This is a genomic window from Photobacterium sp. (assembly GCF_057456235.1).
This window is the reverse complement of sequence record NZ_JBVCPH010000001.1, coordinates 1-57671: the sequence shown is the minus strand read 5'-3', so window position 1 is coordinate 57671 and position 57671 is coordinate 1. Positions and strand designations below refer to the sequence as shown.

Sequence of the window (57671 nt, the reverse complement as noted above, 5' to 3'; positions counted from 1 at the left end):
CGTATGATCAATCGCTTTTCCATGCTTTGATTTCAGACGATACTTGCTATCCCAAATCTCCATGGAGGTCGATTGGTATGCAATATCGATTGCTTGAGAGACTTCAGAAGCCGTTGGGTTTTTCGCCATTATGAATGCACCTTAATGTTTGTTGTAATTCATGCGCGATTGACACAGAACGATGAGCAATCCAGAACTCTGTTCTGTTGTCGGTACCCCGATGTTAAAGAGGCACTTGTGGCAGACAATAGATTAAATCACTACATGTGGTATTTATCAAGCTGTCTCGACACAATATCTGCTTTTGTAAGTATGGTATGAAATGGAGTAAATGACCCGGGTGTTATAGGTTTTGGCATTGTGAGCAGCAGAGAATTATGGATCGAATCTGCACTCAATTGATGAGAGATTGATCATAGGTAGCGAAAAAGAAAGCGGGCGAGTTCCACCTCAAAACAAATTATTTTGTTATCAATGAGGCCGACAGTATCAGGCTTCTATCGGTACGGATCAGAACCTACCATATATAGAGGTAGTGCTGGATGTAAAATCAGGATAAAATCGCCGGCTTTTTTATGTGGAGGTTCGGCATGTACATCGGGTTTGATTACGGAACAGCAAACTGCTCTGTCGCAGTGATGGAGCAGGGGCAGCCGCGTCTGTTGCCGCTAGAAAAGGGAAATCAGTACATCCCTTCCACATTATGCGCACCAACCCGTGAAGCTGTCAGTGAATATTTATTTCGCCATATGGGAGTTTCACCATCAGGCTCTGTGGGTGAGCAAGTACTTCGCCGGGCAATTGCGTTAAATCGAGATGAAGATATCGACGTGGACAAGGGTGACTTGCAGTTTGGTCAGGCAGCTTTAGATCTTTATCTGGAAGATCCGGAAGAAGTCTACTACGTAAAATCACCTAAATCGTTTCTGGGTGCAAATGGTTTACGTGATGTGCAAATCAGCTTCTTTGAAGATTTGGTGTGCGCCATGATGGTTAACATTAAGGCTAATGCTGAGCTAACGACCCGCAATAATATAACGAGTACTGTAATAGGCCGCCCGGTGAATTTCCAGGGCAGTGGTGGTGATCGTGCTAATCAGCAAGCTGAAATGATTTTAACTCAGGCCGCGAAACGTGCTGGTTTCAAGAATATTGAATTTCAATTCGAGCCCGTCGCGGCTGGCTTAGAGTATGAAAGTACTTTAACCGAAAATAAAACCGTGCTGGTGGTCGATATTGGTGGTGGTACGACAGACTGCTCATTGATTGAAATGGGACCGGACTGGCGCGGCCGTACCGATCGGCAAGGCAGCTTACTGGCACACAGCGGCCACCGGGTTGGCGGGAATGATCTAGATATTTATTTAGCGTTTCGCCAGCTTATGCCATTGCTTGGTTTAGGCAGTAAGACGCAAAAAGGCATCGATATGCCAATAAGCCAGTTCTGGAACGCCATTGCCATAAATAATGTCGTGGCACAGACAGACTTTTACAGTGCTTCTAATTTAAGAACGTTGGATCAGCTAAGGCGAGATGCGGCGGAACCTGAAAAGCTGCAACGTCTGATCCAGGCTTATCACGAGACACTGGGATACCAGATAGTTAGAAAAGCGGAAGAAAGTAAAATTGCACTGTCAGAGGCTGCAACAAATAATGTGCAGCTGAACATGTTGTCTGAGCTGCTTGAAGTAACGATCAGCCAAACTGATATGGCAGAGGCGATTGAATCACCAAAAGAGAAAATGAGTGATTTGGTAGCAGAAGCCATGGCACAGAGCGGTAAAAAGCCAGATGTGATTTACATGACGGGTGGCACTTCACGATCGCCAATACTGCGTAAATGTATCGAGCAACAATTACCGGATGTTCAGATAGTCAGCGGCAGCTACTTCGGCTCTGTGACTGCGGGGCTGTCTCGTTGGGCAGAGCACTGCTTCGCGTAACAACCTCATTGTCAGGCAGCTTCTCACCGTTAGTCCTTTAATGTCATCTGACAACCTCTGCACTTTCTTCCTTGTAAGCCATTGAGTAACAGGGAAGAAGCTTGGTATCTCCCGCATTTTATTACTGTGCTGTCATTGATATAGCCAAATATAAACTTATGGGAGGTATAACCGCACTTTAGTGAAAAATGTCGATATTTCTCCAGTTTTTTTGTGATTTTCTGTCTACCCTTGTTCAGGTAGAGGTGTCGGTAATCGCTTGTCCTCAAACTGCAGCCAACACTCTGAATTGAGCGGAGAATTGTCCGGTTGATATAACACCAGCCAAGTGACCAGAGGTATAGGCGTATGAATGAAAACGACAGGGTGAATTACTGGTTTAACGAAGTGTTAGCCAAAGCCAACGGAAATGTGCTGGCCGAATGTGCGACAGATCCTTTCAATTTTCATCTCTCTGGTGGCCGCTGTTTGACGCTTAGCCATGAAGAATACCTTTCCTATTTAGTTATTTGGAACCAACGATTCAAAAATGTTCAGTTTACGATTAATCAGATTATTCATAATGAACAGAAAACCGTTGCCGTTTATAAATGCAATGCGACCTACCATGGTGGTTGGCTCAAAATACCAGGTAAAAATCAAAAGGTTACAATGACAGGTATGTTATTGCTTAAGATCAAGGACGACTTGATAACGGATTGCTGGCTTGAAGACAGTAGCTTTGATTTGTATCAGCAGTTAACGCGCTATCTCGAGTAATAAAAAGGTAAAAAAAAGCGGTATCCTCACAATACCGCTTTTTATCAGCACATTTTTATCTTAAAAGATTAAGCGGCTTGCGTTGTAGCCTGAGACGCTGACTTTAGCTGGCCAAAGTAATATTTACTTTCAGAGATAACAACGTTACGCAGCAAGATCAGACCGATCAGGTTTGGCACTGCCATCAGGCCGTTGACGATATCAGCGATTAACCAAATCATATCGAGCTTTATGAAAGCCCCGCCGGCAATCAACACCAGGAATATAATTTTGTAAGGTAAAATCGCCTTCACACCAAACAGATACGTGATACAACGCTCACCGTAGTAGTTCCAGCCAAGAATGGTGGTAAAGGCAAAGAACATCAGGCCAACGGAGACCATCAGCGGGCCCCAGTAGGCAGAATCTAAACCCGCAGCAAACGCGTAGGTTGTCATTGCGGCACCGGCATAGTCACTTTGCCACGCACCCGTAACAACCAGAGTTAGACCTGTCATGGTACAGATAATGATGGTATCGAAGAAGGTACCCGTCATTGATGTTAGCCCTTGCTGTACACAAGAGTCGGTTTTCGCCGCGGCTGCCGCCATCGGTGCACTGCCAAGGCCCGACTCATTCGAGAACACACCACGTGCAATACCGGATTGAATCGCCAGCATGATACCCGCGCCAACAAACCCGCCGGTTGCAGCCTGACCGGTAAAAGCCGAGCTAATAACCAGAGCAACGGCCGCTGGCAGGGCGTCGGCTTGCGACGTCAGTACTAACAGACACGCCAGAATATAGAAACCAGCCATTACCGGAACGACTTTACTGGCAACGCTTGCGATAGATTTAATCCCGCCCAGAGTCACCGTGGCGACTAAGATCGTCAGCAATACGGCGGTGTATTCTTTCGGTACCTCAAAAGACAGGTAAGCAGCATCAACAATCGCATTGACCTGTGGGAAGGTACCAATACCGAAACAGGCCACACCTAAGGCAAAGAAGGCAAACATTTTTGCCAGCCATTTGCTGCCAACACCTTTTTCAAGGTAATACATCGGGCCGCCAAGCATTTGGCCGTTTGCATCTTGCTCGCGATATTTTACTGCCAGCAGGCATTCAGCATATTTAGTTGCCATCCCAAATAAAGCGGCGATCCACATCCAGAGAAGGGCGCCGGGTCCACCTAGTTTAATCGCCGTCGCAACGCCAACAATGTTACCCGTCCCGATGGTTGCAGACAGGGCTGTGCAGAGCGCAGCAAAACTGGAGATATCTCCCGATCCTTTAGTGCGGTTCTTATTTGAAAATACGTAGCTTAACGCTAATGGTAAATAGCGAATTTGTATAAAACCCAGGCGCAGTGTGAGGTACAAGCCTGTGCCCACCAGCAGCAATAGCAGCGGTGGTCCCCAAACGAGGTTATCAATAACTTGAAGTGTATTTTGTAGCGTATCGTGTAGCGGATTCATTATTCCCCCTTTAAAAATCAAAGGAAGAGATACAGAACAACAGAAACGTGGGATTAACAGAAAATATTTCTGGCTGTTGAACTTATCTCCTCTGTCCTTTTGCCTGAGAGTTTCACCTTCCAGCGATGTGCAACTAGTGCAACGCGGGTCGGTTTGCTCCTTCGGCGCCCGATTTAACGGATCTCTCCAGAGGCTCCTCCAACAACAGTCCATACCGTAAACGGTGCCTGAAAGATTAACGTTTTGTGCTTGAACAGTAACAAGCGAGGTAAAACGCTTACTTCTTCGGCGGGCTAACTACCTATCTATTTGTCAATAGATAAAGCGCCACTCTCCTGCTGTCTTCATCGGAACTCATTTTTCGAGCCGCAATACTAATTGATAAATATGCGGTTGTCTGCAAAAAAATACAGGCAAAAGGTTAAAAAATCACGCCGCTGAAAGTTAAGGGGTTAGGCGTGTATTTCTTGGTATAACGAGAACAGGTTAACGGTAGTAGGCATCAACGAAGAAATGGATGTTTTTGTGAGCACAATCAAGTGTTAAAAAACTAAGACTGAATCACGCCTTATCACTTTTTTATGATTCAGTCTTTTTTTTACGACGCTATAAATTATATAAGTGATAGTTTATTTTGGAATAAGAACAGCGCCTTGTTATTTTATTTTGACATATAAGCGCGGCCTCTAAACATATAATATTCTGTAACTGTCTGATTGCTGCAGCGTAGCAGAATTTTATTTTTTCATTGCTTAATTTTGAGACATATTTTCCAAGCTGGATTTATTTGGTTTTTTGGCCGTTAATTATTCATATGTAAGGTTTTTTTTGTCGTACTTTACATACACTTACTTGTATTTTTCTATACATTCATCGACACGGAGTGTCTATTACGAATAGATTTGCCTAGTACTTAGTTGTGTAATTCATTTTAGTTGCATATCAGGTAAATCGTTTGGAATTTAATTGGTATGTACATACTTGCTTTTATAGTGAGATGCATGAGTTATGGTGCTGGCAGTAAGGTGAAATTGTGATTTGGGTTAGTTGTTATCATCAAGATAAGCAGACTGAAGCGGAAGAAAACCTGAAGCTGTTTCATAGCGTGGTTGATATTTCGCCTTTTGAACTTTTGTCAACAATGACAGGGCATGAGTTGATTTTTCTTGAGGTAGAGAACTCATCGTCAGAAGGCTTTGAGTTGTTACAAGCCGTCAAGAATCGTTTTCCATCAACAAAAGTGGTCGTGGTTTACCATGATCTGGATGCCGATTTAGCATTAAATGTGTTACGTGCGGGTGGGGAAGATGTACTGAGTGCAAGAGCAACACGGCAACAGCTGGAAGAATGTTTCAGTCGCATGCATACGCATACGATTGAAATGGGTGACGATGATGACTACCAAAACCGAGAGTTATCGATCAAACCGGCACTGAAAATTATCGATGAAAATATAAGTGCTCCACTCAGAGAACAAGATTTGGCGAACGCCTGCCATTACTCTCCGACTTATTTTTCCCGCCTGTTTCATAGCATTATGGGGGTGACCTTAAAGCAGTACATCATAAAGAAAAGGCTAGATTTAGCTTGTGGTTTATTAATCTCAGACCGAGGGAAAATTGCATCTGTCGCCACTTCGGCAGGATTTAAAGATGTGTCCTACTTCTCTCGGGTTTTTAAAAAGCATATAGGCTGCTCGCCGGGTGAGTTTCGGATGAAAAAACATAATTTCAATTGAGTTAATAAGTTTGTTTTACTTAGTCTTTTTGTTCCGTTATAACGCTTAAAGTTGTTCAATATATTGAATTAGAATATATTCTCTGTAGAGACTTTTCGGTATTTAATTAGAATGACAGAATGGCATCTTTCCACGATATCTTAGGCACAGATAAAAATACCTCCAGCGATGAAGTAAAACGTCGTTATAAATTGCTTTCTACTCGTTTTCACCCTGACAAGGGGGGCTCGAAGGTGATCATGCAGCTTGTTTCTCAAGCCTATGATCAGGTAGGGAAGGGGAAAGGCGATGAAGAAGCCGTGCACACTTGCTATATCAAAGACCCTGCAATTGATAACTATGTGCTAAAAATTCAGCGGCTGGAGCGAGATTATCAGCAGCTCAAAGAGTCTAACGATGTTGTGAAACGAAAGTTGAAGCAGGCGGATCAAGAGAATAAGCAAAGGCTTAACTCCGTTGCGAGGCAAGCTAAAGCAGAAAGTGAAGAAAAAAAACTGCGAGCAAAAAATGATGAATTACAAGCACAGCTGATAAACGCCCGGCGAGAACTGAGAAAAAGATGGCGGGGTGTTAAGCCGTTTGAATCGGCTTCAGACAACAAGTCAGGGGTTGTTTTGTCGCAGAAAGTGTCGGCGCAAATCAAATCACTTGGACGATTTAACGCTCGTCGGATTGCACTACTTATGATCTTTCCGGCCATTTTTTTGATGCTGATGTCGATGCTGGGTAAAGAGCCCTGGTTGGCTCTGTACGCTATGGTTAAAGGCCCGACTGACAAACCGAAAACGGTGGTGACAGTATTAGCGATTAACCCGGCTGACTTGGTTTCTCAGCAACGGCCACGGCAAGCCACAGAACAGGAAACCGTGGTATCGGCCAAGCCAGAGCCTGACGTAAGGATCAAAATGGCCCAAGTCACGGGCTCGTGGCAGTATCGGCATTTTGAAGACACTCAGCAGCCTTATGTTTCAGTCAGGAGCGAAAAGGGATCCTATATTGTGAAAAGCTGTGAAGGGGGCTTTAAATATTATCGCAACGACAACCTTCGTTCACGTCGTTTGCCCGCCAACATGGTTTTAGAGCGTCGAGATCGTCACTTTACAATCTATAAGCTTGCTTATGGTAACGGCTCATCGGTTGCGAACTGGTCTGAAAGTAAAAGCTTGCTGATTAACGAAGAATATTTTCCGAATAAAGGATTTGCAGGATCCTACAATCAACTGACGAAAGCATGCCAAGCGACGAGTTAACGGCGCATTATTCTATATTTTTTTGAGCTCTGACCGCTGACATTATACCAATTTGAATAATTACACTAATTGGTATTCTTCACACTTTTTGTTGAAAAAATAACCATAAAAATAAACACAGTTTCCCTGAGCGGAAACAGTCTCGACGGTTTTTTCGGTTATCATTTAGCAAATAATTGCGAGGGATTAGCTATGACAATGACGAGCTTAGATGTAAGTAAAAAGAAAGTAGTAGACTTTCAAATCCAGAGTTTGCAAGGCTGCGATGAGCAATATTTGCTGTCGCTGTTTAATGAGGAAAAAGCCAAAAAACAAGAACAAGATGCAGCTTATTACCTGGTCTTCGAGCAAAGCGTACCGTGCTTTCACTCATTAAAAAAACAGCGTATTCAGCTTGATGCTGAAAATCGCTTTCCGATCAAAATGATCGCCACCGACTGTGCCGTCGCAGAGATCGAAGTCGATTTCCCTTTAGCATTTTATCGCTCGTGTCAGCGAACCGAAATTTTTGATTTGCTACTGTCGTTAAGAGAGCAGTGCAGTCATTATACTTTTAACCTGCGCTTAAACCTGGATGATATTGCATCCCATTATGAAGTTAATGACATTGCCAAGTTGTGCATTGTTGCCGGAGCGGACAACCTGACTCTGGCTGTTGACGGCAAACTATCTGAGCAAGAAGAATCTTATATCATTCTGATATCTAACCTTTTGAAGAGTCTTTATGTTGCCGATAGCTGTGGCCTAATTTATGCGGGCCTGACTGCCCCACAAGAGCTGGATAAATTGGTCGTACTATCGAAAGAGGTGCTGGGTGATGCCTGGGTGCAAAATAAACAACTTAGGTTTGAGTACTCATTGCGCGATAAACATCTTGAGGAGCTTTGGGGATAACGGTGCCAGACAGCACCGTTAATCATTGCATTATTTGATGAACTGAATACCCAATTACAAGGTGTTGAGAAAACTTTCAATTTTCGTTTTGTGTGCCATTACGGTTTCTTCTGATGGCACTTTATTGTGACGATAAGTCAGGTATACCAGCAGGGCCATTTGAGCCGTTAGGCGGTTTTCTGCTTCATCAAAAATAATCGAACGGGAAGACTCCATTACTTCACGGGTACATTCACGTTGGTCGTTGGCTGGCAAACAGTGCATAAACATCGCATCCGGGCCGGCTTTTTCCATCAAACCTTCAGTGACGACATAGTCTGGAATGAAAGTCGACAAACGAATGTCTTTTTCATCTTCCTGGCCGAACCAATAGAAACTATCGGCAACGATAACATCGCAACCTGCAACCCGATCTGTGTCATCAGTGATCACTAACTTGCCACCCGATGATTCGCAGTTCTCTAAAGCAATATCAATCCATTTTTGCGGTGCTTTGAAACGCTCAGGACAAATGTGCTTAAATGTCATGCCAAATTTTGTGCAGGCAAACATCAGTGACGAAGCGACGTTTGTTGCATCACCGACGAATGCAACAGTCAGATCACCCAATGATTTACCTTCCGGTAAGTGTTCCATCATCGAAAACAGATCGGCCATGATTTGGGTGGGGTGCAGCCAGTCACATAATCCGTTAATAACAGGAACGCTCGCATGCTCTGCTAATCCGGCCACGGTACTGTGTTCATCAACACGCGCCATGATCACATCCACCATTCTTGAAAGAACACGGCCAGTGTCTTCTAGCGACTCTTTTGCACCAAGGTGAATGTCTTTAGGTGATAAGAACAGGGCATGGCCACCCAGCAGTGTTGCCGCGGTCTCAAATGATACCCGAGTACGGGTAGAGGGCTGCTCAAAAATCATCGCAACCGACTGGCCCTTGAAAAGCTGAGGAATAGCATTGTCACTACGGGCCTGTTTCAGCATAGCCATCAGCTCAAGAATATCGGTCAGATCTTTTTTCGTAAAGTCTTGAGTTTTAAGAAAATGGCGTAGACCTTCTTTATGTAAATTCGTTGCGCTTGAAGATGGTAATTTCATAATAGATCCCTATTACTTTTTATTTTATGAATGTTATTTCAACATGCAAAGTGATTGTCTATGGTGGTTATTTATTTTGGTGAGATATATCTGAATGTTTTTGTATATCCCCCCTTGGTGTATGACTAATTATCGATTAGGTAAGTGCGGATTTCTGAAACCAGAATCACTAATCGGTATAGCGGACACGAACACAATAATATTCTCGTGCATTCTCACATTTTTATTATTCATCATGACGTGATTGTCGATATTTAATTCTAATGATGATGAGAGCGAAAAATAAAGGGCTAGACCACGCTGATTAATAAGCTTGGTCTAGCCCTTTATTTTTAAATAGGATAGGACTAATGAAATGAAATGTCTTCGGTGGTTGTTTCGTCAGGTTTAGGCAGGTATTTAGGTAAATAAACGCCAAGGTACGCTTCAGTCAATATTACCGCTTCACGGGCCATCGCGGTGGGGATATTGCCATTTTCCCGGTAGTTCATAGAATAAACTTTATCTGCAACCTGAAGGGCAATTGCAAATATATTCACATCTTCAGGCAGCTGAGGCAATTTAAAATAGGTACGATAGATACGCTCGACTTGCTCAGCTAGAACAACATCATTTTCGGCATCGGCATGTCTGATTGAGGAATATGTGTGCTGACCGAGTAAAATCCTTTGCACTAAAGGGTTGCTGCTGTAATAGGTCACAAACCCTTGTTCAACCATGCGGTTAATATCACTCCAGTGGTGAATGTTCTCTGGCTTTATCGCTGAGGTCAGTACTGACTTAAAATCTTCAAAGATGTCTTCCATTAACCGATAGACTAAGGCTTCCATATTGGGGTAGTGGTGGTATACCGTTGATGTTGCAATTGAAGCCTCCTTGGCAACATCATAAATGGAGATATTATTAATGTCTCGGTTTGATACCAGGGTTGTTACAGCCTTATGTATTCGATCTAAACGCTCTTGAGTGGATTCTTTTTTCATCTTGGCCTCTATAATCTGCGGACAAATCCATTGCCGTATTTTAAACATGGCTGTAATCACTAGATCGGGTGTATCCGATGTGTGTCCCTCCAGCACATACGCTACCACTATCAGCCGGTATGATGAAAGCCACCATGGCCTAAAGTATAGATAAGAAGGAAACGGCAAGGTTATTGTCTCTTTCTCTGTAGAACAACATACCGCTCTATACACAGTAGATAAATTGATCAGAATCAAATTTCTGCTTTGTATGCCATTACGGACGATTTTTTATCTTAGCTATCACGAAGTGAGCGGTGTATTGAAACGCAATGTCGATAAGTGATTTTCATAACAATAAATAAATCGATAGTTTGATTAGATAATTACCAGTCGAGCGGATTAATTCATGAAGGGTTTGAATTTTAATTCAAATTCATGGTTGTTGATTTTAATGATGGTACTGAAGAAAGTAGTGACGGGATGAAAGCGAAATATTGCTAATTAAATAAAAACCAAATGAATGGCTGAATAGGATTGTGACTGGTAAAGACAGGCATCTATACAGCAGATGGAGAAATAGATATGGAAACGAAAAAATCTACAGGGAAAATGGGGGTCACAAGCTTAGCGTTATTTAGCCTGTGTGCAGTTATTGTTGTCGATACATTAACAGCTTCAGCGTCAATCGGGGTCAGCTCTATTGGATGGTGGCTGATCACTTTGTTCGTTTTTGTTATTCCTTATGGGTTGATCACCTCAGAGCTAAGTACAACGTATCCTGGTGACGGGGGGATTTACGATTGGGTCAAACAGGCATTTGGATATAAATGGGCGGTTAGAACAACCTGGTTCTACTGGATAAACGTCGGTTTGTGGATGCCTGCCGTATATATTATGTTTGCAGGAATGTTTGCAGAATTATTTATGCCGGACCTTTCTTTATTTGGTCAAATTGCCATATGTATCGTATTAACCTGGTTAACGATCTGGGTCTGTAATGTCTCTGTCGACGTCGGTGTATGGGTCACCAATATTGGTGCGGTATTGAAAGTAACGGTTATTAGCGTTCTGGGTTTTGGTGGTTTCATTTATGCTGCGAAGAACGGGGTAGCTAACGAATTTAGTCTATCTGCAATCATGCCGTCGCTCGATACCGGGGTCGCTTTCCTGCCAGCTTTGGTTTTTAACCTGATGGGGTTTGAATTAGTTGCGACCATGACGAAAGAAATGAAGGATGTACGTGATCTTCCTAAGTCTATCTTCTTGGCGGCAATTATCACCGCATTCCTCTATGTCTTTGGCACTATTGGTATTTTAATGGCCTTGCCAGTTGAAGATATCGGTCTGGTCGCCGGTATTATAGACACCTTGAGGAAACTGTTTGGTGAGGGGGCGTTTGGGCAGTTCATGGTGTACGTCATTGGTACCATGGCGCTATTGACCTTCATTGGTAACATGGTGACCTGGACCATGGGTGCCAGCCGGGCTGCCGCCGAAGCTGCCAGCGAAGGAGAGTTACCTGCGGCCGTCGGCAGAATGTCTGAAAAATTCGATACCCCTGTAGGAGCCAACAATATTACGGGGATTGTTTCTACTGTCGTGATTATGGCCTACGCAGTGTTTGCACAAAATAGTGATGAACTGTTCTGGTCGGTGTTTGCATTCTCCAGTTGTATTTTCTTGTTGCCATATCTGTTCATGTTCCCTTCTTATCTGAAATTACGTATCAGCGATGGCGATAAGGAACGTCCGTTTAAAGTACCTGGCGGTATGGCGGCGCAGTGGAGCCTCAGCATTATCTGCTTCCTTGTTATTGCACAGGCCGTGTTGCTCTTCATCTTCCCGGATCTCATCACCATGACGGTCGATTGGGTCTATAGCGCCCCGGTACTGATTGGCGTCATCGTCACCATCGCGATAGGGGAGTACTTACTGAAACAGGCAACAAGCCGTAAGCAGAAGAATGAATATCAAGAAAACATTGCGTAGTTATTGGACTGAAATCTAAAGGTGGAAAAATGAGTAAGCAATTAGAAACTACCCCTAAAAAAGATGGATTCCGGATGCCGGCAGAGCATGAAGCACAATCCGGTATATGGATGGCATGGCCTGAGCGCACAGATAACTGGCGCTTCGGTGGAAAACCTGCCCAAGCAACATTTGTTGACGTTGCCAAAGCAATTTCAAAAACCACCAAAGTGACAATGGTCGTCAGTGCCGGTCAGTATGACAACGCGCGTTCTATGCTTCCTGAAAACGTCCAACTGCTGGAAATGAGTACGGATGACTCATGGATGCGCGATATCGGCCCTTCCTATGTGGTAAACGACAACGGTGAACGACGCGGTATTGACTGGCATTTCAATGCCTGGGGAGGTCTGGAAGACGGTCTCTACTTCCCATGGGATAAAGACGATGCCGTTGCTCGTAAAGTTTGCGAGGTTCTGGGTGATGAAAGCTACCGCGCGCCTGTGGTGTTGGAAGGCGGGTCTATTCATGTTGATGGGGAAGGAACGCTGTACACGACCGAGGAATGCTTGCTGCACCCGAGTCGAAACCCCGATTTGTCAAAACAACAAATTGAAGAAACACTGAAAACGTACTTATCCGTTGAAAAAATCATCTGGATCCCCAACGGGCTGTATAATGATGAAACAAACGGTCATGTCGATAACCTGATTCATGTGGTTGCGCCGGGCGAAGTCGTTTTGACCTGGTGTGACGATGAGGCCGATCCCCAGTATGAGATTTCTCGCAAAGCGCTGGATGTCTTATCGACGGAAACAGATGCCAAAGGACGTCAGATCAAGGTGCATAAATTACCTATGCCTGGCCCGCTTTATATTTCAGAATCAGAAGCTAGCGGCGTAGATGTTTCAGATGGTATGGAGCGCGTACCGGGTGAACGTCTGGCTGGCTCATATGCAAACTATCTGGTTTCTAACAAGCATGTCATCTACCCGCTACTCGATCCTGAATGTGACGCTGAGGTTGGCGTATTGCTGCAGCACCTTTATCCCGGCTATGGAGTCACAGGTGTCGATGCTAGAGAAATCTTATTGGGAGGTGGCAATATTCATTGTATTACCCAGCAGATCCCAGCCGTTTAACCGTTAAGTAATACGCAATCCTTCTCAATATCATTGTTAACGAGCTTGTTAATTTACTTATTGGGAAGGATTGTTCCGTTGCAGTGGTTTAAGCTTAATAAGATCAACTATTTTTGATCACACCGCAAAAATAAAGAAAGCCATGAAAATAATTTGTTATATTGCCTTTAGAACCTGGAACTTAAGGAAAAGTGCATGGATTTATCAGCATATAAAGGCATTATTTTCGATATGGACGGCACATTGATCGATTCAATGCCGGCTCATCTCTACGCATGGAAGGCGGCCTGTGAAGAGTTTGGGATCCCTTTTGATTATGACTGGTTTTACAGCCTGGGCGGCATGCCGACGATTAAAACTGCTCATGCAGTGAATGAAAAGTATCAGCTTGATTGTGACCCCACTTTGTTGGCCGAAACTAAAATTAGCTGTTTCGAAGCGATCGAACATAAAGGCGATATCATTCCACAAACATTTGAACTGCTAAAGCTGCACAGAGCCGATAAAAAAATCGCAGTCGGAACGGGATGCCAGAAAAGGCATGCTGATGAATTGCTGGAAGTAACCGGCATTCTCTCACTGTTAGATGCGTTGGTAACCTCGAATGATGTCGAGAATCACAAACCAGCTCCGGATACATTCTTAGAAGCAGCCAAGCGAATTGGCCTGGCGCCTGTCGATTGTGTGGTCTTTGAAGACACTGATTTAGGGCGTTCTGCCGCCCTGGCAGCGGGAATGGATTGCTATCTGGTTGTTGATGGTAAAATCACCGAATTTACGCCAGCAAAGGCATAGAAAGCGGCCAGCCCTAACTCTCATCTCGCAACTTGTCTTTCACTTCGGTATCCTTAGCGGCCTGTACCGAGACTCGATTGCCACAATGAAAAAAACAGATGAACCGCAAGAGCCACAACAGATATTTTCTCATGCAGAAAGAAAAGGAAAGGGAGATTGCAAGGGTGAAAAATATCCGATCTCCGAAGCTCGTTTCTGGACGCAAAGATTAAGCAAAACAGGCTTACGAGCACTGCATATCTTAGGCGTTGCAGCATCCAGCGGCGGAATACTATATGGCGTCGATAAACACCTGTGGGTAGGCTGGTGGGTGTTAGCCATGTCGACAGGCCTGATCATGATGACGCTGGAAATAATCCGTTCACGTCTGTGGATCATTCAGCTAAAAGGCGTGCTGACCTTCGTTAAACTGGGATTGTTAGCCTCGTTCTGGCTGATCCCTCAGCACAAGCCGGCGTTATTTATCAGCATTCTCGTTATGTCGGTCTTTATTGCCCATGGTCCGGCGGGATTGCGGCATTATTCCATCTGGCATCGACGACGTATTGATGAAAAGCGGAATGTAAATGGCTGAAATCATAAATATAAAACATAATTTTTTTGCGTAAGCAAAATTCTCCTATTACAATGAGGTATAAATTCTGACACCGACAGGAGAAAGTCAGTGAAAGTAGTTCTTAGTGTCATTTTTGCAGTTTTAGCGTTATCAGGGTGCTCTAAATCGGTCGACGAACAAGCAGATGACTATGTGGATGTCAGTTTTTCTTTGTGTGGAACTAAAGTAAAAGCCTATTCGCAAGGGGATGACGGCAAAATCCGTGTGATCTGTGATAACGACAGCTATTTTCTTGTTAAGAGCGAAGAAACCTTAGCCTATATGCAAGAACTGAACGGCGCATACTGTCACGGCAAAGGTTTCTCGTTGTTTAATGAGCGCAAAAACTATTACACCTTTACCTGCGCTGATGACAGAAACTTCAATATTCCGAAGTAATCTCGATTACAGGTATATTCTTTCATTCATTAAAAAGTAGCTTAACGCTGCTTTTTTTGTTTTTGACCGGATCTATTTCGTAATCCAGTTCGACTGCTTCTGGGGTATTCTGCTTTACCGGGTCAATTCAGAGCGTTGTCAGCCGTTTGAGTTTATAACAGCAAGGAAAAGTGTGCGTTCGCTAGATAACATTCTATCTAATTGATGCAATTAATAATTGTTGGGATTAGAGTGGGAGCAGTTGCATAAAGTAAGCGCGTTTGTTGTGAATCTGTATTGGTTTTTCCTGGTTGGTTTATTGAACGACTATCACGTCCACCAATTGCTATTCTGAATCATAAAGAGTTGTGTGGAACGATTCCTAAGATATCTGGTATGAGTATTTCTCCTCAACTTCAAGCTCAGATTGTTTATCAAATCAAGCAATATAATGTTGAGCAGGATAGAGCCTTTGAAAAAGCAAAAGCTGCTTAACTGGATGATACCTGTAATCAAAATAAGTGACATGTCTCATTCAATCGTGCCCTGAGCACTACGCTACTAATGCCAAAGAATTCTGTCTTTACTGGCTGATCCCCATCAGCTTCTGATACTCGTTCTCTGTGACGACATCGTGCTTGCCTGCTCGGTCGAGGAAGACAATGCCGTTGAGGTGGTCGAGTTCGTGCTGGAAAATTCGCGCAATAAAACCGTCGAACTCTGTTTCAATCACCTGGCCTGATTCGGTTTGGTAACGAACCTGTATACGTTTATGGCGGTTCACTTTGGCTCTTATTCCCGGGATGCTGAGGCAGCCCTCCCAGTCCTGTTCCATCTCATCGCTTTGCCAAAGCAGTTCGGGGTTGAGCATGGCTGTTGGCTCCATCAATGGAGCGTGGGGATAGCGAGCGTTAGGGCGAGAGGCCACAATAAAAGCGCGTACCGACTGGCCAACTTGAGGGGCGGCAATACCGACCCCCTGATATTTGCTCATGATATCTTTAAGTGATCCAAGGAAAGGAGCAGATTGTTCAATCTGTACAGACGTCAGGGTGACCGCCTGTGCTCTTAAGATGGGATTGCCGAGTTGGATTATGTCTAAAGCAGGCATTGTCTTACCCCTATCATTGAAGAGCTCACGTTAATATTAGATAAGTCTATCGGCGTTTAGGGTGTCTGCGTGATGATTTTTCTTTATGCGCAGAAGCCGCTTTTGCCTGAGAAAGCAGGATTGACTCAACGGTTAGTACCATCGGCTCACGTGGCACGATGCCGACTGGAAAAGTACGCTTACGAGGTGGTAATGCAAAGTCTTCTTCGCTTGCTCTTGGCATGCGCTTATAGCGGGATAAATAAAACGCTTCTACTTTTTCGCGTGCCCACTCTGTTTTGCGAAGAAACTTAAGGCTACCTGCAATGGTGGGGTTGGTATTAAAACAGTTGAAACGCATAGCGGTGTCGAGGATATCCCAGCCATAAAAATCGACAAGTTCTGTGAGTAAAGTTTCTAATTTAAGGCCGTGTAACGGGTTGTTTTGTTGTTCTTCTAGCATTGCTGTTCCTAAAACGGGTATATATGGGCAGGATCTGCGCGCATTATACTGCTTACTGCTACGTAATGGATAGCCCTTAAGCGCTGAGACGCGAATCATCGGCGAGATAGTAAAGTCTATGCGTCACTCAATCCAGAGATGTGACTCAAAACACACTTTCATTGTTCTAACGCATAGTGTTATAAAAATCAGTTGGTTATAAAGTCACAATCAGTCACAAGTGTGAAGAACAATGAAATTAGTAATCAATACAATCTATGAAGCAAAACTTGAAGAGCTTAAAAGTAAAATCACGACTTTAAGCATGCCAGTACAACTGACTATCGTTACTGTTGGGGACGATCCCGCCAGTAAAGTTTATGTCCGCAATAAAATCCGTCTATTTGATCAACTCGGTCTTGAATGTCATCACATCACATTGGCAGAAGAGACAACGGTCCAGGCGGATCTTGATATACTTGCAGCGAATGCGGATCATCCTATTTTATTCCAGCTGCCATTGCCGAGCGGACTTACCGCTCCCGACCTACCTGTCGACATCGATGTGGATGGATTTGGTTCTGCGTCGCTGGGTCAGTTAGTACTGGGTCAGAACATCGTTCTTCCTTGTACCGTGCAAGCGACGATAGATATTATATCGGCTCATTGTGGCGAGCATAATTTTGCCGACCTCAAAGTGGCCGTGGTTGGTCGCAGTAATATCGTTGGCAAGCCTTTGGCTATTGAGCTTATTAACCGTCAAAGTACGGTCGCCAGCTTTAACAGCCGTTCAGATCTCTTCGCGGTAGACTGGAATAAATATGATGTCATCGTCGTTGCAACCGGTGCTCACGGTATTTTAGACAACTCACAGTTTATCGAAGGCCAGCTTATCATTGATGTTGGAATTAATCGCGTAGACGGAAAGTTGGTCGGCGATATTAAGCATCACCATGGGATGGTAACGGCGGCATCAATTACACCAGTTCCCGGAGGTGTAGGTCGACTTACCTGCCTGCATGTTCTGGGCAATGCCGTGAAGCTGATTGAATCCTATCAGGCGGGATAAAAAGCCATCAAGAAAAGATAAAAAGCCTCAGAATTTTAACTCAGGCTTTTTATTTACATCAGCAGCAGGTTGAAAGCGTCATTGAGATCGCGATTTCAATTGGCTTAGCAGGAATTATGCTGCAGGCATCAACAGTTGTCCCAGGTAGCGAACAACATGCGCGGCATCTTGTGCGGCGCTGTTTACTTTGGCAATGATCGCTTGGGCACGTACGTCATCCGCTTGCAGGCTAGCCTTCACTTTCTCGTTCATGGCTTCGGCCATTTCTAATTTCTGCTTACAGTCTTGAAACAGTGCCGATAGGAACTGCATTTCAACTTCACCGCCCTTGGCAAATAATTCAGCCGCAATGGTATAAACCGTGTGAAATTTTGTTGCCATGTCTTTTTTGTCAGCCTGGCTTTCTTTTGCCCAGTCAGCTGCCCATCCTTTGAAGATTACGGCGATTTGTGGCATTGGGGCGATGTTAACTTGCTGCATTGCGTGTTTGTCCTTGGGTTCGTCTGGAACGAGCATAGTAAAGGAGCACAGAAACGGTTTAAAGGAATAATCTTTTTCAATGCATTGGCTGACTAAAAAGTAGCCAATAAAAAGGCCTGTAGCGGAGTTATAAAAAAGGTTTATGTTTTGGCTTCGGAGTTCGGGTTTCCTGAACTGCCTGAGCCAATTAATAATATTCCCGAATACTAAATTAACATCCACTTATTTAACGCTATCAGTATATTTCCAATAGATTAGTTGCAAATCTGTTGCAAGCTAGGTCGTAACGTACTACTGTTGTTATATACAGTTGTCGGGAGGCGCTTATGATTAGAGTTAACTTCGAACTGGCAAAGCAAGCATATGGTAAAGTATTGAAATACCCTTACGGCGGCGAGATTGAGCAGCATGAATATCAGGCATTGAGGGTGTTTAAGCAGGATCTTGCCCGAGCAGGAATGCCCATTGATAGTGCCTTCGATTTACGATTAAAAGCCGCTGGATATCGTAATATCGCCACACGGCCAGCTAAGGCGCACCGGCCATTGCCAGCCTGCGTATTAAATCAAATGAGCAAAAGCTGGAAACACGAACATGGTTATTATTAGCGGTGAAAGCAAAGGCCTCGGAATCGGAGGCCTTTTTTAGTGCTGCGTTTTCTTGAGCGGGAGCTGGTTCTGACCATTTGTTCCTTAGATCCCGCATAAGCTTTTCATTTTACGGAATGATAACACACGAACATCACACCATTATTTCGAATAGTTTTCTAAGCGCTCGGCGAGCAGATCAACAAAGCCTTGGCGGTTAATATCATACAGTACCGTGGCGTTGGCCGGATTATTGGTGAGCTGGTAACGATCGACCACTGTCATACCTAAGCTGTGGTTTCCCTGGGTTTCAATACCAACCCAGCAATTTTGCGGCTGGAACAGTTCCGGTTTTAATAGCCATGCAATGGTACATGGGTCATGCAGTGGTGCGCCTTCAAATCCCCACTTTGGATCGCGATGATAAATCATAAAGAAATCGAGTAACTCAGCGACGACGTTTGCAACGGGGTTGGCGATCGCTCTGATCCTCTCAATATCTTGATCCATTATCTGGGCCCGGTGGGTGACATCCAGCCCGCACATAGTGATAGGAACACCAGATTTAAAGACGATATCCGCCGCTTCAGGATCGACAAAAATATTAAATTCGGCCGCTGGCGTCCAGTTACCGGCTTCGGCGGCACCTCCCATCAGAACAATTTGTTCAATATTCTCATGCAGTTCACGGTGGCTTGCCAGTAACAGGGCGATATTGGTCAGTGGCCCTGTCGGTACCAGTGTTACCGGTGTTTTTGATTCTCTCAGAATATTCGCCATTAATTCAACGGCATGAATCGGTTGTGGCTTAAATCCGGGATCGGGTAATACCGGGCCATCTAATCCGGTTTCACCATGCACGTTGTCGGCAATGATCAGTTCGCGGGAAAGCGGCTTGAGTGCGCCGCCAGCAACAGGAATATCCGTTCTGCCAACCAAGGTCAAAATCCGTAATGCGTTGTTAAGGGTTTTCTCGGGCGTTTGATTTCCTGCGCTGGTGGTAACGGCTTTAATATCCAGTTCTGGACTGGCACAAGCCAAGATCAAGGCAATGGCATCATCATGACCTGGGTCACAATCGAGAATAACGGGGTACGACATAGAGATCTCCTTCTGTATATCGCCACACTATATCTGTTTCGAGAGTGAGTGCTGTGATCCATCTGTCATAAAAAAGCAAGGATTGATAGTAAAGGTGATGCACATGATAAGTTGATGTATCTGGTTGGTTTTTATATTAAAAAACATCGTGTCGTTGGCTTGTCTATACTGTTTAACACATTCAATGCCGGTAACTCTGGTCGACAGCGCCGAACAATTAGAGTCAGGGGTTTACGGGCTTTATGACAAATACTTCTTATTTCAATACAGCAGAGCAAATATCGTGAAATTATCAACATTTATAGGTGCCTTCGAAGATTATCTTGAGAATAATGCAGCAAAGGATTTGTCTGTTCTTCCCCAAGATATTCAGTTGCTGCTGGAAAGCCCGTTATCCCTTAATTATATCGTCACAATGGGGTGTGCCAGCCCCTATGATGTTGAGAGTGATGAATTTGACTTATTGCTGCAGTGGCTTGAATATTCAGCAGGCCATTTCTATCTGCTGAAACGCAATGATCCTGAAATGTTTGAGCAGTTTAGTGAAATAGTGTCAGCGATTCTGATAGCCCTGCTGGAAGACGACAAGATTAATCCTGATTGTGCCTATCAGGTTGTCAGGGTGTTGAAAAGCCACCAGGTCTCAGTCCCGGAAGAGGTTATGAGCTGGTTGCAGAAAATCTATATCGATAATGACAATCACACCGGCACCTATGTTATCGATTCCCCCGACGGTTTGATAAGCCATATACATGCGTCAGGTATTAGAAATGGCGAAGATTTTGTGGTGTTAATGATGAGTGAATTAGCCATGCTGCCTGAGGGGGGAGTAGCACAGCTGCTAAGTATTGTGTCGGAACTTCATTGGTATCTGGATGCTGCGGTTATCTTACTTGCTCATCAGGATGAAAATGTCAGGGTTGAAGTTCAGGATTTTTTGCAGCAACTGCCAGATAGGGAATGGTCAAAACTGTCGAATATTAAGTATCTTAGCCTTCTTCGCTACCATGCTGGTGTCAGCCTGAAAGTAGATCTTGAACGCTGGCAACGTCTCACTCTTCGGGCACAAAAACACGATGAGAACGATACTGAGGTGCTAGAAGTGCAGGCTTCTATGCCTGATGGTCAGGATGCCGTAGTGCTGATGCTGCTGTTAAAGCGGGATAATGAGTATTCTATATGGAGCGGGATGTTGCGCCTGGATCTGGGGATTGTTGATGGAATGTACCGTCCTGACGTTGATATGGAAGAGTGGCGCCAACTGAAAAGTATGGCAGCAGAAGATGTCGATGCTATGGCGGTGTCTTTGGATTACCCGGCGAAGGTGTTTCCCTGGTTGCTGGCTGTTGGACAAAAAGCGAGTACCTGGATCGATATTGAAACACTGTTGCTGCTTGCGCGGGTGCCTTTGTCCTGGGGCCAGCCACAACCGATTAGATTGCTGGATGTAATTAAGGAGTTTGAGACCGATCCGTCTGAACGTGAGATCAACTTGGCTCGATCATGTAGTGCGATGATTTTAGATCATCCTATTATCCAGACCTGGTTAGAAATTGATCTGCCGGCAGGGTGTAAAACGGTGCGGGATGTGATCAATAAGGTCTATTTGGCCGATCGGTCTTATCTGGCCAAACGTCTGGTGCTGAGTGGACTGCTGTGTCGTTACCAGCTGAAATCGGAACTGAGGGCTGATGACGAGAAGCTCTTTATGCTTTGCGCCTACGATCTTCTGGTGAACGATCTTAAACGTAAGAAGCTGCCGTTACTGGAGCAATTGGCTGAACGATCACTATCAGCAAGGGGTGAACAGGCTGTATTTTTAGCGACTAACAAATTGGCTATGCAACCGGGGCACGGGTATGTGCTTAAGGTTGAATTAAATGATGTCAGCCCGGCGGTATGGCGGCGGTTTACTGTCAGCAATAAGTGCAGTTTGCTTGATTTGCATACCGCAGTTCAGGTCGTGATGGGCTGGGACGATGCCCATTTATTTGAGTTCCAAAAAGGCAAAACCCGATATTCACCAGATTTTGAGGGCAATGTTGATGGCGCTATTGATAACGATGATGAAGGGTTTGACGGGCTTGCTGCCATCCCTCTGGGCAGTTTGTTAAAGAAACCTAATGACAGTATTTATTATATCTATGATTTTGGCAATAATTGGCACCATACCATTACCCTGGAAAGAATTAATAAAAGGGATTGTTTAACACCGGTAGTGACCGCTGGGAAAAATAGATGCCCGCCTGAAGAGTGTGGTGGCGTACCCGGTTATCAAGAGTTATTGGAGGCGTATAAATCAAAAGAAGCCGGCGCTCTGGAACAGCTTGAATGGTTTGGCTGGGATGAAGACGGCTTTGATCCGAAAGCCTTTGATAAAAAGACTGTGAATCAGCAGCTGCAGCATGTATTTTCTGACTAGGCTGACGGGCTTTACTGTTTTAAATCAAGCCAGCTAAGTGCTAAATAGCTGGCTTGATTTATTGATAAGGTAGCAGGTCTTGAAATAGGTTTAATCAGCTCGGGCTTATTTTTGTTTACCTGCAAATACGACAACAACTTTGTCGCCATCCAACTCGCGGCTGAAGGCGTAGCCTTGATTTTGCGCCAGAACTTTAGGTTTACCGGCGCCTATTGCGGGATGGCTCTGGCGGAATTGCCCCAGTTTTTGCCAGTGTTTGAGTAAACTCTGGCGCTCAGCATCGGGCGTCCAGTTCATGTCAGAGCGGGTACCATGATGGAAATCATCGGCATAAAGGCCATGCTCACGAGCAACTTCATCACCGTAGTATACTTGAACTGCGCCAGGAGACAGCAGTAGTGCTGTCGCCGCGCCACGCTGCATTTCAAAGGATTTATAGCGATTAAAGTACAATTCAGTATCGTGGGAGGATAAATAGCTGACCGCATTAAAATCCTGATGCTTAGCCAGGGAATCGGCATAGTATTGATAGGTATCGGCCATTTCACTGAAACAGAACGCCCCTGGGTCGACCTTTTTCTGCATGTCAAAGTTGATCAGCGCATCAAAACCATCGTCATAGTAAAAACTACGGCTAGGGCCGTGCCCCCACACTTCTCCCATCATCCAAAATGGGGTGTTACTCTCAACCTTGTTGTTTGTTCGCCACGTATCCAGGCTGGCGGTGGCCTGTCGTTTTAGCTGTTTCCACACATCTCCAGTGACGTGTTTTACTGTATCGACACGGAAACCATCAATACCAAAGCGTTTGACCCAATCTGACTGCCATTCAACCAGATAGTCAGCAACCCGATAGTTGGCACGATTTACGACGTGTGTCCCCGGGTTATCGAGCAGCCATTGCGGCGGATTTACAAAGTCTTGTGCTTCGGTTCTGAAATCAGGCAAGCCAGCTAAGGTTAAAGTCAGATCGCCAGAGCCCGGGGCAGGGTAGCCCGGTAATCCTGCACGCACCCAGTCGCCACCCCACCAGTTTGCCCAGTTAGGTGACGAATAATCGATGTTTTTATGATAACTGTGCCAACTCTCTCCCTTGCCCGGTTTCCAGTCGCCCCAGTTTGATGGCAATTCCGATTCAGCGGCAATGACCTTTATCCCTTGATTTTGAAGATCCGCCAGGGTGGAATAGCCGGGGTGGTTGATAACCGCATCCATTAAAATCTTAATACCGCGCTTGTGGGCTTCTGTTACTAAGGTTTTTAAATCCTCCTCGCTGCCAAAGTTGGCATCAAGCCGGGTGAAATCACGTGTCCAGTAGCCATGATAAGAATAAAATGGGAAGGATCCGCTTTCACCGCCACCGACAAAGCCATGGACTTGCTCGACAATAGGCGAGAGCCAGATAGCATTTGTCCCCAGGCTTTTGATGTAATCCAGTTTCGCGGTGATACCCGCCAGATCGCCGCCATGGAAAGTGGCCACTTCGTCTTTACCGTCTTTCTTGCGGCCATAGCTGTGGTCGTTTTCAGTGTTGCCGTTGTTAAAGCGATCGACCATAACAAAGTAGATATTGGCGTTGCGCCATTCAAAGCTCTGAGATTCTGGCTTGATCTTCTTTACGGGCTCAAGCAGTAACAGACCGCCACTCTCTGCGGCAGGTGTTAAAGTGATTTGCCCGTTTTTGACCTGGGCCTTATTTCCGCTGTATGTATCACGCAACCAGGTACCGTCCGGGAAAGAATCTTCCAAGCTGACTGAGATTTCTCCTCCGGCATAAATATCGCAGCTAACTTTTGGCAGTGGCCGCTTGAATTCGGTTTTGCTTTGCTTAGGCTGGCGTTTAATCAGCAGAGTCTTGGCGTTGGCATCGAAATGAAATGCATAGTCACCAGAAAAACGAATCTTTATGGGCAGTACGGTATTTTCACCACAGTTAAGCCCCAACGGTTGGTTAAATTTTACTTTTGCCACTGGCTCCGCGATGCAGTCGCCTGTCAGATCTGAGACTGTCAGGGTGTAGTCAGCTTTATTGAGCGGTACGACCAATGGGCTGTCAGCAGACAAGGGATAGTCGCGACTATTGGTCGGGGTGGCGACAGTGATCGATGGAGCGGCCATCACAGGTAGGGCTGTGGCAGGCAGAGCCGCCATTAGAGCAAAGGTAGAGAGAGTCCTTTTCATAGTTCATTATTTTTGTTGTTAATAAGGTAATATCAAATATATTGAAGACATAGATAAATGTAATCATTCTGCTTACTACTCCCCCCAGTGATAATCGAGGGCGTAGGCTGTTTATATCCCGGTCTAAATAATTATGTTGGCGCCGAACACTGCACCCTGAAGTCTTTTGGGTTCAAGGTAATCTGTTTTGATCGCGCTCACCGGAAGAACAGCTGAAACTAAAAGACTTTAATATTAATTATTTATCGGTAACAAGCCTCACCGATATAGCGGCGCATTTTATTTTCTGCGAACTATAATTTTAGGGCTACTTTATTAAAGGAGAACAACTCATGAGTGTCGTACCAAGAGTGAGTGCATATCTGGATAAAGCCCATGTTCATTATGAGTTACTGAAACACGCAAGGAGCTTTAATTCCCTGAGTTCGGCCATTGCATCTAATATCCCGTTAACTCAAGTTGTCAAAGCGGTGATACTTGAAGATCATGAAAGCCGCAAGTTGATGGCCATTTTACCTGCCAGTCATAAAATTAATTTAAGCACATTAAGTGAAGAATTGAACCGGCAGCTCCATCTGATGAAAGAAGAAGACGTTTTTGAATTATTTAAAGACTGTGAACACGGCGCGGTTCCCCCGGTTGCGCAAGCCTACCATATGGATAGGGTTTACGATGAATGTCTGTTGGAACAGCCAGAACTTTACCTTGAAGCGGGTGATCATGCTTACTTAATGCAATTGAAGAAAGATGGGTTTATCCAGCTGATGGATGACGCAAAATGTTTGCACTTCAGTAACCAGGTATTTGATTAAGCGTTTAACGGGTAATAAAAAGCCAGCATTTCTGCTGGCTTTTTATTATGTCCGCGCTAAATCAGATTTAAGCGATAGCTTACTTCGTTGCTGCTACTGGCTCAGCACCTTCTGGATGCCACGCACCGTCCAGTTCATCCAGTTCTGGGAACTTAGAGCGGTCGAATTCTGGCGTTTTACCCGCTTTAAGCTGAACTTCGTAATCTTTGATCACTTTGATTGCCAGTTTAGACAACATGATCAGCGCCGCAACGTTAATCAGTACCATCAAACCCATAGAGGCATCAGCCAGGTTCCAAACCACAGGCAGAGAAGCCACAGAGCCAAACATCACCATTGCCAGTACTGTCAGGCGGAAGACGAACAGGCCTTTTTTGCTGTTGCCATTAAAGAACATGATGTTCGTTTCAGCATAGCTGTAGTTAGCAATGATAGACGAGAAGCAGAACAGGATAATGGCTGCTGCCATGAAGTATGTCGTCCAACCGCCTAGCTCGCTGGTTAGTGCTTGCTGAAGCAGGCCGATACCTGAAGCGGCATCCGGTTGATCCATGACGCCAGATAACATAATCATTGCTGCCGATGCGGTACAGATAACAATCGTATCAGCAAAGACACCTAGCATCTGAACGAAGCCCTGTGACGCAGGGTGGTTAGGGTTTGGTGTCGCACTTGCTGCAATGTTAGCAGCAGAACCCATACCGGCTTCATTCGAGAACAGACCACGGGCAATACCGCTTTGCATTGCCTGAGAAATCGTATAAGCCACACCACCAGCTGCAGCTTCTTGCCAGCCAAATGCACTCTTAACGATGAGCATAATGGCCGCAGGGAGTTCAGTGATGTTGAGAGCGACAATAAGAAGCGCAATTGCAAGATAGCCTACAGCCATTACGGGTACGATGCGTGCTGATGCTTTTGCTATTTTGCTAATACCACCCATGATGAAAAAGGCCGATACGATAACAATGATCACACCCATAACGGTTTTATCGAAGCCGAAAGAGTGGTTCAGTGCATCGGTGATAGTGTTGGCTTGCACCGCATTGAATACGAGGCCGAAAGCGATGATCAGGAACACAGAGAAGAGTGAGCCCATCCAACGCTGACCGAGCCCTTTTTCCATATAGTATGCTGGACCACCACGGTATTGGCCATCAACGTCTTTAACTTTATATACCTGAGCAAGTGTTGACTCGATAAAAGCCGTCGACATACCGAAAAGGGCCATCATCCACATCCAGAAAATAGCACCTGGACCACCTACGGTAAGCGCAACGGCAACGCCTGCCATGTTACCAGTACCAACGCGTGCAGCCATCGAGGTGCAGAACACCTGATAAGAACTGATACCGTTTTCAGTTTTTTTACCGGTATTTAATACAGTAATGGCATGCCGGAACTGTCGGATTTGAATGAAGCCCAAACGGAAAGTGAAGTAGATACCTACACCAACAAGTAGGTAAACAATAAGTTGGCCCCATAGAACACTGTTAATAGCACCGATGACACTCATCAGGCTGTCGTTCAGTGATGTTAACCAAGTCTGATTCATAACACTCATAAAATTTTCCTGTAACTAAGGCTCAGTCAGCAATTTGCTGATTGAGCGAACTGGAACGTCAATTTCAGTGACTGTTCGTGAATACGATTCTGGATTTATATTTTGTTATTGCTCACAGATGAACAGGTCGATCAACCCGTTGCATTTACAAATGTGAAACATCGAATCGATAGTATCGCCTAAAGAAGGCGCTGAAAGTTAGCATGAAATCCTGATTTTCCAGTGCGACATTGATCACAATTTTTGAATGATTGTAATGCAACAAATGCATTAAGAATAAGGTTTTTCTTCAAAAAAACTTAAAAATCATATGGTTGGTGTTTTTTGTGAATGCGGATAAATTTGTGATTAAAAACGCTGTACAGCTGACTTTAACGGTTATTTAACCCGTCTTTAACCAAAAATACGGACTTAATCGCTGGATAAAGCCGCATGTTTTGTCATATATATGTAACAACTTAATCGAGAGTGACGGATTGGGTGAATTTTTTGTATTCAACATGAGTAATATTGTGAGGGCGGTGATTATCCTGAATGACAAGGATATTACGGAGGAAAGCGCTCCGGATTAGGGAGCAGAGATTGTTTGGTTCCCACGGCAATGTAATGGGATTCGCAGCCTTTATTCTGGGTTTTACGAGTTAAAAGTGTTTATTGTCTATTATTAAACCTGAAGGGTTTTGACCGTTCTTGTTTGCTATCGCTAATTGATTAGTGAACATAGTGTGATTGTACTGCTTTAAGGTAGCCACTTGGTTGCTTTAGCGTGGCCGATTGTGGGTCTTCTCCTATATAGAACTGATGACCGCAAACACAGATGAAGATACCTTTATTGGTCACAAGATACTCGTCTGACTGGCCGCATACGTCACACTTGGGAATATCCCCCATAGTATTATCCTCTTATGATTAGTATGTCTTTATTAAGTCTATAAATAGTACTACGAGTTTTTTTAGTTTGCTGTACTGTGAAAATGAAATTGGGAGATATAGTAGAGTTTTGAGACAGGGTTACCATATTTGCAAATTTTACAAGCGGTATTAATTGCATATAAAGAGGTATCTTACCGTTGAGCTGCGGCTCGTGCTAGCAATGTTTAATCAATGCGATGGAAGTCGAAGAGTAGGCTATGAAATAGTGTTCTGAAATGAGGATGGCTTTTTGGTCGGACATACTGGATTCGAACCAGCGACCCCAACTCCCCCAGAGTTGTGCGCTACCAAACTGCGCTAATGTCCGCCAAAAAGGCATGCTGTATGTTGCTTAATGAAGGTTATCAAAGCTTACGCAGCTTGCATACTCATTACTTGAAGTACTTCGTGGAAAAGTTAAAATTAGTGATGCAGAACACTGCAGTTTTGACCTTATAGGCCTTTGTATTATTTATTGGTCAGCGACGGCACAACTTAAAACTCATCATGAGAGGCTATCGGCTGGAAAGACAATAGAACTATTTGATCGCTGAGTGCCAGCTTTGAAGAATCTTGTCACGGCATGAGATTTTTGGGATTATTTATCTGTTTCAGATAAAATTAAGTTCACATAAACCTTTTCTGAGGGTATATTTGCTTAAATTGACTGTCTTTTTGGCATCAAACCACAAATATCAATTATAATTACAAGGTAACCAGGCATCAGCCTTGGTTGGTTTGTGCGTTGGCAAGGCCTTTACCAACCTCTCCTTTCATATGAGGTTGTTAATTTATTTAATTTGACACTTTCTAGAACAAGTTTACCTGCACTGGAATGTTTCTATTGTAGGGAATATTATTAATACAATCCTTTGAGTTTTGCCAAACTCTGAGTGGTTGCTTCGTATGATTTAAGAGGTATTTCATGGATAATTTTGCAGCTGCAGAAAAAGCGCTGAGTGCAATGTTAAAAAATGTTGAGTCGGGAAGCGGTATAAAAGAAGAGCGTACTGATTACCGTCAGGTTCTGATTGATTTTGCAGATGAAGTCCCAGGTCGCCAGAAAGCGGTGATTAAGCGGATGCCTCTGCATAAGATTAATAACCTTATTGCTGTATTGCATGAATTTAAAGAAGATGCACGTCAGGTGCGAATGAATGAAATTCTGGCATTAATGGAGAAAGACGGGGTCCAGCCAGATGAACTACTCGCGAAAGATGAATGATTTTTTAAACTAATAGCCAGTTTTCTTACACAATCCTACGCAAAGCCAATGGCTTACTCACATACGTTGAGGTTTTAACGCATTTAGCAATCTTTGATTGTTATTGGACTATGACACATTAATTTTCATAGTTGCCATTAACTGTTGGTATTTATTGTAATGCCTAATATTACATACATAGATATATGAGAACCCGAATTGATTTTTTGGGTGTTTATTAATACCCTTAATTCTGCTGGTTGAAGTGAGATTCTCTTCGCTTTTTTGTATGTGTTTTTTTGTGATTGTGTATTGGGTGAAACCGTCGATGACCGATATTCTCCCATATTGAAATATTTTGACTAGGGCGCCTAACCGATTATTTAAGCGCCTTATCATATCGTTTTCTGCTTTCCCCTCTTTATATGGCAAACCACTTCAGAGACATGATTCAAAGTTTCCTTTGGAAACTGTTGATGCACTCTGCTAATTGACGTTGCTTAGCCATATATTGGCACTTCCTGTCTTTTTTGTACTCTTCATCGTGGTTTGGTATATCAGTCTTGGTTTCTTTTTGTTTTGGTGTTATATATCACTATAGCAGTGGTTGTGGTTGATGAGTTAGCAGATGAATGACTGGGGCGATGAACAGCCGATTTATAAACAATTAAGCCAACGTATTATCGGGCAGATCGCCGATGGTATCTGGCCCGAAGGGAGTATGTTACCTTCGGTTCGGGGAGTGGCGGCTGATCTGAAAATCAATCATCTGACAGTAATGAAAGGATACCAGCTGTTAGTTGAACAAGGGTTCATAGAGAAAAAACGCGGGCAGGGGATGGTTGTATTAACGGGTGCTGTTGAGATGATTCGAAAAAGTCAGAAGCAGTATTTCCTTAATAAAGAGCTTCCTGAATTGGCTGAGAAATTAAACAGAATCGGTTTATCAGCTGATGAACTGGTTCAGGCACTTGAACAATATAGAATCAGGTAGTGTAAGACGTGGACGTATTAATAAAAGCTGAAAAACTGGGTAAGACTTATCGGCAGCAACAGGCATTATCGAACATTAGCTTTGAATTAAAAGCTGGCCAGATATTAGGTTTACTGGGGCATAATGGTGCAGGTAAATCGACGTTGATTAAGTCCTTGCTGGGCGCCAATGACTATGATGGCGAGTTGACGATATTTGGGTTATCACCTAAAAAAGATCGAGCGCGTATTGTTGAGAACCTGGCATATATTTCTGATGTCGCAGTATTACCTGAGTGGATGACGGTATCTCAGTTACTGAAGTACATGTCGGGTGTTCACCCACATTTTGAGCTTGAGAGAATGAGGGATTTTCTCAATAAAACAGATATTAAAGACAGTAGTAAAATTGGCAGTCTATCGAAGGGAATGAAAGTGCAGTTGCATCTGGCGGTGGTAATGTCGACCGATGCAAAGGTACTGATTCTGGATGAACCCACGTTAGGCCTGGATTTAATCTACCGAGATACTTTCTATCGGTATTTGATGGAATGGTTTCATGATGGGGAGCGCGCTTTGATTATTGCCAGTCACGAGGTGTCTGAAATTGAACACTTGTTAAGCGACGTATTGGTTTTGCGCAAAGGTGAGATGGTCTTACAGGCACCGTTAGAGAAAGTGGAAGCGCAATACTCATTGCTGACGGTAGATCCGCACAATCTGGCACAAGCACAGCTATTTAAGCCGATATATCAAAAGTCGGGCCTGGGCCAGCATTCATTATTATTCGAAAATGTGTCGCGGGAAGCCTTGATGCCATATGGCAAAGTATCGCAACCAGGTCTGGCCGATATATTTATTGCAAAACAGCAGGAGGCCGTGAAGTGAGCCCTGTTATTTATATGCTGGAGAAAGAGCTAATTGAGCATAAACTCGTGACTCGACTGCCTATCTTTCTTGGAATATTCGCTGTGGTTATGTTTGCCCTGCTAATGAGTGGTGACAACAGTCATTTTTATTTCGAAATATCAGGTGATTATACCTGGACTGGTTTAGCGGCTGTCACCGGCTTTGCCGGGATCATTGGTAAGGTGAATGTTATCGTGGCTGGAATGGTTTCGGTGCTGTCTTTTTTTGCCTATATGCCGAAAACTTTACGTAAGGAGCGTCAGGAAGGAAGCTTGATGTTTTGGCGTTCAATGCCCGTTACAGATCAGTTGGCGATAGCCGTAAAACTGATTTTTGCGCTAATTGTTATTCCGTGTATTGCTTCATTATTATTGCTGTTTTCAGATTTGATCGTATGGCTGTTAGGAAGTTGGCTGTTACCCGTCGATATGCAGGCATCAGCATCAATGAGCTTATTGGCGATGGTATCGCATTGGTTTGAATTTCTCGGTCGAATGATCTTTGTCAGTTTGGCCTTATTACCGATAGCCTGCTTATTGCTGGTACTGTCGCAGATCACCCGTCATCCATTGATTTCGTTATTTGTCGCTGTGCTGATGATAAACCTGCTGACCTATATGGTATTTGGTTCAAGTCGCGTAGGTGATTTTCTCAGCGACATCTATCATCTGCCATTTAACATTTTAGTCGGTGACAGCCCGGTAACGGATTTCTTCAGTTTAGGGCCAATAACACTCATTGCTCTGTTATTGGCAAGCGGAGGGTTATTCTATTTAAGTGCCCAACTACGCGGTTCTGATGACATTGCAGAGCGTTTTGGGATGAGTCGCTGATAATATCAATCGTTGAGAGAAACCGGAACAACATTGCAAACGAACATAAACGGAGAGCATATGGCTCTCCGTTTTAAAAACTATGGTTATAAGAAACACCCGCATACCAGGTCGAATAATTCTGACTAAGATTGCCCAGCGTTAACACTGTAGGCAAGCTATCAGGTTGACTGTTTGACCAGTAGTAGTCTCGATCGTCGACATGTTCATAAATCACGTCGAATCTGATTTTAGCCTCCGTAGACAGTTGATAAGTAGCCCAGCCATTAACAGTATGATTTCGATAGTAATTATCAGGATAACCATTGCCAGTGTTTATATTTAATTCGATACTCTGTTGATTGGCTCCATACGACAAAACATAGTCCAAACCAATATCCAGCGGTTGAAGCCACAGTCCTTTGGCATCCCCTCCGAACATCAGACTGTAAGTCCGGTCATCAAGCTTACCTTGCCATGAAGGGTTACCACTTGAGTTGGCACCAGTCTGTTTATAACGCAAGCGCTGATAGCCAAACCCGGTGTAAAGCGAACTTAGCTCACTAACCTGCCAATTCCAGTCCCAATCGACAGAAAATCGATTATGGTCGGTTAAACCCACTTCAGTATCATTATAATGCTCTTCGGCGAAACGGGTTTTAAATAAAGACGATACGCTGTCAGTCACCTGCCAATCAGCACTTAAACGCGCCTCAAGCAAATCGCGATCTGCAAGATTATAACGGCGAAGGTGATCTGATTGATTATCAGCTAACTCGGTAAAATCTGAACCGCCTCGACGAGCGGCGATCAATTTCGCGTCAGCCACAACCGACTGCCAACGCTTGGACTTTATGCCTAACCACAGTTGGTGATCATGTGTATCTTCTCGCTCGCCTAAACTACGATGAAAAGTTTGATATTCATAACCCAATTTTATCGGAAACTCTTGCCAGCCTTTATAGTGAGCCGTCAAAGCTCCACTTTCTCGGCGATAACTATAAGCTTGGTTACTCGAACTGCTGCCAACAAAAGTATCTGCAACAACGGGGGTAAACTGATAAATCTTGGTTTGATTATCGCGATCTTGAACTTTGAGCCTGGCCGTCAAACGCCACTCTCTATTGATCCGATGACTTGCATTGATATCGGCATTAATGGTTTGTACTTCGGCATCAGCTGATTGTGCGGGTAGCAGTGTCGTCAGTAAGCTGTCGTTGACTGTATACGGATCAAAAGCTTGATCTTGAATCTGTAAGCCATAGGCAAAACGCGCACTAATTTGGCTTGATAACCACCGATAGCGTCCGTTTATACTTAGCTGATGAGCCTGATTATCAGGTGTTTCGCCAAGTTGACCATATTCAGTACCTGAAATGAACACAGTATAGGGATTTTGCCAATTCTGGGAATCTAGCTGGTTCTTATATAAAGAGCCGTCATAAGTAAGACCCAACAATCCGTTTTCACTGGTTTTGGTCAGTCCGGCATCCATCACCAGTGTCTGTTGGTCGACCGGTGTGACCCAGTTTGTCGTGCCTGTTCCCAAAAATCCGGATGAAACCCGTTGGCCCGTTTGTTTTTCCAAACGTACTTTCAGTTCAGGGCGCAAGCTAGCATCGCTGCGAAAATCACTGTTGATTATAAGTCTCTTTCGTAGCAATTTTAGCTCTTTAGGCTGCAGGCTTTGATTTAATGTGGTCATACCGCCGGTAGTGCTTTCCGGTTGCCAATCTGCCGGAAGCTTAGCTTGCTCAGCCACGGCAACATAGGGGGTTAATGCCTGATTTGAATAATAACGCGGTAGCTCTTGATAACTGATTTCTGCTCCACCGTGACCGGCACTTTGGTAGCCCGCAGCAATACGAAAGCGTTCTAAGCCAAGATCAGTTACTTCAATTTTAGTTGATGAACCAGACTCATTGATCTTCTTACCACCACCCGACAGGATCGCAATCGCACCCTCGCCATTATTACTGGGTACTAGGTTACGAAAAGCATAGGCACTGTTGCTGACAACACCGACCCCCACTTCAATCTGCCCCTCTGACTGTACTTTTGAACGGCATCTTTTACAGATCCATCTTTTCTGGTTGATCTCCTTGGTCACCCCTTTGGGGCTAAAAGTCATATCTAGCGCCCAACTGGGTGAACTTGCCGTTATCACAGCCATCGCAACTGCCGAGAGGGAGAGTGAAACAGATGAATGATTCCTAGTCATGATGCATCTCCTTAGCGTTGCAACGCCTTCCCTGACGGGTGATTTGATCCGTGAATAACATTGTGGCAATTCAAACAACTCTTGCCACCGACATTAGCGTTGTCCGGTCCGGTTATTGCTCCTCCTGTATGTGCTGAGCTATGGCAGTTTTGACAGAGCTGCGGCATACGCTGCTCTAACAATGCAGGGTTATTCGACCCGTGTGGCGCATGACAAAGGGCACAATCTTCAGTGACCGGTTGATGTTCCCATAAAAATGGCCCCCGTTTCTCTGCATGGCAATCGAAACAGGTTTCGTTGAGAGTGAAACGTGTCAAGCTTGAAGGGTTATCTGAACTATGGGGGGTATGACAATCAGTACACTGCTGTTCGCCTTTTCGAAGCGGATGGCGGGAACGTTTGTGCAAGTCTCTTTTAATATCGGTATGGCAGTTGGTGCAGGCTTGATTCAAGCTCTCTTTAACCAACATAGGATCATTGCCGGTATGGATTTGATGACAATCAACACAGGCAATCTCTTCTGTTTGGTGAACACTGGCCTCCCACCCCTGACGGTGCTGGTCGTCATGGCAACCTAAACAGACTCCGTCTTTTTGCTCACTCGTTAATGGCGAGCTTGGGTCGAAAGTTAACATTGGATCGCGGTATTTGGTACCCGCAATAGTAACACTCTTAGGGTGTATTCCCCTTGGTCCATGGCACGACTCACATTGTAAGTCTTGCATTGGTGAGTCGGGGTGAGTCAGGCTACCATGTGCACCTTCAAAGAGTCCGGATGCATCACGTTTTTTATCTTCGCCATGACATGCAAGGCAGCTGTCGGCGCCATTTCTGGAGTATTTCCCAATTGAAAACTTATCAACTAAATATTCAATTTGCTGATCTTGGCTCAGCGGTTGTGATTCTGCTGCAATCGCACAGGATGTCCAACCAAACCACAGCAACATCATCATAATCAGATGAGCGACCCGCATCATAAACTTTCCTTGTAACCAACTAACGGAGAGAAAAAGGAGGGGAGGCCCCTCCTTTGTTATCGTGCATTAAAGTCCGTGAGTAACATCCACTCCTTTAGCTTCACCTTTGGCATGACAACCAGCACACAGTTCGGGAGCCGTATCGGCCTCAGCCATCGATGCCTGACCAAATAAACCACCGGTTTCAATCATGTGGGCAATGACTTTCTCATTAGCGGCAATATCATCAGCCGACAAGCCGGCTTTACGTGTTTCATCCATCGTGCCGACAGCATCAATCAAGCCCACAGGCATATCTTTGATATGGCAGCTAGCACAAACTGTCACGGTTGCGCTGGTATAAACACCACCACCTGCAGAAGAACGAGTATTCATTGATAAAGGTACATCGTACTGATCGTCGGTATGGCAGGCAGTACAGGTTGCAATATCAGCGGGGTAAGAATCCATCGGGTGAGATGAATCATTATTGGCGTGCAAAGTATGCACATGTGATTTCAGATCCGCTGGACGCCCTGCGTAGAAAGAAGAACGGGTTGCGTTGTGACAGTTGGTGCATTCTGCTGAATCAGTCGCGCCGTGACGGGTTATATGGAAACCATCATCATTGTGGCAATTCGTACAACTTGCCATATCAGCACCAAACTTCTCAACATAGTCGGTCGCTGGACTCAAGTCGCTGAGGTTGTAATAGGCTTTGACATTATGCGCCGGAACGACTTCTACTTGGGTGTAGGCATTTTCGACCGCATTACATGCGATTAAATCACCTCCTGCGGATTTGCCATTAGCACAGATTGGCATTTCCGTGGTCACCAGTGACAATACACCGGTTGTTCCGGGATCGACGATTGTACAGGTAAAGATACCAGTACCGGCGGGCTTACAAGCCTCATCTTTTATGCCCGTATTTTTATCATAAGTGGGTTCAAGATGAACTTGAATCGCACCATAACTGAGTTTGAAACCTTCCCCTTGATCGTTATTAACTAATAGGTAACCTTTCTTGGAAAGTAGCATGCTATCTGGATAATCATACTTATATTCATCTTTAACCGAATCAAAACTAATATCGGCAGTACCTACTAATTTTTCAAAACCGGCAATACCAGCGCCATATAGCTTAATTAATACATCCACTTCGATTAAACCAGGATCTTTACGCTCAACACGTGCAAAGCTGATGCTTAAGTTGTCCGCTGCAGATTTTGCTTGACTGCGCACGGTTTCATGCGCAAATGCCGGAGAGATATTGCCTGAATTAGCGCCATGACAACTGGTACAAGTGTCGAGATCTACAAAGCCATTCGGATGCTGACGTTTCCATACGTCCTGATTGAGTTCTTCCTGAGTGAAGGCAATATCATCATGACAAGAGGTACAGGCGTCTAAACTTGCATTAAGCTTCCAGCTATCGCCCTGTGGTGTTGCCTCGTTGGCCGCAGTATGACAGTTACTACAGTTACGGATGTCTTGCGGAAATTCAACCCCATCAACAATTGGATTACCGTATTTATCAAGCTTGCCATCATTCTTCGCATAAGTATGAGCTGAACCTTTATAGCCAATAATCTCGTAGACAGCACCATCACCTTTGGCAAGCATACTTGGCAATTCGACACCACGGTGAATTTTATGGACCATTGGCGTAAAGTCGACGCTATTGCCTGATTCCGGGTCGGTGCTCCCCGGGTTATGACACGTTACACAGTATTTAGTCTCTACACGGCTACCATGTAATTTCAGTTCACCATGGCAATTATTACAGGTTGCAGTGTCCACGATATTACGTTCGTCAACTAGCCCATTACCGGAAGGTACCCAGTCGTAAGTCGCGTTAATCGTATTATTCGAGTTACCAGAAATCTGCATACCCACACGGTGAGTCGCATTAGCATCCCACGCAATGGAAGCGCCAGTGAGTGGATTAACCGCTGCTAACACCGTTTCTTTTAGCTTAAAGCTGTAAGTTCCATTTCCGTTATCAGTAAAACGACCTTCTTCATTTTTACTATCGCGATCATAAGTTGCTTGTAATTCTTTAGTTGTATCGTCAATTGCGCTAGTTGCCACTTTGTTGATTAAACTCACCCATTCGCTTGGTTTACCATCTTGTTCAGGTACTAACTTGGCAACCGTAAAGCGTGGTTCGCTCAAGCCAATTAATGCAATATCATTTTCATTGGTTGCACTGAAGTGAACAGTGACAGTGTGGTCGGTATTTTCCGCGACCGAATTTATTGTGACAAGTGCCCGTTCTGCAACCTCGACAACGGGCACAATGACTTCTTTACCGCCATCATTATTATTATCCCCACCATCCCCATCACCACCGCAGGCTAGTAACGATAAACTAAGCAGGGCTATTACACCCAACCGACTAAATTTGAGTCCATTCTTCATGCTACCCCCAGTTTGCTACTTTTTGAATTAAGCAGGCCAATGTGTCTTTTGTTTGCTTATTTAATCGAAGCTTATTAATTTAATCGTTACTTAATTTATAAATTGATTTAATCAAAATCATTCGATCATCACTAAATTCCTCAACCCTAATTAAAATAGCACGAGAATAAAAAAATAATTCGATCTTAATCATAGTTATCTATATACATATCAAATAAACCATCTGTAACCTTAATACTATAGGGAAGGTAAAGTAGATAGTTAATAAAGCTCAATTTTGCAATTGATTAAAATCAATATTATGTTCATTTTATTGTTGGGAAGAGTATGCTGATTAAGTAATCTTTGGCAAGAGACCACCTCTGGCGCTGTAACTTTAAAGGGCTTGGATAACATCAAAGGATAGTTAAGTCATTCAAATCAACATCTTGAGGTCTGTTGTGGCTGCTCTGTAATGTGAGTGTTTAAAAATAAAAGTTGTAATTCCAGTGTTTTGTTTTTATTGAAAGATAGGGTTTAATCAAAAATCAGTACTGGTTGGTTAGACTGATAATTCATAATTGACATGGGTAAATATCCAGCATGTACAATGATTGTTACTGGTAAGAGGATTAAAAATACCATTAATAATAAGCAAATAATAAATTAAACATGAGAGTTAATGTTCACAAAGGAGTCGCCATAAATCCTTGAGTAAAGCAAATAACAACTTAAAGATGATAATTAAAATTCACAAAGAAATCGTCAGGAATCTTGAGTAAAGCAAATAACAACTTAAAGATGATAATTAAAGTTCACAAAGAAATCGCCATAAACCCTTGAGTAAAACAAATAACAACTTAAAGATGATAATTAAAATTCACAAAGAAATAGTCAGTGATACTGTCCGCCTCATTAATCTTCAGCATATCCATTGCATTATCAGTGATGTTGATATGAATAATTGTGCTAAGGAAAATACGGGGTATCCGATTCCATAACAAGAAACGAAAACTAAAAGGCATCGCTGCAATCATCATTATTGCGAAGACAATCAAAAACGGAGAGCATCATGCTCTCCGTTATTATCAATCAGCAACTAAACAAAGCGATTAAGCTGCAGCGACATTTTTGATGTAATTTACCTCATCCCGGTACTTTTTTACATTACGAGAAAGTGTACCTTTGGGCAGGTCAAAACGTTTTTCTGCTTCATAGCTTGATAATCCATCAAAGATCACCGCAGCAACGGCTGTACGCTGGTCTTCGGATTTAAAGATACGTTGAGCAATTAAATGAAATTGGCAATGATTCATGGCTCTACTCACTAAAATCTTCATTTTTGGTAAGCTTTAAAGGTATAGAAATGCGCTTAAAGCTTAACGTTGTTATGACGCTGTAGCGTAACAAGCTAACCCTAACGTAAGCTTAATCAATCAAACGTAATCCCGTTGGCAGGGCATCACCAAATACCCGTCTGGTTTCAGCTTCCGTCAGTACTTTGACTACCGATACCATTTGAATCCAGCTTTCCGGCGCTTTACAGGCCTTTAGCTTGGCAATGACTTTTTTGCGGTTTTGTTCATCGATATCTAAGGTACGGTCACCTGTCATACGACACATCATCACCGCAGCAAAGGCAATATTAGGATCTTTACGCCAGTCGAATTCCATCAGCTCAGGTAAGCAGTAGGCGATATGCTGGGGAGACAATAGGTTATGTGCGCTACCGTAGAACGGGCTACGTGTTGCGATACGACCGATTGCCCACCAGTGGGCCTGGGAATATTGCGCTTTTTGTAAGCGGCCAAAGATTGATTCAATCAATTGCAGCTTGTTTTCAAACGGCAAATGCTCGAGAGAAGCTGCCAGACGTACCATGTCTTCATAACTGCGCTCTTGCATCTCTTTGCTCAATTTACTGTTGCGCGTTGCACTCGGGCTGATGTACTTCGCAATATCTTTAAAGATCACCAGTTGCTGTTCCTGAGTCAGACCACCTGCGATACGGCGCCAGAATGTCCACCAGTCGCTCCAGGTCTGGGTATTATCGCTAAACTGGACACCATGCTGATAGAGCGGCCAGATTTGTTCCATACGCCATTCATCAGAAGGATAACCAAAACCTGGCCGCATTGTGAAGCCAGTCAGCTTTAACCAGTTTCTTTCATGGATGTCTGAACGACGTCGACGTTTCTTGCTGTCTAGCAGGGTATCTGCCAGCGCCCGCAAGCATGGGGTTTCCCAAGTGTCACGTTTGCCTAGTAGCTTGTCCAAATCGTTACGCAGCGTTTTTATCGCTTTGCTGTTGGTCTTTTTGGTACTGCCACCATATACCAGCTTAATGACGTCAATAGCTTCTTCCATGCGGGCTGGAAGGATCGATTGGGCGAGGGTGGAATCACCTTTGTTACGATTTAAGCGCGCCAGATCTTTACGAATACCAAACTCCACTTTCCAGCGCTTTCTGTCATCGCTTACGCTAACGCATTCGATCAGGAGAGTACCGACTTCGGTGAGCTGGCAGGCCAGGGTCACTTCTTCGCGATCTTTCTGGTTAGCGGCAAGCTCGGCGCGATCTCGCTCGCTTTCAAGCGTTGCAATGAACGGAGGAAGGGTGACATAACTTTCGTTATCACCGTCATTATCAAAAGTGACAAGCTCACCAATTTTGGTATGGCTGTCATCCGTCGAAGAGACCAGATTAAAGCGCACAGGCTCACCGAGAGTGAGAGCAAATTTTCGCTGTTCAAGTCGTACTTCAGTACCTTCATCGATCCCTTTAGGCAGCAGACACAGGCCTTGTTTGCTTTTCTTTTTATCTTCCAGCATTAAGAAGAAAGAACGCGCAGAGCCTCCGCCGATTTTTAATTGGGCACCATGACGGGCTTTCGCGTAGGCGACGGCACCATGGGCAACGGCGAGGTCGGGATGTGGATTCTCCAACTCAGTGACACTGTCACCTCGCCAGTTGGAGAAAATGTTTAACACGCGCTTTGATAGCAACGGGCTGTTAAACACACCGCCATTCAATAGTACAGCGGAAGGAATGATTGGCTGATCTTCAATTAATTTACTGTCACCCGTGGTTAGCGCCTCATGGTCTGCCAAGGCTTCACGGCATACGCCAGCGTGCAGATCAATGAACTGGGCAAGGTGCTTGCTGATTGCCGGATCGGCAGCATAAGGCAGGCCGAATTCTACTACCGCAGCCTGGCGATGGCTGGGTTGATCTGTAAACTCTGTCAGTGGGAAGAAGCCATCTAGCGCAATATCATGGACTTCTTCACGGGTTAGCTCGATGCTTTTAGCACCGCCTATCAAGCGCGAGCCACTGCCCAATAAGGTGACCTTGGCCGTTGCAGGCGCATTGTCTGAGAGTAATTGTTCTTTAACCTTACGGGTTTGCTGGATCAGTTTTGACAGGCCTGCTGCACTGAGTTTTTTTGTACTGCCATGCAGGCGTTGTTCTGCTTTATGGGCGAGGGCAAGATCCAGGTTATCGCCGCCCAGCATCAGGTGATCGCCGACGCCGATACGATCCAGTGCCAGCTTGTTGTCTTTAGTGCTGACTTTGATCAGGCTAAGGTCGGTTGTACCACCGCCGACATCGCATACCATCAGCAATGGAATGTCTTTTAATAATTCTTCGGCCCGATCTTTATTTTGGGCGTACCAGTCGTAGCAAACCGCTTGCGGCTCCTCTAACAACAGGACGTTTGGCAGGCCAGCCATAGCGGCCGCTTCTAGTGTTAATGCCCGTGCCCCTTCGTCGAAAGAAGCTGGAACGGTGATCACCACTTCCTGTTCGCATAATAGCGCATCCCGGTGGTGATAGTCCCATGCCTGACGTACATGATTAAGATAGCTGGCACTGGCAACCACAGGGGAAACTTTCTCGACGCTGGTGTTTAGGCTATTCGAAGCCCCCTTATTTGAGGACCCTTTATTTGTAGACCAGGGCAAAATAGCCTCGGTACGGTCAACACCGGTATGGGATAACCAGCTTTTGGCACTGACGACCTGGCGGCCTTCTACTCTTGCACCAAGCTCACGGGCAAATTCCCCGATGATCACGCTTTGGATCTCACCAGCGACGGGTTGAATATCCCAAGGCAAGACTAATTCGGCTTGGTTCATTTCCCCTGGTGCGGGGTGATAGCGAAAAGAGGGGAGCAGCGGCTTGCGGGCAACTTCACCGGGTGCGATAAGCTGGTCAATTTCAAAAATGCTTATTGGGCTGGATTCAAGATCGTCACTAATGGGTGCATAGGCGACAACAGTGTGAGTCGTACCTAAATCAATACCAACAAGAAAACGCGGGGAAGCGGGTGAAGACATTGTTTACTCCAGAGTTGATCCTGAATTCAGGCGTTCACTACGGAATGGCTTTGAGAGCCGAATATCGCTGGTGGCAGTGAATTCCCTACAGGATGATATCTTCAATGTAATATTTATATCTTTCAGAATAACGGTACAACGAAAAATAACGGCGCATCAAGATGCGCCGTTATAAGGTAGGAGTTATTTTCCGCGTACGTCGAATTCAACCTGCCATTTCTGGCCGCCGTCGGTCGGTATTGCTTCAAGGCATAGCGTACCGAGTTCCGTTACATGGGAAGCAAGACGAACAGGAACTACTTCACCAGCAGTGCGGCCATCAGCAACCGGGAGAGTTACCTGAATAGCCGGAAGTTCTTCCAGCTCTTCCGGTTGCCACCAGTCAAGATGGGTACCGGCAGGATCTTCACGGCGCACCGTTGAACCAAAGAATTTGAATTGCACCGGCTGGCCAATAACCAGACCAAACTCCTGGCTTGGCACTTCAGCGTGAGTGCCTTCTTCCATACCAAACGGTGCTACACACAATGCTTCCAGAGGTGGTTCCATCCCCGGAATGGCTGGCATGGAGCTCTCGATACCGACGTAGTAGCTGCTTGCAATACCACCACGGATACGGACACCTTTACCTCGGCGAACAGAGCCGTAGTAAGAGGCACCACTTGCAACCGCCAGATCAAGATCCAGACCTTCCAGCAACTTCGCTTCTTCATTACCGGCAGTGGTCAGCCAGTTGTTGATGATTGAAAGCAGGCGCTCAGACAGCAGTTCAGACTTCAGTACACCGCCATTGAATAGGATAGCTGTCGGGCGGATAAAGCCTTCGTGTAGTTGGTCGTATTTTTCGAACAGCTCATCAACTGCTGAAGATTGACGGCTTAGGAACCCGGCAACATGGCGAGAAACAGCCGCATCTTGCGCATAGGGCAGGCCCATTTGAGTCAGGGCGCCGCGCTGCATTTCTACCGGATGTTCTTCAATGCTATTGCGAGGGAAGAAACCTTCAACCAGTGTTTGCTGAACTTCTTCTTGTGTCAGTTCCGTTTGCAGGGTGCCACCCAGTAGCTTGGAACCGCGGCTTGGCACAACAATCGGCACAGCCTGAAGTTCTGCATCACTTAGCAGGGCTTCTTTGGCATCACGGCAAGCGTGGGTAATAGCCTGGATCTGCCAAGGCTGAAGTTGTTTGCCTTCTTGTGCCAGCTTCATCTTCAGACGATAAGCCAGCGCCAGATCCATATTGTCACCACCGAGCAGGATGTGATCGCCAACCGCGACGCGGTTCAGGGTCAGGTTACCTTCTTCTTCGGTTACCGCGACTAAAGAAAGGTCAGTGGTACCACCACCGATATCGACCACGAGGATCACATCACCCACGGTGACTTGATCACGCCAGGTATCATGGTTGTTTTTCAGCCAGCTATAAACCGCAGCCTGTGGTTCTTCCAGCAGCGTCATGTGCTTAAAGCCCACGCTGCGTGCTGCTTCTGCCGTCAGGTCACGTGCTGCCGGATCAAAAGAGGCCGGAACCGTGATTGTGACGTCCTGATCAAACAGTGGCGTATCCGGGTGTTGGTTGTTCCATGCCTCTGCCAGATGCGCAAGATAACAGCGAGTCGCTTCGACAGGAGACACTTTTGCAACTTCTTCCGGGCTGTTCAGCGGCAGGAAGGCATCACGGCGATTCACACCGCCATGGCATAACCAGCTTTTTGCACTGGCGATAAGTCGAATCGGGGTTTTACTACCAAGCGTACGTGCCATTGCACCGACGATGGCATTGGGGTGCGCGCTCCATGGCAGGGCTGTATCGCCTTCTGCAAGCTCAGATTCGTGAGCCTGATACATGAATGACGGTAGTTGATCTTTCTCTTCAACATTACCTGGTGTGGTCAGTTGAGCGATCGGCATGACGCTTACTTGCGCTTCTTCATCTTGCAGATCGACATAAGACAGTACGCAGTGAGTGGTACCTAAGTCGATACCAACGCTAAAACGATGTTCTTGTGTGTCTTGCATTACAATTCTACCTCAGCGGCGGCAACAATATTTGCATCGTGGCCTTCTGCCAGTTTCGGCAGTTTAACTTCAGTCACTTTCCAGCCGCGATGAATAAGGGTTCCGGTGAAAGGTGCTTCGCCAACGACATTACCGGTAAGACGCACTTCAGAGGCGTTAAAGCCCTGTGGCAGGGTAATGCGCGTTTCTTCGTCTTCAGTGCGAACAGGGGCAAAGCGGAAGTATTCGTTTAGGACTTTCTGGCCACCTTCATGGATTACACGGGCAGCAGCACCGATTTCAGCATCAGCAAAACCTCTCAGGTCTTCTTGCATGAAATCAATAAAACGGGCTTCTTGTTGCAGAAGTGACAGTAGCTGAAGTGCTGCATCAGGCGTAGCCGTTTTCAGTTTTGGCTCAACTTCAACGATTTTTTCTACGATCTTTTCTACTTCTACAATTTTCTCGACAGGTTTTTCAATCTCAACGATTTTCTCTACTTCGACTGGTTTCTCGACAATTTTTTCCACTTCAACTGGTTTGCCTTTTTTAGCAATATAGAGAGCCAGTAAAATTAATACAAAACCACCCAGCCATGCATGGCCCATATCGATGGTAGTAGGGATTGCCGATAGATCAACAGTCATATTAGAAAAATCAAAAGCCATATTCATTTACTCTTAACAGTGAAAAATCGATTCACTATGAACAATTTGGGCAGAATACTAACATAATCATGTCGTATTACATCTAAGCTGCAAGTATTTATCACCCAAAAAGCAAGAAGAATCGTCGCCTTAGTTTATTTTACAGTCAATCCAGCCTTTTACCATGGCTGACGCCTAAGCTATACCGTTTGAGTATGCAGCAGTAGGCATTATGTTATTGTCAGAATATATGTTGTTACCCGTTTAAAGGCATTAATTGTGTATCAACATTGTGTACTTGGTCAGGTATTGTAGAGGGAAATCAGTTAAACTAAATCAAGTACTACCGAAATTACAGGCTAAATATGTCATCTGATATTTATGGCACCAGTGCCAGCTATGCTCGTCAGGAGCAAGGTTACCGAGAGAAAGCATTAAAGCTCTATCCGTGGGTATGTGGTCGTTGTTCTAGAGAATTTGTCTATTCAAACCTTCGTGAACTGACGGTTCACCATGTTGACCATGATCACACCAATAATCCGGCAGATGGAAGTAACTGGGAATTGTTGTGCCTTTTCTGTCATGACCATGAGCATGAAAAATACACAGAACATGATCAGCAAACCGGCAGTGTGATCAAAGCAGGTGGCGATGATCATGAAGCCGCGACGTTTAATCCATTCGCAGATCTGAAAGCGATGATGGAAAAGAAGAAATAATAATCTAGGGACGAGAACCGAGTTACTCGGTTCTCGTCCCTAGATTCCAGATACTTGCCACTAGAACCTGGATATTTTCCCCTAAGAGCCCAATACCTGCAGCGGCAAGCCGAGCATGGCGTCTCCTGTACCGGCGAAATACCAGATAATACCTACCAGCGAACTCACTAATCCGATATACCAGACAAAAGAGAAAACCTGACCATAACGATTCAATGGAAGCAGGTGACTTTGATGGCGGTATTTCCATTCAAACAAGATTTCAATACTGCCCATAACCAGCAGGAAACCAAATAGGGTCAGTTCCAACTGGTAGCTTATGATCACCCCGCCAATAGCCGCTAAAGCACACAGGGCAATACCGATTTTACTGTTCATTGAAAAGCTGATGCTTTTCAGGACGTGACCACCATCGAGCGGCAGAATGGGCAGCAGGTTAAACAGGTTTAGCAGGGCGTTGAATACGGCAAGTCCGGCAAAGAACATTTCGCCGGTGATCCAGTACGCCACGATGCATAGCAACGACATTATCAGACCAAAGAGCGGGCCCATTATCGAGATAACCACATCTTGCCAGCGAGTGTTGATTTTTTCGTCACTCAGGGCCAAGCCACCCAGAAAGGGGATTAAATAGATGCCTTTGGTTTTCATTCCAAAGTACTTCATTGCGCGGATATGACCGTATTCGTGGAAGACCAGGCAAGCGACTAGCGCCAGGGCAAACTGCACCGAAAACAGCCATGAATAAGCCGCCAAGCTGGTTACTGCCAACACCCCTTTGATGATTTTGGCACTTTTTAATGCTTTCATGCCTAAAGAGACAAGACCAATCAGGCTGAATTTACGTTCGGATGTCGGCGCGGTACTGGGTGTTTGTTGTTCGATGTCTTTTTCATTGCGAGAGCCGTCGGCAATGACTTGATCATTGGCTCTGACGCTATATTCGATAAGAAATGGCTGCCAGCTCAGAGCGATATCCAACCGGCAATTTATCGTTTTTTCACCATTGCTGAGCTCAAATTCATGAACGTGAGGATCGCTGTGCGCTGCATTCGCATCAAGCTGAGATACCAGGGTGTTATCCCAGAAGAGTTGCTGCCAGCCAGCCATCGATCCTTCCAGGCGTAATGGCCGGCCAAGAAAATCAAGCGTTAATAATTCCAATGCAAAACCTTATTCATCGAGATATGAGTGCCTTGTACTCTGTTTCAGCAGGCGAGTGTATTGGTTTATGCGCGGAGTCGCTAGTTTTTTGGAACGAGGAACTTGTGTCGTGTAGCGAGTCTTTCGCTTCCCGCTTTATGGGTAGTCTAATGCGGCTTTAATGTCTGTCATGTGTTCTGCAACCCAGTGTTTGTTGATCGCCCCCCAATCAATGATCTTATACTGTCCGCTACGGTTTCGTTCACCTTTGGTTTGGTTAAATATACAGATAATATCCAGTTCAGACAGGCTTTTTATCGTGTCTTGTGCGGTTCGCCTTGGCATACCGGTATAGTCAATAATTGCGGGAACGGTGGCAATACCCTTCTCTATTAAATGTGCAATGTATAAACGACGGTAATAGCTCGATTTGGTTTTGCTGATGGTCGTCATGATAGGGTATTCCGATCCTTTTATCTGTACGGTTATGGGGGAAATGTCCAGATTATTCTGAATACAGAGTAACATTATATAGCCCATATTAATGATATCTCTGATTAAACGCCTACCGGCGATGAGCCGACATCGGCTTCATCCCGGCTTTAGTGGCTCTTGCAGACAATTTACAAGAGGAAGTAAATAGCCTCAAGGTTTAATAAGAGGGTGGTTTGGGTATATAATGTGCCGTTTTTCATAAGCATGAACATCCACTTTATTCTTCATGTTCGACTTACCACAATAACAAGTAAGGTAATGTTTTTCTCACTATGAGCAAATTTACGCCACCCACGTTTAGCAAAGCGTTTCTGCATCCGCGCTACTGGCTGACACTGATCCTGATCGCGGTAATGTATTTGATCAGCTGGTTGCCATATTTTATTCAGTTTCGCATGGGGCAGGTTATAGGCCGATTAGCTATTCGCCTGATGAAGAAAAGACGTAAAATTATTAAACGTAATTTAGAACTCTGTTTCCCTGACATGCCTGATGGTGAGCGTGACGCGCTGATAAAAAAGAATATTGATAATACCGGCCTGGCATTATTCGAGACAGGTATGGCTTGGTTCTGGCCTGACTTTCGGGTTAATCGTCATGTGACTATCGAGGGCATGGAGCATATGACGAAACTGGATCAGGATGGTAAAGGTGCGCTGCTGGTTGCTGTTCATTCCATGAACCTGGAAATAGCCGCTCGGGCTTTTGGAATACAAATGTCAGGCATGGGCGTTTACCGCCCTAACAACAATCCTTGTTTTGACTATTTTCAGTATAAAGGCCGATCGCGTTCGAACCGGACATTGATTGATCGTAAAGACGTCAAAGAGATGCTGCGTATGTTACGTCGAGGGGAGCGTGTCTGGTATGCCCCCGATCATGACTATGGTCGCCGCCGTTCAACATTTGCACCACTGTTCGCGGTAGAAAATGCCTGTACTACAACGGGAACCAGTTTGTTAGTCGATGCATCCGATTGTGCTGTTGTTCCATTTTCTATGGTACGCAATACTGATTCCGGTCAATACACCTTAACGATGTTTCCGCCGTTAGAGGGCTTTCCGCATAACGATCCGGATGCTGCTGCGGTCTATATCAATAAGGTGGTTGAACAGTCGATCATGCAGGCGCCGGAACAATATATGTGGTTACATCGCCGCTTTAAAACCCGTCCGGAAGGCGAAGCCTCGCTGTATGATTAATGATATGATTTATTGATATTGAGATAAGTCAAAGCCCACGGAAGTGGGCTTTGTCGTTTATAATTGCGCAGATCAAGAATATCACTCAGCAACAAATTTTCCGTTCTGATAATCAGAAATAGCCTGATTGATCTCTTCCATCGAATTCATGACGAAAGGACCATAATGAACAACGGGTTCATCGATTGGAATGCCAGAAAGAAGTAACACACCGCTATCGTCTGTTGCCGCTAACGACAAGCCTTCTCCTTGATCAAGCAGGGCCAGTTGACCCGCTTGTACTCTCGCACCTTCCACTTCAATTTCACCCTTATAAACGTAAAGTAAGGCCTGAAAATCTGGATTCAGACAGCTTCGGAATTGTTCACCTGCCGCGGCTTGCCAGTCAGCAATCGTGGTGGGTACGCCTGTCTTCTGGAGCGGTCCGGTCAGAGTTTCCCCCTTAATGGTTAAGTCACCCGAAATGACCCGGATCAGGTTATTTTCATTGAGTGCTTTTTCTGTGATCACTGCTGGCTGAAAGTCGTGGTATTGCGCAGGCTGCATTTTCTTTGCTGCAGGCAGGTTTATCCAAATCTGGAAGCCGTGGAGCTTGCCATCGGTCATCACCGGCATTTCACTGTGAATGACCCCTTTTCCGGCCGACATCCACTGTGCACCACCATCATGAAGTTCCCCGGTGTTGCCCATATGGTCTTTATGCTGGAAATGACCATGTAACATATAGGTCAGGGTTTCGATGCCGCGGTGCGGATGTGGGGGAAATCCACCGATATAATCGTCGGCGTTGTCAGATTTGAGTTCATCAATCATTAAAAAGGGTGAAAATAGCGTGTTATCAAAACCGTGAACACGCTGAATTTTGACACCATCACCATCTGAAGATGGGTGAGACTGAATGATTTGTTGGATACGCCTAATCGCCATGATGACCTCCTAAAGCCTGACTCAGGGTTTGATTCTGAGAGAATACAATCAGTTTAGAGGGTGTGCGGGCAGGTTAACAGCCAGCGGAGATGAACAGCTTATTAGAAAAAACTGATTAAGTTTTGTTGTCGGTCAGGGAGCGTAGATGACGGGGACTGGCGAATCGCACTTATAAATAGTGTTGTATACGTTGCCAGGCTTCACATACCGTGCGAAATTTTCCGGCATTGCCATTTGGCCGATCCGGGTGCCATCTTAAAGCCATTTTTCGCCATTGCCGGCGGATCTCTTCTGGTTTCGCATCTTTGGTCAGCTCTAAGATTGCCAGATCCTGATGATGCGGCCCGATAGTCGATTGTGTATGTGTATTAAAATAGTGCTGACCGGAGTGGTTGTACTCTTTTTCAGAGCCAATATAGTGTTGATAGCGTTTCCAGAAAGAGGATAACAAACCTTCAATGGTAGCCAGATCGGCATTGTAGTTACGCCAATCTAAGTAATACTCACGCAAAGGGTCGTTGAGATCGAGGTGATGGTTATCAGAAGAAAGGTTGTTTAACAGTTGGATGTCCACCGCCCGGGCTTGTAGCCATTGGTCAGGCAGCAGTATTTCCTGCAATTGATATAACGCATTCATGAGTAAGAAGTTACGTTTAAACAGGTCTTTGTTCGGGTCGTCATCTAATGCGCTTAGTATGCCTTGGTTTTTCAGCTCTTCTGACAGGGTATGAATCATCCAGCCGGTGGGTTTGACTTTCAGAATACTGATCATGGGCCAAATCAGAGGGTTATCGTACTGGGAATTGCGGTCAATATACATGGACTGGCGCTGTTCAATTTAGGCTCTGTTATTGATTTACTTTAGCAAACTGAGCAATAAAGAGTATGAATAGTTTGGATATAAACAGAAGGAAGGCAAGATGCCTTCCTGTGTATACCGTTGGGCCAAGTTAATCTCGCTGCGGCAGATTAGTCGCGGAAATTGTCAAACTGGAACGGTTGGCCCAGATCTGCTTCACGGACAAGTGCCATCGCGGCTTGCAGATCATCTCGTTTTTTACCCGTTACGCGTATTTTGTCGCCTTGAATAGCGGCTTGAACTTTAAGTTTCGCATCTTTAATTGCTTTAACAAGTTTTTTTGCGGTCGCTGTTTCAACGCCTTGCTTAAATTCGATGTTACAAGCGAATGATTTGCCAGTACGAACCGTGTCTTTTTGCTCCATTGATTGAGCATCAACAAAACGTTTAGCAAGATTACTCCGGAGGATTGCGACGAGCTGAGTAAGCTGAAAATCAGATTCGGTAGTGATTTTTACTACTTCTTTTTCTAGTTTGAAGCTTGCATCAACACCACGGAAATCAAAACGAGTTTCAAGTTCGCGATTTGCGTTGTCTACGGCATTTCTGATTTCAACGAAATCAACGTCAGAAATAATATCAAAAGATGGCATGTCATCAACCTTAGTTGTTAATCTATTGGTTAGCTTTTTGCTTACAATATTTTAGCAAAAATAATAGATACATCGCTTGATGCGTTGTATCTAAAAATAGCAATCTTACTTACGGCTTTTAACGGCGTCAGCAAGCATGTCTAGCATGGTTACGGTATCATTCCAGTTTACACAAGGATCGGTAATTGACTGACCGTAAACGAGTTCTTTTTCTTTGCCTGGAATTACGGATTGATTACCTTCTTCAATAAAGCTCTCAGCCATAATTCCGGCAATGTAATTACTGCCACTCTTGATTTGGGCACAAACATCAGCGGCAACATCCAACTGGCGCTTATGTTGTTTCTGGCAGTTGCCATGACTGAAATCGACAACAAGACGCGTTGGCAGGTCAAAAGAGGCTAAGGTATCACATGCTGCAGAAACATCTTGCTGGTGGTAGTTTGGCATTTTACCGCCACGCAGGATCACGTGACCATAAGGGTTACCCGCAGTGCGATAAATTGTCATTTGACCATTTTTCGCCGGTGAGCAGAATAGGTGAGATTCACGCGTTGCTCGAATAGCATCAACGGCTATTTTGATATTGCCGTCAGTGCCATTTTTAAAACCAACCGGGCAAGAAAGGGCAGAGGCCATTTCGCGGTGAATCTGTGACTCAGTCGTACGGGCACCAATGGCACCCCATGTGATCAAATCAGCCAGATACTGGCCGGTGATCATATCCAGAAATTCTGTCGCCGTCGCAAGGCCCAGCGCGTTGATATCAACCAATAGCTTACGGGCTTTCTGAAGGCCGGTAACTAGGTCAAGGCTGCCGTCTAAATGTGGGTCAGAGACGAGCCCTTTCCAGCCAACAACGGTGCGGGGCTTTTCAAAATAGGTACGCATTACAATACAAAGTTCATCTTTGTATTTGTCCTGGATGGCAACAAGCCGCTTCGCGTAATCCATCGCAGCATCAGTATCGTGTACAGAACAAGGACCAACAATAACCAGAAGACGAGAATCTTGCCCAGTCAGAATAGCTTCTACCTGACGACGAGACTGAGCGATGTGCTCAGCGATTTCATCAGTAATTGGAAAGGCTGCTTCTATTTCTGCAGGGGTTGGCATTAACCCTAGGCTAACGGTACGGAGTTCATCTGTTTTCATTGGCATAATACGTTTGCCTACCTTGGTATCTTCAAAATAACGACGCGTTAAGATAGCCCAAAAGTCCGCAGGAATAAACCAAACTTGTGATATGTCTTAGGTTTTTGACTGAATTGAAGGCTTTGTTAAAGATAGATGCTGCATTGATAGTCAATCGTCAGTAACTGGCAGAAATCTAAGCGTAAAACAATGTTACCCAAACCATCTCAAGACATGAGATTGAGCAATTCCCCTGGAGATTTAATGCGAACCTATATGAATGGCAATCTCTTTCAACAGATAAGTATATTGTTAGAGTCATAATGATGCCATATGAAGGAGATTGGTTATCAGCTGTATGTTGTTAGCGAGGATTGAATATTTTTGCAATGGTGATTTTTCTGCTTGCTTCAATAATACTGAAACAGTAAGGTCAGGTAAAGGGTAGTTAACAAGTACTTATGCCAAGTAATCTATGCTGAATCCACCTCGGTATTCTCTGTGGGTTTTAGCGTTAAAATCGTGTATTGATGCATTTTATGTGATTTTATATGGCATTTTGAACATGTATAGTATGGCTTCCTTAATTTCTGGTGTTGAGCGTACTTTTGATGGCTCTTAACACTCACGCACATTTTAGCATGGTTGTATTGGTGCCTTATGACAAATAAAGCTCAGTCTGAACTTAGTTACTCAGAATTGTTAGTAGATGCTTCTCTGTTAGAGAAAGAATCCCCCGCGATTGGATTGGTTTCAATGGATGACTTAGGTCATGCCATTATTGGGGTACATCCTTATGCAATTGCCGATACGCATAAGCTCGATGAGCAGCGGCAGCAAGAAGTGTTGAAACGCGCTGGTGAATATAAAACACCTGCTGAATATTATGTGGCAGAACTAACAAAAGTGCTGGTTATTGCCGCACAAAAAATGCAGGGGAAACCGCTTAAAGTGAGGCTGTCCGGGGCAGATTCGCATACTCGTGAAGGGTTATTCGGCAGTGAGCTTGAAGCAAAAGAAGTGAATCCGGTTATCGGTTTACGCGGTGTATCTCGTTTCGCAGAGAAAGCACATCGTGTTAGCTTTGAACTTGAATGTGAAGTGATCAAGCGTGCCCGAAATGTAGAAGGTATGACCAATATTGAATTGGTGATTCCTTTTGTTCGAACGTTTAGTGAATCAGCAACCATCATTGACTTGCTGGCTGAGCAAGGGTTGTGCCGAGGGGCTCAAGGCTTAAAAGTACATATGATGTGCGAGCTGCCAGGAAATGCGGTGCTGGCAGAAAAATTCCTGCAGTATTTCGATGGTATGGTGGTTGATATTGATCAGATAGGGCAGTTTGCTTTAGGTTTAGATCTGCATCATGAGTCTTTGAATTATCTTCACGATGATCAAAATGAAGCGGTCTTGTTATTTGTATTTCAAGCTTTGAAAGCGGCTGAAACGGCAGGTAAACCTTGCGACGTTGTCAGCCATTTTATACGCCAGTCCCCAAAATTACAGAAGTGGCTGCTTGAACAGGGGATCGATACGGTGATTAGCCAGTAGGCTGAAATTATAGTCGCGTAGGGTACATTAAGAAAACAGCAAAACATCAATGCCAGCCAGGAAACTGAGTGGCATTTTTTTTATTCCTGCTAACTATGATGAACAACTTATCGCTAGTTCTTTGCTCCAGTATGGCGGTTTAGCCGCGAATTCATTAAAGTCGGGGTGCTCGTCAAAAGGGGTGCTCAGTACCTGTAACAGCTGCTCAATCATTAAGAAGTCGCCATCTTGTGCTTTTTCGATTGCTTGCTGCGCCAGGTAGTTGCGTAAGATGAATTTCGGATTGTGTTTTTTCATCCGCAATAATCGTTGTTCATCGTCTTGCTTTTGATCGGTAGTAAAAGGTTTTTTTTCGAAACTAAGGCGTGTTGCATAAGCTGTTAGCCAGGTGTTGAGTGAACGGGGGCAGTCAAACAGATCACCAAAACGGTCAGTACTTGCAGATAATGCATGTGATGGAATGTCAGATAAGATCCTAAAAAACAGTGTGTAATCGACATCTTGTGATTTCAACAGGTCAAAAAGACTTGAAAATAAGACCGTATCCTCCTCTCGCTTTTCGATTAATCCTAGTTTGCGGCGCATATTGACACTGTATTGTTGCTGTAGCTTTACCTGATAGCCTTGCAGTGATTGATCAATCGCTTCTTTCTCGACTAACGGGCTCAGCGCATAACCTAATGCCGAAAGGTTCCACAAGGCAATCGAGGGCTGCTGATTAAACGCATAGCGGCCGCTGTAATCTGAGTGGTTGCAGATAAAGCCCGGGTCGTAGTTATCAAGAAAAGCATACGGCCCATAATCAAACGTCAGGCCCAGTACGGACATATTATCGGTATTCATTACTCCGTGGGCAAAGCCGGCGGCTTGCCAGTTGGCGATCATGGTCGCCGTCAGATCGACGATACGCTGAAACATTGCAGCGTAAATTTTCTTATGGGTTACTTCTGTTTCATGCTCGTCCGTTTTGCCGTGGATAAGCAATTCCTGCTGAACGTACAAATCATCAAAATGATGTTTGATCAAATAATCGGCGAGAAGTTTCAGTTCAGCATGCTGGCCGGTGTAAAACAGGTACTCGAAGTGGCCGAAGCGGAGATGGCTTTCAGCAACACGGATCAGCGTTGCACCACGTTCCACCTTCTCGCGATAAACCGGGGTCGTGCTGCCTAAAATGGCGAGTGCATGGGTGGTTTTAATGCCTAATCCCTGCATGGCGGCACAGGCCAGGTATTCCCGGATGCTTGAACGCAGCACGGCACGCCCGTCGCCTTGACGAGAATAAGGGGTCATGCCTGAACCTTTTAAGTGAATATCCCATTTTTTCCCTGTAGAGGTGAGCACTTCACCCATAAGCAAACCGCGCCCGTCGCCGAGGTCCGGATTGTATTGGCCAAACTGATGGCCGGTGTATTTCATCGCCAACGGTGAAAAACCTGAAAATGCGCTGTTGCCAGTAAACACATTGATAAAACACGGCGTGTTTGCTTGCCGCGGATCCAATTCTAGCAACTCACACACTTGAGGGTTCACACTCACCAGAAATGGATTGTCTAGCGGTTGCGGTGTGACTAAGCAACCAAAGGCTTTGGGAAGCTCACTGTAAGTATTGTGAAAAACTAATTCAGATAACGTTCGCATCGGTCCCTGCCTTGTTGGCGTATAAGTGGGTGCTATTGATGCAAGAATAACAATTTATCGCTGGCTAACAAGGGACAAAAAGTAAGGGTATATACCCAGCCACCACATCTTGAGATCACCGGGGTATATATCTAATAATAGGGGGAACGGGTGGTGCTGGACAAGAGGATGCGTTGCAGGAGGCAAGACTCGGACGCTAGTCTTCCGTGATCATTTCGATATCAACGATTTTAGAACGGTTCATTATGATCTTCCAACGTTGAATACGAACGGTATTATCTTCATCGGTTTCTTTGGTGATAAGGTTGATCAAATGGCGTTTTTCAACCGATTCTTTAGTGACTTGGCCTTCTTTTAATTGGTAGATCCGTTGCGATCCTTTTTCCATCAAGCTTGAGAGAATACGAAGGTCAAGCATAATGGATTCTCGGGTTTGTTCATAACCACTCAAAAACTTCGTCGGCGACATGCGTGTGGTGCTCTTGTAGTGAAGCACCGTTTCTTCTCGTTGTGAGACTTTGTGTTTTCGGACGGCTTTAATTTCGGAGCTCAGCGCATTATAACTACTGTATTCCAGCCACTCTAACTGACGGCCAATCAGACGTCCGTTATTGGTATCGAAAAATTGTTTTCGCCACTTCGGCTTGCCTTTTCGCACCCAGCGCCACAACATTTTCTTCAGGTCGTCTTTAAACACTTCACGCGCAGCATAAATAACAGAGATCACCAGAATAAAAGAGGCGGTAATATCGCCGAGGACGCCACGGGCTTTTATCAGCATCATAGTGACGAATATCATCACAATCCCGGTTGCAACAGCGGTAACCACTTTTTTGATGTTGTTTCCTAATTCGATGGTTGTTTCTTTCATCGTGACCGGGTATTCAATCAAGCGCCGCAGAAGTCGCATTTTATTGGACATTCGGGTTTGATCTTGCATTGCTTTGGTTGAATTGTAGCTATGCTTTCTGCGATGCTCGGCCTCGCTCGCACAGGTATCAAGCAGCAGATTTTTTATGTCGGCGTAACTATTACCACGAGGTAGGTGGGCGACTAATGATAAACAACGCTGCTCTGTGAACCATGACAGATAGTTATCGATATTCTCGTAATACTTGAGCAGCTTTTCATCTGTCGGTATGCTACGTCGTAACCTTTTTAGGATCCTAATGGCTAGTTGAACAACCTCTTCGACTTCCTCCAGCGTGCGTTCCTGTTTATCTTCCAGCAGCTGTTGGGTAGTCTCTTCTAATGCCAGCGCATACTGATAGGCATACAGACTTAAACTTAAGCGGTACTGCTCGATAGAAAGCTTACCTCTGCTGGCCAGGCGGCTGTGAACAAGCGGCAGGTGGTTGACGTCACTGTAATAGGTACGTTTGCCGTGAATGGCATTGTGGTAAAATTCATCTTCAGTGATGATCTTAGCGTTCAGGCCAAGTTCACCGGGTACGAAAATGTACATATCAAGCTGTCGATTAGTGGTTTCTTGAATTACATGGGAAATCTTTACTTTGTGTCCATCTTTTTTTTCAACAGTGATCACTACGTTTTCATACCTTTGCTTGTGAGTGGGATATCCTATAATTCTAGATTATTTAGTCGGTTATTATCAGTTGAATGACATAACTTTTCTGTCAATAGAATAAAATTTAGCCAAATAACCGAAGATAGGTCAGGCACGTTGAACTAACATCACGTATAATGCGCGACCAAAGTTCGTATTGATACTCGGATGGCGAGCTTCTCTTATATTGCAAGAGGTTAATGCCGACATATAAGAGTATCACTTATATTTACTCAGAGAGTGCCGGATTCATGATTAAAATTGGACAATACAACACATTAGAAGTCGTCAAGTTAGTTGATTTCGGCGTATTTCTTGATGGTGGTGAAGACTTCGGTAATATCCTGTTGCCGAAAAATTCTGTTCCTGCTGGCACGCAACTGGGTGATGAACTGAACGTGTTCATTTACTTCGACTCAGAAGACGAGATTATAGCGACAACGGAAGAGCCGTTAGCTCAAGTTGGTGAGTTTGCGATGCTGCGTGTTGTCGGTGTGAGTGCTATCGGTGCCTTCGTTGATTGGGGATTGCGCAAAGATCTTCTTGTACCATTCAGCGAGCAGCGTCGTCGCCTAGAAGAAGGCGAGAATGTGATGCTGCGTGTTTACACCGATAAAGCATCAGGCCGTATTGTAGGTTCGACTAAATTTAACCGTTTTCTAGATCAGACGCCTGCTAATTATAAAATTGGTCAGGAAGTGAAAGTCGTCATTGTTGAAATTACCGATCTTGGTTATAAAGCTGCGATTGAAGGCGAACATTGGGGATTGATCTTCAAAACAGAATCCTTTGGTAAATTGTTTATCGGTAAGAAACTGAAGGCTTATATCAAAGAGATTCGCCCGGATGGCAAGATTAGCTTATCTTTGCAGAAGGCGGGTCGTGGAAAAGTTGATGATCTGGCTGATAAGATTTTAACGTCGCTGGAACGAAAAGGTGGCTTCATGCCACTGAGTGATAAATCTTCACCACAAGAGATTTTTGAAGCTTTTCGTACCAGTAAAGCGACCTTTAAGAAAACCATCGGTGGCTTGTACAAAAAAGGCCTGATTGTCATCGACCGCGATGGTATTCGTCTGAACGATAACTAAGAAACAGTCTAACTAGTTACTATCTGAAAGCCGGTGATATTCGCCGGCTTTTTGTTACCTTTTTTACACGGTATATCACCGACTAATCTCAACTCCTGCCTTTCGCTTTGTATTAAGTCTACATTCTCCTAATACTGATTGATAATCAATGATGAATTATTGATTATCAGGTTGAGATTCATCATTTTCAATGATCAGAAAAATAAATGAATATAAACGACTGAAAAATATGAGTTAATTTGGTGGCATGTCTTTTGCTCTATATCAATCACCTTATTTTGAGGTGAATTTAATCCCACTTATAGAGAAAAAGGATATTAAGAATGCCAACTCCTGCATATATGCGCATTGAAGGCGAAAAACAAGGGCTGATCACGGCGGGTACATTTACAGAAGATTCAGTTGGAAATATTTTTCAGGAAGGTCATGAAGATGAAGTACTGGTCGAAGCGTTTGAGCACCAGGTTGTTTTACCTCGCGATCCGCAATCAGGCCAGCCAACCGGTCAGCGCGTGCACAAGCCAGTGAAAATCACCAAAGTGTTTGATAAGTGTTCGCCACTTATCTATAACGCACTGACTTCCGGCGAACGTCTGCCTAAAGTTGAAATTAAATGGTACCGCACATCAGCAACAGGCAGC

Annotated in this window: 48 protein-coding genes, 1 tRNA gene and 1 riboswitch (1 of these 50 running past the window's edge); of the genes, 23 read left to right on the top strand and 26 right to left on the bottom strand. The window is 44.7% G+C overall.

The window, feature by feature from the left end; translation table 11 throughout:
- Positions 1 to 129 carry the 5' portion of an adenosylcobalamin-dependent ribonucleoside-diphosphate reductase gene (locus AC2204_RS00245; protein WP_318923212.1) on the bottom strand. It extends 2022 nt beyond the left edge of the window, so 129 of the gene's 2151 nt are visible here — the first part of the coding sequence; the start codon lies at positions 127 to 129; its stop codon lies beyond the left edge, outside the window.
- Positions 130 to 590: 461 nt separating this feature from the next.
- Between AC2204_RS00245 and yegD the strand changes: the two genes are divergently transcribed.
- Together yegD and AC2204_RS00235 are read left to right on the top strand one after the other, a co-directional pair.
- On the top strand, positions 591 to 1943 hold the full coding sequence (yegD, locus tag AC2204_RS00240; RefSeq protein WP_318923210.1) for a molecular chaperone: 1353 nt from the start codon (positions 591 to 593) through the stop codon (positions 1941 to 1943).
- Positions 1944 to 2291: 348 nt separating this feature from the next.
- Positions 2292 to 2702 (top strand): ester cyclase, encoded by a 411-nt coding sequence (locus tag AC2204_RS00235; protein ID WP_318923208.1) that lies wholly within the window; start codon positions 2292 to 2294, stop codon positions 2700 to 2702.
- Between the two features lie 68 nt (positions 2703 to 2770).
- Here the strand turns inward: AC2204_RS00235 and AC2204_RS00230 are convergent, their stop codons facing one another.
- Complete coding sequence (locus AC2204_RS00230) at positions 2771 to 4159, bottom strand: alanine/glycine:cation symporter family protein (protein WP_318923207.1); 1389 nt, start codon at positions 4157 to 4159, stop codon at positions 2771 to 2773.
- An 81-nt stretch (positions 4160 to 4240) separates the two neighbouring features.
- Positions 4241 to 4359: riboswitch (glycine riboswitch) on the bottom strand.
- An 833-nt stretch (positions 4360 to 5192) separates the two neighbouring features.
- Here AC2204_RS00230 and AC2204_RS00225 point away from each other — a divergent pair.
- The 3 genes from AC2204_RS00225 (at position 5193) to AC2204_RS00215 (ending at position 8041) form a co-directional block, all read left to right on the top strand.
- A complete protein-coding gene (locus AC2204_RS00225; protein ID WP_318923206.1) occupies positions 5193 to 5897 on the top strand; it encodes a response regulator transcription factor in 705 nt (234 codons plus the stop codon).
- A 119-nt stretch (positions 5898 to 6016) separates the two neighbouring features.
- Positions 6017 to 7147, top strand: a complete 1131-nt coding sequence (locus AC2204_RS00220) for a J domain-containing protein (RefSeq protein WP_318923205.1) — start codon at positions 6017 to 6019, stop codon at positions 7145 to 7147.
- A gap of 192 nt (positions 7148 to 7339) precedes the next feature.
- Positions 7340 to 8041, top strand: a complete 702-nt coding sequence (locus tag AC2204_RS00215) for a hypothetical protein (protein WP_318923204.1) — start codon at positions 7340 to 7342, stop codon at positions 8039 to 8041.
- 54 nt (positions 8042 to 8095) lie between these two features.
- Here AC2204_RS00215 and ptcA read toward each other — a convergent pair whose 3' ends face one another.
- Both ptcA and AC2204_RS00205 read right to left on the bottom strand, forming a co-directional pair.
- A complete protein-coding gene (gene ptcA / locus AC2204_RS00210) occupies positions 8096 to 9142 on the bottom strand; it encodes a putrescine carbamoyltransferase (protein ID WP_318923203.1) in 1047 nt (348 codons plus the stop codon).
- Positions 9143 to 9489: 347 nt separating this feature from the next.
- Positions 9490 to 10125 carry a TetR/AcrR family transcriptional regulator gene (locus AC2204_RS00205; RefSeq protein ID WP_318923202.1) on the bottom strand — a complete coding sequence of 212 codons (636 nt, stop codon included), beginning with the start codon at positions 10123 to 10125 and terminating at the stop codon, positions 9490 to 9492.
- 564 nt (positions 10126 to 10689) lie between these two features.
- Here AC2204_RS00205 and AC2204_RS00200 point away from each other — a divergent pair.
- The 5 genes from AC2204_RS00200 (at position 10690) to AC2204_RS00180 (ending at position 15006) form a co-directional block, all read left to right on the top strand.
- Entirely contained in the window at positions 10690 to 12096 is a 1407-nt protein-coding gene (locus AC2204_RS00200) for an APC family permease (RefSeq protein WP_318923201.1), read from the top strand.
- A gap of 29 nt (positions 12097 to 12125) precedes the next feature.
- Positions 12126 to 13217 (top strand): agmatine deiminase, encoded by a 1092-nt coding sequence (gene aguA, locus AC2204_RS00195; RefSeq protein WP_318923200.1) that lies wholly within the window; start codon positions 12126 to 12128, stop codon positions 13215 to 13217.
- 195 nt (positions 13218 to 13412) lie between these two features.
- Positions 13413 to 14012 (top strand): HAD family hydrolase, encoded by a 600-nt coding sequence (locus AC2204_RS00190; RefSeq protein ID WP_318923199.1) that lies wholly within the window; start codon positions 13413 to 13415, stop codon positions 14010 to 14012.
- Positions 14013 to 14097: 85 nt separating this feature from the next.
- A complete protein-coding gene (locus AC2204_RS00185; RefSeq protein ID WP_318923198.1) occupies positions 14098 to 14586 on the top strand; it encodes a hypothetical protein in 489 nt (162 codons plus the stop codon).
- Positions 14587 to 14676: 90 nt separating this feature from the next.
- A complete protein-coding gene (locus AC2204_RS00180; RefSeq protein ID WP_318923197.1) occupies positions 14677 to 15006 on the top strand; it encodes a hypothetical protein in 330 nt (109 codons plus the stop codon).
- Between the two features lie 562 nt (positions 15007 to 15568).
- On the opposite strand, the gene def is transcribed toward AC2204_RS00180, so the two are convergent.
- Together def and AC2204_RS00170 are read right to left on the bottom strand one after the other, a co-directional pair.
- On the bottom strand, positions 15569 to 16096 hold the full coding sequence (gene def / locus AC2204_RS00175; protein WP_318923196.1) for a peptide deformylase: 528 nt from the start codon (positions 16094 to 16096) through the stop codon (positions 15569 to 15571).
- 46 nt (positions 16097 to 16142) lie between these two features.
- Positions 16143 to 16538 (bottom strand): VF530 family protein, encoded by a 396-nt coding sequence (locus AC2204_RS00170; protein WP_318923195.1) that lies wholly within the window; start codon positions 16536 to 16538, stop codon positions 16143 to 16145.
- 232 nt (positions 16539 to 16770) lie between these two features.
- Between AC2204_RS00170 and AC2204_RS00165 the strand changes: the two genes are divergently transcribed.
- Positions 16771 to 17586, top strand: coding sequence for a bifunctional 5,10-methylenetetrahydrofolate dehydrogenase/5,10-methenyltetrahydrofolate cyclohydrolase (locus AC2204_RS00165; RefSeq protein ID WP_318923194.1), 816 nt, complete (start codon positions 16771 to 16773; stop codon positions 17584 to 17586).
- 114 nt (positions 17587 to 17700) lie between these two features.
- On the opposite strand, the gene AC2204_RS00160 is transcribed toward AC2204_RS00165, so the two are convergent.
- On the bottom strand, positions 17701 to 18066 hold the full coding sequence (locus AC2204_RS00160) for a hypothetical protein (protein ID WP_318923193.1): 366 nt from the start codon (positions 18064 to 18066) through the stop codon (positions 17701 to 17703).
- Positions 18067 to 18392: 326 nt separating this feature from the next.
- Here AC2204_RS00160 and AC2204_RS00155 point away from each other — a divergent pair, with 326 nt between their 5' ends.
- Positions 18393 to 18674 carry a hypothetical protein gene (locus tag AC2204_RS00155; RefSeq protein ID WP_318923192.1) on the top strand — a complete coding sequence of 94 codons (282 nt, stop codon included), beginning with the start codon at positions 18393 to 18395 and terminating at the stop codon, positions 18672 to 18674.
- A 141-nt stretch (positions 18675 to 18815) separates the two neighbouring features.
- Here the strand turns inward: AC2204_RS00155 and rihA are convergent, their stop codons facing one another.
- Positions 18816 to 19754 (bottom strand): pyrimidine-specific ribonucleoside hydrolase RihA, encoded by a 939-nt coding sequence (gene rihA, locus AC2204_RS00150; RefSeq protein ID WP_318923191.1) that lies wholly within the window; start codon positions 19752 to 19754, stop codon positions 18816 to 18818.
- Positions 19755 to 20037: 283 nt separating this feature from the next.
- On the opposite strand from rihA, the gene AC2204_RS00145 reads away from it, so the two are divergent.
- Positions 20038 to 22176, top strand: a complete 2139-nt coding sequence (locus tag AC2204_RS00145; protein WP_318923190.1) for a plasmid pRiA4b ORF-3 family protein — start codon at positions 20038 to 20040, stop codon at positions 22174 to 22176.
- Positions 22177 to 22281: 105 nt separating this feature from the next.
- Here AC2204_RS00145 and AC2204_RS00140 read toward each other — a convergent pair whose 3' ends face one another.
- Entirely contained in the window at positions 22282 to 24357 is a 2076-nt protein-coding gene (locus AC2204_RS00140; RefSeq protein WP_318923189.1) for an alpha-amylase, read from the bottom strand.
- Between the two features lie 332 nt (positions 24358 to 24689).
- On the opposite strand from AC2204_RS00140, the gene AC2204_RS00135 reads away from it, so the two are divergent.
- Positions 24690 to 25169 (top strand): aminoacyl-tRNA deacylase, encoded by a 480-nt coding sequence (locus AC2204_RS00135; protein WP_318923188.1) that lies wholly within the window; start codon positions 24690 to 24692, stop codon positions 25167 to 25169.
- A gap of 79 nt (positions 25170 to 25248) precedes the next feature.
- On the opposite strand, the gene AC2204_RS00130 is transcribed toward AC2204_RS00135, so the two are convergent.
- Positions 25249 to 26733, bottom strand: coding sequence for an alanine/glycine:cation symporter family protein (locus AC2204_RS00130; RefSeq protein WP_318923187.1), 1485 nt, complete (start codon positions 26731 to 26733; stop codon positions 25249 to 25251).
- 1163 nt (positions 26734 to 27896) lie between these two features.
- Positions 27897 to 27973: transfer RNA gene (locus AC2204_RS00125), tRNA-Pro, on the bottom strand.
- Between the two features lie 597 nt (positions 27974 to 28570).
- On the opposite strand from AC2204_RS00125, the gene AC2204_RS00120 reads away from it, so the two are divergent.
- The 4 genes from AC2204_RS00120 to AC2204_RS00105 all read left to right on the top strand — a co-directional run bounded on the left by AC2204_RS00120 (position 28571) and on the right by AC2204_RS00105 (position 31563).
- On the top strand, positions 28571 to 28870 hold the full coding sequence (locus AC2204_RS00120) for a hypothetical protein (protein WP_318923186.1): 300 nt from the start codon (positions 28571 to 28573) through the stop codon (positions 28868 to 28870).
- Positions 28871 to 29477: 607 nt separating this feature from the next.
- Positions 29478 to 29843: a GntR family transcriptional regulator gene (locus tag AC2204_RS00115; protein WP_318923185.1), complete on the top strand. Its 366-nt coding sequence runs from the start codon at positions 29478 to 29480 to the stop codon at positions 29841 to 29843.
- Between the two features lie 8 nt (positions 29844 to 29851).
- Positions 29852 to 30709, top strand: a complete 858-nt coding sequence (locus tag AC2204_RS00110; protein WP_318923184.1) for an ABC transporter ATP-binding protein — start codon at positions 29852 to 29854, stop codon at positions 30707 to 30709.
- Positions 30706 to 31563 carry an ABC transporter gene (locus AC2204_RS00105; RefSeq protein WP_318923183.1) on the top strand — a complete coding sequence of 286 codons (858 nt, stop codon included), beginning with the start codon at positions 30706 to 30708 and terminating at the stop codon, positions 31561 to 31563. Before AC2204_RS00110 ends, AC2204_RS00105 begins: the two co-directional genes overlap by 4 nt.
- A gap of 73 nt (positions 31564 to 31636) precedes the next feature.
- Here the strand turns inward: AC2204_RS00105 and AC2204_RS00100 are convergent, their stop codons facing one another.
- From AC2204_RS00100 to AC2204_RS00070, 7 genes are all read right to left on the bottom strand, one after another.
- On the bottom strand, positions 31637 to 33763 hold the full coding sequence (locus AC2204_RS00100; RefSeq protein WP_318923182.1) for an MtrB/PioB family decaheme-associated outer membrane protein: 2127 nt from the start codon (positions 33761 to 33763) through the stop codon (positions 31637 to 31639).
- Positions 33764 to 33774: 11 nt separating this feature from the next.
- Positions 33775 to 34740 carry a DmsE family decaheme c-type cytochrome gene (locus AC2204_RS00095; RefSeq protein WP_318923181.1) on the bottom strand — a complete coding sequence of 322 codons (966 nt, stop codon included), beginning with the start codon at positions 34738 to 34740 and terminating at the stop codon, positions 33775 to 33777.
- 66 nt (positions 34741 to 34806) lie between these two features.
- A complete protein-coding gene (locus AC2204_RS00090; RefSeq protein ID WP_318923180.1) occupies positions 34807 to 37143 on the bottom strand; it encodes an OmcA/MtrC family decaheme c-type cytochrome in 2337 nt (778 codons plus the stop codon).
- 1091 nt (positions 37144 to 38234) lie between these two features.
- Complete coding sequence (locus AC2204_RS00085) at positions 38235 to 38450, bottom strand: hypothetical protein (RefSeq protein ID WP_318923179.1); 216 nt, start codon at positions 38448 to 38450, stop codon at positions 38235 to 38237.
- Between the two features lie 100 nt (positions 38451 to 38550).
- Positions 38551 to 41463, bottom strand: a complete 2913-nt coding sequence (locus tag AC2204_RS00080) for an Hsp70 family protein (protein WP_318923178.1) — start codon at positions 41461 to 41463, stop codon at positions 38551 to 38553.
- A gap of 183 nt (positions 41464 to 41646) precedes the next feature.
- The gene (locus AC2204_RS00075) at positions 41647 to 43482 is read right to left on the bottom strand and encodes an Hsp70 family protein (protein ID WP_318923177.1); all 1836 of its coding nucleotides are present in this window, start codon (positions 43480 to 43482) and stop codon (positions 41647 to 41649) included.
- A complete protein-coding gene (locus tag AC2204_RS00070; protein WP_318923915.1) occupies positions 43482 to 44108 on the bottom strand; it encodes a DUF2760 domain-containing protein in 627 nt (208 codons plus the stop codon). The genes AC2204_RS00075 and AC2204_RS00070 overlap by 1 nt, the downstream gene beginning before the upstream one ends.
- A gap of 365 nt (positions 44109 to 44473) precedes the next feature.
- Here AC2204_RS00070 and AC2204_RS00065 point away from each other — a divergent pair, with 365 nt between their 5' ends.
- Positions 44474 to 44827: a YajD family HNH nuclease gene (locus AC2204_RS00065; RefSeq protein WP_318923176.1), complete on the top strand. Its 354-nt coding sequence runs from the start codon at positions 44474 to 44476 to the stop codon at positions 44825 to 44827.
- Between the two features lie 81 nt (positions 44828 to 44908).
- On the opposite strand, the gene AC2204_RS00060 is transcribed toward AC2204_RS00065, so the two are convergent.
- Positions 44909 to 45991, bottom strand: a complete 1083-nt coding sequence (locus tag AC2204_RS00060; RefSeq protein WP_318923175.1) for a site-2 protease family protein — start codon at positions 45989 to 45991, stop codon at positions 44909 to 44911.
- Positions 45992 to 46126: 135 nt separating this feature from the next.
- A complete protein-coding gene (locus tag AC2204_RS00055) occupies positions 46127 to 46423 on the bottom strand; it encodes a winged helix-turn-helix domain-containing protein (protein WP_318923174.1) in 297 nt (98 codons plus the stop codon).
- A 314-nt stretch (positions 46424 to 46737) separates the two neighbouring features.
- Between AC2204_RS00055 and AC2204_RS00050 the strand changes: the two genes are divergently transcribed.
- Complete coding sequence (locus tag AC2204_RS00050) at positions 46738 to 47667, top strand: LpxL/LpxP family Kdo(2)-lipid IV(A) lauroyl/palmitoleoyl acyltransferase (RefSeq protein ID WP_318923173.1); 930 nt, start codon at positions 46738 to 46740, stop codon at positions 47665 to 47667.
- 81 nt (positions 47668 to 47748) lie between these two features.
- Here the strand turns inward: AC2204_RS00050 and AC2204_RS00045 are convergent, their stop codons facing one another.
- The 4 genes from AC2204_RS00045 to AC2204_RS00030 form a co-directional block, all read right to left on the bottom strand.
- Positions 47749 to 48594 carry a pirin family protein gene (locus AC2204_RS00045; RefSeq protein ID WP_318923172.1) on the bottom strand — a complete coding sequence of 282 codons (846 nt, stop codon included), beginning with the start codon at positions 48592 to 48594 and terminating at the stop codon, positions 47749 to 47751.
- Positions 48595 to 48763: 169 nt separating this feature from the next.
- Positions 48764 to 49414 carry a DNA-J related domain-containing protein gene (locus AC2204_RS00040; protein ID WP_318923171.1) on the bottom strand — a complete coding sequence of 217 codons (651 nt, stop codon included), beginning with the start codon at positions 49412 to 49414 and terminating at the stop codon, positions 48764 to 48766.
- 149 nt (positions 49415 to 49563) lie between these two features.
- Positions 49564 to 50046 carry a YajQ family cyclic di-GMP-binding protein gene (locus AC2204_RS00035; protein WP_318923170.1) on the bottom strand — a complete coding sequence of 161 codons (483 nt, stop codon included), beginning with the start codon at positions 50044 to 50046 and terminating at the stop codon, positions 49564 to 49566.
- Positions 50047 to 50151: 105 nt separating this feature from the next.
- Positions 50152 to 51207 carry a 3-deoxy-7-phosphoheptulonate synthase gene (locus AC2204_RS00030; RefSeq protein ID WP_318923169.1) on the bottom strand — a complete coding sequence of 352 codons (1056 nt, stop codon included), beginning with the start codon at positions 51205 to 51207 and terminating at the stop codon, positions 50152 to 50154.
- A gap of 633 nt (positions 51208 to 51840) precedes the next feature.
- Here AC2204_RS00030 and AC2204_RS00025 point away from each other — a divergent pair.
- The gene (locus AC2204_RS00025; RefSeq protein ID WP_318923168.1) at positions 51841 to 52731 is read left to right on the top strand and encodes a putative PEP-binding protein; all 891 of its coding nucleotides are present in this window, start codon (positions 51841 to 51843) and stop codon (positions 52729 to 52731) included.
- 93 nt (positions 52732 to 52824) lie between these two features.
- Here the strand turns inward: AC2204_RS00025 and AC2204_RS00020 are convergent, their stop codons facing one another.
- Complete coding sequence (locus AC2204_RS00020) at positions 52825 to 54372, bottom strand: protein adenylyltransferase SelO (protein WP_318923167.1); 1548 nt, start codon at positions 54370 to 54372, stop codon at positions 52825 to 52827.
- A gap of 196 nt (positions 54373 to 54568) precedes the next feature.
- Positions 54569 to 55918, bottom strand: coding sequence for a hypothetical protein (locus AC2204_RS00015; protein ID WP_318923166.1), 1350 nt, complete (start codon positions 55916 to 55918; stop codon positions 54569 to 54571).
- A 272-nt stretch (positions 55919 to 56190) separates the two neighbouring features.
- On the opposite strand from AC2204_RS00015, the gene AC2204_RS00010 reads away from it, so the two are divergent.
- Positions 56191 to 57030, top strand: coding sequence for a CvfB family protein (locus tag AC2204_RS00010; RefSeq protein WP_318923165.1), 840 nt, complete (start codon positions 56191 to 56193; stop codon positions 57028 to 57030).
- A 323-nt stretch (positions 57031 to 57353) separates the two neighbouring features.
- On the top strand, positions 57354 to 57671 hold a 318-nt coding region (locus tag AC2204_RS00005), incomplete at its 3' end, for an Hcp family type VI secretion system effector (RefSeq protein WP_318923164.1).

Excerpts from the sequence above, each read along its gene's own strand:
- AC2204_RS00205 (WP_318923202.1), bottom strand. The coding sequence starts at position 10,125 with ATGAAAAAAGAATCCACTCAAGAGCGTTTAGATCGAATACATAAGGCT.
- AC2204_RS00040 (WP_318923171.1), bottom strand. The coding sequence starts at position 49,414 with ATGTATATTGACCGCAATTCCCAGTACGATAACCCTCTGATTTGGCCC.
- AC2204_RS00075 (WP_318923177.1), bottom strand. The coding sequence starts at position 43,482 with ATGCAAGACACACAAGAACATCGTTTTAGCGTTGGTATCGACTTAGGT.
- AC2204_RS00170 (WP_318923195.1), bottom strand. The coding sequence starts at position 16,538 with ATGCTAGAAGAACAACAAAACAACCCGTTACACGGCCTTAAATTAGAA.
- AC2204_RS00140 (WP_318923189.1), bottom strand. The coding sequence starts at position 24,357 with ATGAAAAGGACTCTCTCTACCTTTGCTCTAATGGCGGCTCTGCCTGCC.
- AC2204_RS00065 (WP_318923176.1), top strand. The coding sequence starts at position 44,474 with ATGTCATCTGATATTTATGGCACCAGTGCCAGCTATGCTCGTCAGGAG.
- AC2204_RS00135 (WP_318923188.1), top strand. The coding sequence starts at position 24,690 with ATGAGTGTCGTACCAAGAGTGAGTGCATATCTGGATAAAGCCCATGTT.
- AC2204_RS00035 (WP_318923170.1), bottom strand. The coding sequence starts at position 50,046 with ATGCCATCTTTTGATATTATTTCTGACGTTGATTTCGTTGAAATCAGA.
- aguA (WP_318923200.1), top strand. The coding sequence starts at position 12,126 with ATGAGTAAGCAATTAGAAACTACCCCTAAAAAAGATGGATTCCGGATG.
- AC2204_RS00055 (WP_318923174.1), bottom strand. The coding sequence starts at position 46,423 with ATGACGACCATCAGCAAAACCAAATCGAGCTATTACCGTCGTTTATAC.
- AC2204_RS00010 (WP_318923165.1), top strand. The coding sequence starts at position 56,191 with ATGATTAAAATTGGACAATACAACACATTAGAAGTCGTCAAGTTAGTT.
- AC2204_RS00020 (WP_318923167.1), bottom strand. The coding sequence starts at position 54,372 with ATGCGAACGTTATCTGAATTAGTTTTTCACAATACTTACAGTGAGCTT.
- AC2204_RS00185 (WP_318923198.1), top strand. The coding sequence starts at position 14,098 with ATGAAAAAAACAGATGAACCGCAAGAGCCACAACAGATATTTTCTCAT.
- AC2204_RS00200 (WP_318923201.1), top strand. The coding sequence starts at position 10,690 with ATGGAAACGAAAAAATCTACAGGGAAAATGGGGGTCACAAGCTTAGCG.
- AC2204_RS00160 (WP_318923193.1), bottom strand. The coding sequence starts at position 18,066 with ATGCAGCAAGTTAACATCGCCCCAATGCCACAAATCGCCGTAATCTTC.
- rihA (WP_318923191.1), bottom strand. The coding sequence starts at position 19,754 with ATGTCGTACCCCGTTATTCTCGATTGTGACCCAGGTCATGATGATGCC.
- AC2204_RS00100 (WP_318923182.1), bottom strand. The coding sequence starts at position 33,763 with ATGACTAGGAATCATTCATCTGTTTCACTCTCCCTCTCGGCAGTTGCG.
- yegD (WP_318923210.1), top strand. The coding sequence starts at position 591 with ATGTACATCGGGTTTGATTACGGAACAGCAAACTGCTCTGTCGCAGTG.
- AC2204_RS00120 (WP_318923186.1), top strand. The coding sequence starts at position 28,571 with ATGGATAATTTTGCAGCTGCAGAAAAAGCGCTGAGTGCAATGTTAAAA.
- AC2204_RS00030 (WP_318923169.1), bottom strand. The coding sequence starts at position 51,207 with ATGCCAATGAAAACAGATGAACTCCGTACCGTTAGCCTAGGGTTAATG.
- AC2204_RS00115 (WP_318923185.1), top strand. The coding sequence starts at position 29,478 with ATGAATGACTGGGGCGATGAACAGCCGATTTATAAACAATTAAGCCAA.
- AC2204_RS00220 (WP_318923205.1), top strand. The coding sequence starts at position 6,017 with ATGGCATCTTTCCACGATATCTTAGGCACAGATAAAAATACCTCCAGC.
- AC2204_RS00235 (WP_318923208.1), top strand. The coding sequence starts at position 2,292 with ATGAATGAAAACGACAGGGTGAATTACTGGTTTAACGAAGTGTTAGCC.
- AC2204_RS00090 (WP_318923180.1), bottom strand. The coding sequence starts at position 37,143 with ATGAAGAATGGACTCAAATTTAGTCGGTTGGGTGTAATAGCCCTGCTT.
- def (WP_318923196.1), bottom strand. The coding sequence starts at position 16,096 with ATGCCTGCTTTAGACATAATCCAACTCGGCAATCCCATCTTAAGAGCA.
- AC2204_RS00165 (WP_318923194.1), top strand. The coding sequence starts at position 16,771 with ATGAAATTAGTAATCAATACAATCTATGAAGCAAAACTTGAAGAGCTT.
- AC2204_RS00080 (WP_318923178.1), bottom strand. The coding sequence starts at position 41,463 with ATGTCTTCACCCGCTTCCCCGCGTTTTCTTGTTGGTATTGATTTAGGT.
- AC2204_RS00045 (WP_318923172.1), bottom strand. The coding sequence starts at position 48,594 with ATGGCGATTAGGCGTATCCAACAAATCATTCAGTCTCACCCATCTTCA.
- AC2204_RS00155 (WP_318923192.1), top strand. The coding sequence starts at position 18,393 with ATGATTAGAGTTAACTTCGAACTGGCAAAGCAAGCATATGGTAAAGTA.
- AC2204_RS00190 (WP_318923199.1), top strand. The coding sequence starts at position 13,413 with ATGGATTTATCAGCATATAAAGGCATTATTTTCGATATGGACGGCACA.
- AC2204_RS00230 (WP_318923207.1), bottom strand. The coding sequence starts at position 4,159 with ATGAATCCGCTACACGATACGCTACAAAATACACTTCAAGTTATTGAT.
- AC2204_RS00070 (WP_318923915.1), bottom strand. The coding sequence starts at position 44,108 with ATGACTGTTGATCTATCGGCAATCCCTACTACCATCGATATGGGCCAT.
- AC2204_RS00130 (WP_318923187.1), bottom strand. The coding sequence starts at position 26,733 with ATGAGTGTTATGAATCAGACTTGGTTAACATCACTGAACGACAGCCTG.
- AC2204_RS00025 (WP_318923168.1), top strand. The coding sequence starts at position 51,841 with ATGACAAATAAAGCTCAGTCTGAACTTAGTTACTCAGAATTGTTAGTA.
- AC2204_RS00215 (WP_318923204.1), top strand. The coding sequence starts at position 7,340 with ATGACAATGACGAGCTTAGATGTAAGTAAAAAGAAAGTAGTAGACTTT.
- AC2204_RS00095 (WP_318923181.1), bottom strand. The coding sequence starts at position 34,740 with ATGATGCGGGTCGCTCATCTGATTATGATGATGTTGCTGTGGTTTGGT.
- ptcA (WP_318923203.1), bottom strand. The coding sequence starts at position 9,142 with ATGAAATTACCATCTTCAAGCGCAACGAATTTACATAAAGAAGGTCTA.
- AC2204_RS00050 (WP_318923173.1), top strand. The coding sequence starts at position 46,738 with ATGAGCAAATTTACGCCACCCACGTTTAGCAAAGCGTTTCTGCATCCG.